Consider the following 40,713-nt stretch of genomic DNA (forward strand, 5'->3'; position numbering starts at 1 on the left):
CCCGGCGGGCTGTAAGCCGTTGTTCCGTGTCAGTGGAGGCGCATTATAGGGAGTTCTGAGACGTTGACAAGCCCTGTTTTCAAAAAATCTTTCAACCGTCTCTTTTTTGTGCAAAACGCTATGAAAGCGCCAGTTTTTCCAGCGACTCGAAGCCATAGCGCCGCAAAACGCTCAAAAGCTGCTCAGTTTCAGGCGTCAGCGCCATACAGTACGCAATATTGGCATCACTCGATTTTGCGTCAGGCGCTTCGTGCTCTAATAGCCAGGCGGTGCGACGCGCAATCGCCGCTCCGGAGTCGATCATTCTCGTCCCTTCCGGCAGAACCTGCTGCAGCTCGTCTTGTATTAGAGGGAAATGCGTACACCCCAGCACAACCGTATCAGGTGGTTCCTGCATTCGTAGCCAGGGACGCAGGATACGCCGCAGTTCATCCAGCGGGACCGGTTCACCGTGCAGTTTGGCCTCTGCCAGTTCTACCAGCTCTGCCGACCCCAGCATTTCGATTTTGCATTCATTCGCAAAACGGGCGATCAGTTCGCGCGTATAAGGGCGTTTTACCGTTCCGCGCGTCGCCAGCAGGCCAACAACGCCATTCGCCGTTAAGCGGGCCGCCGGTTTTATCGCCGGAACGACGCCGACAACCGGAAAGGCGAATTTATCGCGTAAGGCGGGGAGGGAAACGGTACTTGCGGTGTTACAGGCAATAACGGCCAGCGCCAGAGGGTAACGCTGCTGAACCGCAGTCACAATCTCCAGGACGCGTTCAACAATAAACTCTTCACTCTTCTCGCCGTAGGGGAAAGCAACGTTGTCGAAAGCGTAGATATAATGCAGATTCGGCAGAAGCTGCCGAATCTCATTGTAAACCGACAGCCCACCGACGCCGGAATCAAACACCAGCACGGTGGGACGTGGATCAGAAGGTGTAGCTGCCAGACAAGTAGTATTCTCGTCCTGCAGTTTGGTAGCCATAAGCTGTCTCGTAATCTTTATCGAACAGGTTAGCTATTTTACCACGAACTGTCAGGCGATCGGTGATCGGATACGATGCAGAAACGTCTACCGTGCTGTAGCTCGGCAAAATTCTTTGCGTATTGTTGTATTGGGAGGTGTTGTTATCGTAACGCTTCCCATAATACTGCCAGGACACATCCATATCGACATCAAACATGGACCAGTCCAGCTGATACTTTGCCTGTCGTTTAGAACGTCGGGCCAGCACTTCACCGTTATCATCGTTGCGCGGATCGACATACTGCAACGTTACGCGATGGCTGAAAATACCGGTATCGATACTTCCCGTCCATTCCACGCCTTTAATCGTCGCGGCATTGATATTGTCGTACTCCCCGTCATAGGTAACAGGATCGGAATAATAGGTAATCAGGTTAGTAATTTTGTAATGGTACGCGGACAAGCGCCAGTCCACGGGACCGGTGAGCCCTTCCAGCCCAGCTTCCCACTGTTTCGACTCTTCAGGTTTCAGATTAGGATTCGCGTTGATACCAAATCGAGTGGAGCCAAACTGTTGCCCTAAAGAAGGCGCGAGGAAGCCGGTACCGTAGCCGAGAGTCAGGCGATAATTTTCGACAAACTCCCAGCCTGCAGTAGTCTGCCAGGTACCGTGCCAGCCAAACTGCTCATCGTGGTCTTCACGTCCGGACGCTTCGAGGGTCACGTCGCCAACTTGCTGCTGGCCCGTCAGGTACAGTCCCGTATTATCACGTTTGTAGGTATCCGACATCGCCGTATCTGATGAAGTTAACCGCTGCTGCTGCCAGTCCACCCCAGCGCTGACAGAGCCATGGCCGACAATAACGTTATTGCCCCACTGCAGGTTACGCTGCGTCATCCTGTCGAGCGTCGTCCCATCATTATAACGGCCATAAATACTGCTGTAGTTGTAGTCCTTTATCTTCTGATAGCTGGCGATGAGCTGGGAGGAATAAATTCCGGAATTAAAGTTCAGCCCCGCATCCCAGCTCTGGTTATAGAGCTGGCTTTCATCGGCGCTGTAGGCCGGGCTATACGGCGGGCTTCCCAGATCGTAATCAGAGTTGTTGGTGTAGCTGTGTCCGCGGAAGAAACCGTCAACATTCTCGTTAAATTTATGCTCGAGGCTGCCCCAAAACGTTTTATTACGAAAACCGTCGCGATCGCCGTCGTGATCCCAGGTTGAATCGGGCTGAACGTTAAAGCCTTTATTACCCTCATAAGAACCCGCAACCGTCGCCACCGTATCGCCAAAGCGATGGCGCAGGGTACCGTCATATTGTTGGTAGCCTTTCGCTCCTACCCCAGCGGTAATTTTGGATTGTTCTTTATCGGAATGCGTAATGACGTTAATCACGCCGCCCATTGCCCCGGAACCATAAATCGCTGAACGCGGGCCGCGGATATATTCGACGCGCTGCACCAGCGACAAAGGAATCTGGTTCAGATCGGGGTTATTTGTAATACCCGGTCGGGCCATGGGAACGCCGTCAACCAGCACCAGAACTTGTTTGGCTTCAGTACCACGGATAAACAGAGAGGAGGATTGACCCATGCCACCATTTTGCGCGACGTCCACGCCAGGCAATCGGCGCATCACATCGTTTAAATCTTTCGCCTGCCAGCGATCGATATCTTCCCGGGTAACCACATCGGTCGGCGCAAGAACCGTATTGACCGGCTGTTGAAAACGGTTTGCTGTCACCACTAACGTATCTGAATTGCTGTCCTGCGCCCAGCCGGAAAATGCCGTGACGGAGAGCGCCGTCATCAGCGAAGCTTTTTTAATCATTTTTAAAGCATCCGTAATAAACAAAGGATGCCGCCGGCTCTATCAGTAGCACGCGATGATAGAAACCAAATGCGACGTATTCCGGCAGGTCTTCGGGCTTGGAGTGTTTAATGGACGAGGACTTCCCGCTAAATAGCCGCAGTGTCTGCATAATGCGCTCATCCCACTTTTCCTTACCGCTGCGCGTCAGCTCCAGATTTACACTGGATTCCCTATTAACTCATAGGACCGGTAGCACGATGCTATAATCAGAAACATATAGATGTCCAGACTTCTACCGTTATATTTCCTTATATCATCAGGGCTGGACATCCCCGGCGCTTTCCCTACAATCCCCGCGTACTTATTTTATTCAGGATGCATCATGACCCCCGAACACCTTCCTACCGAACAATATGAAGCGCAACTGGCAGAAAAAGTCGTCCGTTTGCAGAAAATGATGGCGCCTTTTAGCGCCCCGGTTCCGGAAGTGTTTCGTTCGCCGGTCAGCCACTACCGCATGCGCGCAGAGTTTCGCCTGTGGCACGATGGCGACGATCTGTACCACATTATGTTCGACCAGCAGACCAAATCCCGGATCCGCGTCGAGACTTTCCCGGCCGCCAGCGAGCTGATTAATCAGCTGATGGCCGCGGTGATTGAGGGCGTACGCGATAACCCGGTACTGCGCCACAAACTGTTTCAGGTGGATTATCTCACCACCCTGAGTAACCAGGCCGTGATATCGCTGCTGTATCATAAAAAGCTCGACGATGAATGGCGTCAGCACGCGTCGCGCTTGCGCGATGCGCTGCGGGCGCAAAATCTGAATGTGCACCTGATTGGCCGCGCCACGAAAACTAAAATCGAGCTGGATCAAGACTATATCGATGAACGCTTGCCGGTTGGCGGGCGTGAAATGATCTATCGTCAGGTTGAGAATAGCTTCACCCAGCCAAATGCGGCGATGAACATTCAGATGCTGGAGTGGGCTATCGACGCCACTAAAGGCGCAACCGGCGACCTGCTTGAGCTGTACTGCGGCAACGGCAACTTTTCGCTGGCGCTGGCGCGTAATTTCGAACGCGTGCTGGCAACGGAAATCGCCAAACCGTCCGTCGCGGCGGCACAATACAATATTGCAGCGAACCACATTGATAACGTGCAGATTATCCGCATGTCAGCGGAAGAGTTTACCCAGGCGATGAACGGCGTGCGGGAGTTTAACCGCCTGCAGGGAATCGATCTGAAGAGCTATCAGTGCGAGACGATTTTCGTCGATCCGCCGCGCAGCGGGCTGGATAGCGAAACGGAGAAAATGGTGCAGGCGTATCCGCGTATTCTCTATATCTCCTGCAATCCGGAGACCCTATGCCAGAACCTGGAAACGCTCAGTGAGACCCACGAGATCGCGCGCCTGGCGCTATTCGACCAGTTCCCCTATACCCATCATATGGAATGCGGCGTGCTGCTAACGAAGAAGTAAAGCTGCGCGAGAAAACCCGGCAACAGCGCTGCTGCCGGGTGAGAGATTATTCAGCGACCGCGTTCTTGCGGTTGCGTAACCTGTAGCCAATCCAGAACACCATAATCACCGACAGAACCGCCGGGAAGAAATTAGAGCCGATGTCCGGATATTCCGCGCGCACGACGGTACTGTAAACCAGCACCCCGAGAATAAAACAGGCAGCGGCGAGCCCCGGCAAACCCACGGGCATACTACGATTCTGATAGCGCTGATGCAGGCAGTAAACCGTCAGCACCAACGACAAAATGGGGAAGATGGAAAAAGGGACAATGGAGCTGAACAGCGCGGCGAAGGTACCATTAATGGATAAACCTGCGATCAGCGCCAGCAGCAGCGTACCTCTATCTTGTACTGAGTGTTTCATTGCTCGTCCTTCACGTTATTCGGAATGATTTGATATTTTTTCTTGTTCACGGCGATACCAGTAATACGCGCCTTTCGAGATCATTCTGAGCTGCAGCACCAGGCGTTCTTCCAGCTGTCGACGCTGCTCCGGGCCCACATCGAGAGCCTCGGCGCCAGCGCTAAATACGATGGTGACCATAGCTTCAGCCTGCGCTTCGGTAAAGGCGCGCGGCATATGGTTTTCGATTTCTAAATAGTCGGCAAGTTCCGCGATAAAATGCTGAATTTCACGCGCCACGGCGGCACGAAACGCCGCGGAGGTACCGGAGCGTTCCCGCAGCAGCAGGCGGAAGGCGTTCGGGTTGTTGCCAATGAATTCCATAAAGGTGGAAACAGAGGTACGAATGACGCTGCCGCCTTTAGCGATACGCTGGCGCGCCTGGCGCATCAGCTGGCGCAGCATGAGCCCGCTTTCATCCACCATGGTCAGACCCAGCTCATCGACATCGCGAAAATGACGATAGAAGGACGTCGGGGCGATCCCCGCTTCCCGCGCCACTTCGCGCAGGCTCAAGCTGGCAAAACTGCGCTCAGCACTCAGCTGACTGAATGCCGCTTCCACCAGCGAACGCCGGGTTTTTTCTTTTTGTTGCGCTCTTACGCCCATCACGTTGTCTGAATCCTTCCATAAGCCCTTCCGGCACTATACCAGAGATTAGAACTAATCGGTTTACACTGGATTGTGAATGATTGTTTACGAGCTGTTTCTGCTTTTATGCCGCAAAAAAGCACAACGATAATTGGGTTAAAGCGCGGCGAATGTTATCATCGTGTTTATTTTATGTATAAAACAGGTGAGTAATGCCATGTCACACTCTTGGGATTATGATGCAATTGTGATTGGTTCCGGTCCTGGCGGAGAAGGCGCCGCCATGGGGCTGGTGAAACAGGGAGCACGCGTTGCCGTCATTGAGCGCTACCATAACGTCGGCGGCGGTTGTACCCACTGGGGGACCATCCCGTCAAAAGCCCTCCGCCATGCCGTCAGCCGTATTATCGAGTTTAACCAAAATCCCCTCTACAGCGACCATTCCCGTCTTCTTCGTTCTTCCTTCGCCGACATCCTGAACCATGCCGACAGCGTCATTAACCAGCAAACCCATATGCGTCAGGGTTTCTATGAGCGTAACCACTGCGAAATCCTGCAGGGCAATGCCCATTTTGTTGATGAACACACTATCGCGCTGGAGTGCCACGACGGTACCGTGGAAACGGTGACGGCGGAAAAGTTCGTGATTGCCTGTGGTTCACGCCCGTACCATCCGGCAGACGTCGACTTCCATCATCCGCGCATTTATGACAGCGACTCGATTCTCAGCCTGCATCACGAACCGCGCCATGTGATCATCTACGGTGCCGGGGTGATCGGCTGCGAATATGCGTCGATCTTCCGGGGAATGGAAGTCAAAGTGGATCTGATCAACACCCGCGATCGTCTGCTGGCGTTCCTCGATCAGGAGATGTCCGACTCGCTCTCCTATCATTTCTGGAACAGCGGCGTGGTCATTCGCCACAATGAAGAGTACGAAAAGATTGAGGGCGTTGATGACGGCGTCATCATGCATCTGAAATCCGGCAAAAAGCTCAAAGCGGACTGCCTGCTGTACGCTAACGGCCGCACCGGGAACACCGACTCACTGGCGCTGGAAAATATCGGTCTGCAAACCGACAGCCGCGGCCAGCTGAAGGTCAACAGCATGTATCAAACCGCCCTGCCGCATATTTATGCCGTCGGCGATGTGATTGGCTATCCAAGCCTGGCCTCCGCCGCCTACGACCAGGGCCGCATCGCTGCCCAGGCGCTGGTGAAAGGCGAGGCATCGGCGCACCTGATTGAGGATATCCCTACCGGGATTTACACCATTCCGGAAATCAGCTCCGTCGGTAAAACCGAGCAGCAGCTGACGGCAATGAAGGTGCCTTACGAGGTGGGTCGCGCGCAGTTCAAACATCTGGCCCGGGCGCAGATCGTCGGCATGAGCGTCGGTACGCTGAAGATCCTCTTTCATCGCGAAACGAAAGAGATCCTCGGGATTCACTGCTTTGGCGAGCGCGCGGCCGAAATTATTCACATCGGCCAGGCGATAATGGAGCAGAAAGGCGGTGGTAACACCATTGAGTACTTCGTTAACACCACCTTTAACTATCCGACGATGGCGGAAGCCTATCGGGTCGCGGCGTTAAATGGCTTAAACCGCCTGTTTTAACGCGGCGTCGAAATGGCCATCCATCTTACCGCGGATGGCCTCCGCCAGATGTTCATAGCGGCTACGCAGCGGCGAACCCGGACGATAAACCAGCCCCACGGTACGTCTCGGCTCCGGCTTGATGCAGGGCACATAGACCACGCCATCGCGCTTTCTCTCCTGCGGCACGGCCAGGGCTGGCAACAGCGTGATGCCGCTACCGGCAGCCACCATGTTACGCAGCGTTTCGAGGCTCGTCGCCCGGAAATGGGTATCTTCATCGGCGCCCGCTTCAAAGCAAAAGCCCATCGCCTGATCGCGCAGGCAGTGCCCATCTTCCAGCATCAGCAGCTTTTCACCGGCCAGGTCCGACATCGGCACGCACTCGCGGTTCGCCCACGGGTGATCTTCGTAGATAGCCAGCATCATGGGCTCATCAAACAGCGGCACCTCAATAAACGCTTCGCTCTCTTTGACCAGCGCCAGAATCGCGCAGTCGAGCTTACCGCTATCAAGCTGCGCTAAAAGCTGATGGGTTTGTGCTTCATGCAGATACATTTCCAGCTTGGGAAAGGTCTGGTGCAGCATCGGGATAATCAGCGGCAACAGATAAGGGCCAATCGTCGGGATCAGTCCAATATGCAGCGGCCCGGACATGGTCTCTCCCTGCTGGCTCGCCATTTCCTTAAGCACTTTGACTTCTCGTAGCACGGTACGCGCCTGATCCACCAGCAGCAGCCCTGCCTGGGTGAACAGAACCTTACGGCTGGTGCGCTCCAGCAACATCACGCCAAGTTCATCCTCCAGCTTACGGATTTGCCCGCTGAGCGTCGGTTGGCTGACGTGGCAAGAATCCGCCGCACGGCGGAAGTGGCGGTGTTCGGCTAGCGCTACCAGATATTCAAGATCGCGAATATTCATTATTCATCCTCCATCGCCACGATAGTCCATGGCGATAGATAGAATAGCAACGAACGATTATCCCTATCAAGGTTTCTGTTCAATAATAAACCCATAAATGAGGAAAAGTTCAGAAAATCATTGAGCTTCCTCATCACCTCTCTACCCGGATAACTAAAGCCAACGTGAACTTTTGCGGACCTTGTGTCCGCTTTTTTTTGCATAAAAAAGCCCGGAGTTACCCGAGCTTCGTATATTTACCGCCTTAAAAGCAGCCCCGCAGGCGGATCACACCAGACGCTGTTTAGCGTCGGCAATCGCCTGAGCCACCTGCTGAGGAGAAACGCCACCTTTAGCCGCACGCTTATCCAGACACGACTGCAGCGCCAGAATCGGATAGACGTCATCCGCAATCACGGGGCTAAATTTCTGCAAATCGGCCAGAGGCAGATCCTCCAGCGGCTTGCCCTGGGCAATGGCTTCCACTACCGCTTCACCGACAATATGGTGCGCTTCACGGAACGGTACGCCTTTGGCAACCAGGTAATCCGCCAGTTCGGTGGCGTTGGCGTAACCCTGCTGCGCGGCTTCTTCACAACGCGGGCGTTTTACCTGAATACCGTCGAGCACCAGTGCCGCCATATGCAGGCAGTCGAGCCAGGTATCAAGCGCGTCAAACAGGCCTTCTTTATCTTCCTGCATATCTTTGTTGTAGGCCAGCGGTAGCCCTTTGAGGGTCATCATCATGCCGGTCAGCGCACCCTGCACGCGGCCGCATTTACCGCGGATCAGCTCCAGCGCATCCGGGTTTTTCTTCTGCGGCATCAGGGATGAGCCAGAAGTCACGCGGTCAGAAAGCTCAACAAAGCCCGCTTCGCCGGTATTGAAGAAGATCAGATCTTCAGCAAAACGCGACAGATGGACCATACCGATTGAGGCATCGGACAGCAGTTCCAGTACGTGATCGCGATCGGACACGCTGTCCAGGCTATTGCGGGTCGCCGATGCGAAGCCCAGCCAGCCGGCAAGCTGTTCACGATCGATTTCATAGGCGGTACCCGCCAGCGCTCCGCAGCCCAGCGGGCTGACGTCCAGACGTTTAAGCGCATCCTGCAGGCGGCTTTCATCACGCGCCAGCATTTCGACATAGGCCAGACACCAGTGGGCAAACGTCACCGGCTGCGCGCGCTGCAGGTGGGTATAGCCCGGCATAACGGCGTCCTGATTATTCTCCGCCGTCTCAACCAGCGCGCTTTGTAGCTGACGATTCGCCGACAGCAGTTCCATCACGGTATCTTTGCACCACAGCTTCAGGTCGGTCGCCACCTGGTCATTACGGCTACGCCCGGTGTGCAGCTTTTTGCCCAGCTGGCCGACCTTGTCGATCAGCTTACCTTCCACCCAGCTATGAATATCTTCCGCATCGCTTTCAAGGATCTGCTGAGGGTTAGCCCGCACGTCTTCCAGCAGAACGTTCAGCGCCTCTTCCAGCTGTAGCTGCTCATCGGCGGACAGTACGCCCACCGTCACCAGCGCTTTGGACCAGGCAACAGAGCCAACGATATCCTGCTCCGCCAGGCGATAGTCAAAGCGCAAAGAGTCGTTGAACTGTTTGAACCGCTGATCCGCTGCCTGAGTAAAACGCCCACCCCAAAGTGCCATAACATGCTTCCTTAATATCTTTGAATTTTATTACCCGGCGACGCTACGCTTACCGGGTCGACAAAATGATAAATTGATTATGCCAGAATACGCGTGCCGATCGGCGTGCCGTTAAACAGCGCAGGGAGCTGCTCCGCGTGGCGCCAGGAGGCGATATCGACCGGGCGGCCTAATGTCCGCGCCGCGTCCAGGGCCGCATTCACTTTGACGATCATGCCGTCGGTGATAATGCCCTGCTCGATCAGCTGTTCAGCCTTCTCGGCGGTCATTTCCGCGATGCGCTGCCCTTTGCCATCAAGAATGCCGCTTACGTCAGACAGCAGAATCAGGTCTGCGCCGAGCGTTGCCGCCAGCGCGGTCGCCGCCTGGTCGGCGTTAACGTTCATCAACTCGCCTTCATCGGTGACGCCGATGGAGCTAACGACCGGCATATAACCGCCCGCCAGCAGCGTGTTAATCAGCGCCGGAGAACCCGGCTGAGCGAATCCGACATGACCCAGCTCTTCATCAAGCTGCGTCACTTTGACGCTATCGCCATCGCCGAGGAATAGCCCAACGGCAGCCAGGCCGTGCTTCTTCGCCCACGCCAGCAGCGTTTTGTTGGCGGTTCCCGCCAGCGCGCCGGTAATAATGTCGATCTGATCCGCCGGCGTGACCCGCAGACCGTTTTTCTTGTTCACCGGCAGGTTGAGCTGCTTCATAAGTTCATCCACCACGCAGCCGCCGCCGTGCACAATAATCAGCGGGCGCTGATGGGATTCGCGGTAGTTCACCAGTGCCGTAAACAGGCGCTCAAGCGCTTCTTCGCTGTCCAGCAGGACGCCGCCAAGTTTGATAATTAAAGGATTCATCATCACACCTTAAATAAGAGACTGCGTCTCAGCGAAGCCGAAACGAATATTTGCGCACTGCACGGCCTGCGCGGCCGCGCCTTTCAGCAGGTTATCTTCCGCCGCCACCACGATGATATGTTCATCCTGGACCGCAAAACCGATATCACAGAATGGCAGACCCACGACATTTTTCAATGCAGGGACACCTTTATCGTATAAACGTACCAGCGGCTTATCCGCATAGGCCTGCTGGAATACCGCCGCCACCTGCTCTTTGCTCACGCCAGGCTTCAGACGGCAGGTAATGGTTTCCAGAATCCCACGCTTAAAATTGCCCAGATGCGGAGTAAAAATAACGTCCGCGCCCAGGTGGGTTGAAATTTCCGGGTGATGACGGTGGTTGAAAACGCCGTAGGGTTGCAGGCTGACTTCGCAGAAGCTATTGCCGATAGAGGCTTTACGCCCGGCGCCGCTGACCCCGCTGGTCGCGTTGATCACCGGCCACTGGTTAAGATCCAGCAGCCCCGCGTCGATCAGCGGTTTTAACGATAGCTGAGCCGCCGTCGGGTAGCAGCCCGGTACGGCGATCAGATTGGCTTCTTTTAGCTTTTCGACGCTCCACTCGGCCAGGCCGTAAACCGCCTGCTCCAGCAGTTCAGGGTGCTGATGAGTGAAACCGTAATATTTTTCATAGAAGGCGCCGTCATTAACGCGGAACGCCCCGGAGAGATCGAACACGACGCAGCCAGCGGCGAGAAACTGCGGCGCCAGGTCATGGCTTACCTCGTGCGCGGTAGCCAGAAAAACGACATCGACTCCGGCGCTAAACTCGCTGATATCGGACATCGGCTGCAGCGGCAGATCGACAATGCCTTTCAGCTGCGGATGCAAATCGGAAACTAATTTTCCCGCATCATTGCTTTGCGCGGAGACCGTCAATGCGGTTATGGTCATATGAGGATGGCGATTTACATAGGCCACTAGCTCTGCGCCGGCATAACCGCTGGCGCCCACAATCAGCGTGTTCAACATTGGGGCTCTTCACCTTCTTGCTTACGTATATTTGCCCTGGAAGACCGTTGCCTTCCCCACCCTGTTGAGCCGTAAGAGCATCATCCTTACATTCGATGGGTTTTCTTACGCTCAACGATAATGTATTTTTATTCACAAATAATGCATGAATATTGATACTATCACGACCCGAGGTGTGTCAACAATGAAAAACAAATTACCGCCCTTTATCGAGATTTACCGCGCGCTGATCGCCACACCTTCCATCAGCGCAACCGAAGAGGCGCTGGATCAAAGCAATGAGTCTTTAATCAATTTACTGGCAGGCTGGTTCCGCGATATCGGCTTTAATGTTGAAGTTCAGCCAGTCCCGGATACGCGTAATAAATTCAACCTGCTGGCCAGCAGCGGCCACGGCGCTGGCGGCCTGCTGCTTGCCGGGCACACCGATACCGTCCCGTTTGATGATGGCCGCTGGACCCGCGACCCTTTTACCCTGACCGAGCACGACAATAAGCTGTACGGTCTCGGCACCGCGGATATGAAAGGCTTCTTCGCTTTTATTCTCGACGCCCTGCGCGACGTTGACGTCACTCAGCTGAAAAAGCCGCTCTATATTCTGGCGACGGCCGATGAAGAGACCAGCATGGCCGGTGCCCGCTACTTCGCCGAGACGACCCAGCTGCGACCGGACTGCGCCATTATCGGCGAGCCCACGTCGCTGCAGCCGATACGCGCGCACAAAGGCCACATGTCCAACGCGGTTCGCATTCAGGGGCAGTCGGGCCACTCCAGCGACCCGGCACGCGGCGTCAACGCGATTGAACTGATGCACGACGCCATTGGCCGCATCATGCAGCTGCGCGACGACTTAAAAGAGCGTTATCACTACGCCGCGTTTACCGTCCCGTATCCCACACTTAACCTCGGGGCAATTCACGGCGGCGATGCCTCCAACCGCATTTGCGCCTGCTGCGAACTGCATATGGATATTCGCCCGCTGCCCGGAATGACCCTCAACGATCTTAACGGGCTGCTGAACGAGGCGCTGGCGCCGGTGAGCGAGCGTTGGCCTGGTCGCCTGACCGTTGCTGAACTGCATCCGCCGATCCCCGGTTACGAATGTCCGCCGGACCATAAGCTGGTTGAGGTCGTAGAAAAACTCCTCGGCGCGCAAACCGACGTGGTCAACTACTGTACCGAAGCGCCGTTTATTCAGACCCTCTGCCCAACGCTGGTGTTAGGCCCGGGCTCTATCAACCAGGCCCACCAGCCGGATGAGTACCTGGAAACGCGCTTTATTAAGCCGACCCGCGAGCTCATCACTCAGGTGGTTCACCATTTTTGCTGGCATTAAATACCCATTCTCTCGTGCGATTTTATCGGCGCGAGAGGGTGACAATTATCACATTTTCATAAGCAACGCTTATCAAGCGACCTCCGAGTTAAATTTCGCAAATTGCCGCCATTTATTCGTTTGCTGAAGCGATTTCGCAACAATTGACGTGGGGGTTTTTACGTGGCTTTATAAAGACGGTTGCTTATCCACTGCTCAAATTATCGAGCGCCGGATATAACAAAATAAAATGAGATGGGGTGTCTGGGGTAACATGAACGAACAATATTCCGCTTTGCGTAGTAATGTCAGTATGCTCGGTAAGGTGCTGGGCGACACCATCAAGGATGCGCTGGGAGAAAACATTCTTGATCGTGTCGAAACTATCCGTAAGTTGTCCAAATCTTCTCGCGCTGGCAATGAAGCCAACCGCCAGGAGCTGCTCACCACGCTGCAAAACTTGTCCAACGACGAGCTGCTGCCGGTGGCGCGCGCCTTTAGCCAGTTTCTGAACCTGGCGAATACCGCTGAGCAATACCACAGCATTTCGCCAAAAGGCGAAGCGGCCAGTAATCCGGAAGTGATTGCCCGCACCCTGAGAAAGCTCAAAGAGCAACCCAATCTCAACGAAACGATTATTAAACAAGCCGTTGAATCCCTGTCGCTGGAGCTGGTGCTGACCGCGCACCCGACCGAAATCACGCGTCGTACGCTGATCCACAAGATGGGCGAGATCAACAGCTGCCTGAAGCAGCTCGATAACAACGACATTGCGGACTATGAACGTCATCAGGTCATGCGCCGTCTGCGCCAGCTGATTGCCCAGTCGTGGCACACCGATGAAATCCGCAAGCATCGCCCTACCCCGGTGGATGAAGCCAAATGGGGCTTCGCGGTTGTCGAAAATAGCCTGTGGGAAGGCGTACCGAACTACCTGCGCGAGCTGAATGAACAGCTGGAAGATAACCTGAACTATCGGCTGCCGGTCGATTTTGTTCCGGTTCGCTTTACGTCCTGGATGGGCGGCGACCGCGACGGCAACCCGAACGTGACCGCCGACATTACCCGCCACGTCCTGCTGCTCAGCCGCTGGAAGGCAACCGATCTGTTCCTGAAAGATGTCCAGCTGCTGATTTCCGAGCTGTCGATGGTTGAGTGCACTGACGAGCTGCGTGAGCTGGCAGGCGCGGAAGGCGCTCAGGAACCCTATCGTTACCTGATGAAAAAACTGCGCACGCAGCTGATGGAGACCCAGGCCTGGCTGGAAGCGCGCCTGAAAGGACAGAAACTGCCGAAACCGGCGGGCCTTATCACGCAAAACGAGCAGCTGTGGGAACCGCTTTACGCCTGTTACCAGTCGCTACAAGCCTGCGGTATGAGCATTATCGCCAACGGCGAGCTGCTCGATACCCTGCGCCGCGTAAAAGCCTTTGGCGTACCGCTGGTGCGTATCGATATCCGTCAGGAAAGCACCCGCCACACCGAAGCGCTGGGCGAAATGACCCGCTATCTCGGCATCGGCGACTATGAAAGCTGGTCAGAAGCCGATAAACAGGCCTTCCTGATCCGCGAACTGAACTCCAAGCGTCCTCTGCTGCCGCGCCAGTGGGAGCCAAGCGAAGAAACGCGCGAAGTGCTCGAGACGTGCAAAGTCATCTCCGAAGCGCCGCGCGGCTCTATTGCGGCCTACGTGATTTCGATGGCGAAAACGCCGTCAGACGTCCTGGCCGTGCATCTGCTGTTGAAAGAGGCCGGCATCGGCTTCGCGCTGCCGGTCGCCCCGCTGTTCGAAACGCTGGACGACCTGAATAACGCCGACGACGTTATGACCCAACTGCTGAATATCGACTGGTATCGCGGCTTTATCCAGGGCAAGCAGATGGTCATGATCGGCTATTCCGACTCGGCGAAAGATGCGGGCGTGATGGCCGCCTCCTGGGCGCAGTATCAGGCGCAGGACGCGTTAATTAAGACCTGTGAAAAAGCCGGCATTGAACTGACGCTGTTCCACGGTCGCGGCGGTTCTATCGGCCGCGGCGGCGCGCCGGCGCACGCGGCCCTGCTCTCTCAGCCTCCGGGAAGCCTGAAAGGCGGTCTGCGCGTTACCGAACAGGGCGAGATGATCCGCTTTAAATACGGCCTGCCGGAAGTCACCATCAGCAGCCTGTCGCTCTACACCAGCGCGATTCTGGAAGCCAACCTGCTGCCGCCGCCGGAGCCAAAAGCGCAATGGCGCGACATCATGGCCGAGCTGTCCGACGTCTCCTGCGAGATGTATCGCGGCTACGTGCGTGAAAATAAAGATTTTGTTCCTTACTTCCGTTCCGCGACGCCGGAGCAGGAGCTGGGCAAACTGCCGCTGGGCTCGCGTCCGGCAAAACGTCGCCCGACCGGCGGCGTCGAGTCGCTGCGCGCTATTCCGTGGATCTTCGCGTGGACGCAAAACCGCCTGATGCTGCCAGCCTGGCTGGGCGCCGGCGCCGCGCTGCAAAAAGTCGTTGAAGGCGGCAAGCAGAGCGAGCTGGAAAGCATGTGCCGCGACTGGCCGTTCTTCTCTACCCGCCTCGGCATGCTGGAGATGGTCTACTCAAAAGCCGACCTGTGGCTGGCGGAATATTACGATCAGCGTCTGGTGAAACCGGAACTGTGGAAGCTGGGCGAAGAGCTGCGTGAACTGCTGTCCGCCGATATCAACGTGGTACTGGCAATCGCCAACGACTCCCACCTGATGGCCGACCTGCCGTGGATCGCGGAGTCCATCCAGCTACGTAATATCTATACCGACCCGCTGAACGTGCTCCAGGCCGAGCTGCTCCATCGTTCACGTCTGGCGGAAGAGAAAGGTGAAAAACCGGACCCGCGCGTTGAGCAAGCGCTGATGGTCACCATCGCAGGCGTTGCGGCAGGCATGCGTAACACCGGCTAGTTCGCCCTGAGAAACCTGTAGCCCGGCTAAGCGTAGCGCGAGCCGGGTTAAAAACCATAGCTCCGGTAAGCATTGCGTTTACCGGAGCTTTTTTTATTAGTGGTGCAGCATTTCGTCGACAATCTGCTCTTTATGCAGGGCATAAGGATAGTAGGTTGGCCAGTTATCCATCTCTTTCAGCAGCGCTTCCTGGGACTCATTGCCCATAAAGATATGGAAATGTTGGGACTTGCGCGGCGCGATGGTGTGATCGCTAAACTGAACAAACTTCGGCGCTTTTGAATCCGCCTGCTGGCATTCGAACAGGTAGCGCACGCCTTTTTTACCGGATGCGTAGGTCAGAATTTTGTAGCCGGAATAGGCGTACCGGCAGGCGTTGACGGTTTTCCCGACGTGAAACTCCATGACGTTATCTTCGATACCAATCTGGTCCACATCGGTAGCGTAGCCCTTCTTATAATACTCCCGATATTCCGCCACGCTTTTACCGGCTTTTTTGGCCTTCTGCTCCAGCACGGCATCTAAATCGCCGTTCAGCAGATAGGGATTAACCGACTGCCAGATACCCTCCCAGTCGCTCAGCGCCCTGTCCTTTACGTCCTGGTCGGCAAAAATGCCTTCACTCGCCTTCTGCTCCGCTTCGGTCAGCGCCGGGCCATGGCTATGGTGGCCGTGGGCGACCGCCTGACTGCTCGCCAGGACCAGGCTTACACCAAGCATAAGTGCGGAAATCTTTCGGGTCATCACTCTCTCCTGAGTTTAGGTTTGCAATAATATGTTACGATATAACATATCAATCAAATCTTACAACTCTCTTCGCAGAAAAATCGCGCGGCTTTTCCCTCTGCCAGTTTGTTAGGTATGATGAAACGGGATCGCGCGACGCGGAGAGAGAATGGATAGCGACATTAATCAGGCCATTGATTCTTTTATTAAAGGCCCGGCGGTAATCGGCAAAGTCCACTTTTCCACAGAATCCAGACCGGCTTCTGAGAAAGCGCTAAGCGTCGATTTTCCGCGCCTCGAAATCATGCTTGCGGGGCAGCTTCGCGATCCGGCGATTAAGGCCGACCAGGCGCAGCTGACGCCGCACGATGTGCTGTACGTCCCCGCAGGCGGATGGAATGACCCGCAGTGGCTGATGCCCTCCACGCTGTTAACTGTCTTATTTGGTAAGCAGCAGTTGGAATTCGTTCTACGCCACTGGGACGGCAGCGCGCTTAACGTGCTGGATAAACAGCAGGTTCCTCGCCGCGGCCCCCGGGTTGGATCGTTTCTGCTGCAGGCGCTGAATGAAATGCAGATGCAGCCGCAGGAACAGCACACGGCCCGCTGTATTGTCACCAGCCTGCTCAGCCACTGTGCCGATCTGCTGGGCAGCCAGGTACAAACGTCATCGCGCAGCCAGGCGCTTTTTGAAGCGATTCGTAAACATATTGATGCCCATTTTGCCGACCCGTTAACCCGCGAGTCGGTGGCGCAGGCGTTTTATCTCTCACCAAACTATCTTTCCCATCTGTTCCAGAAATGCGGGCCAATGGGCTTTAACGAATACCTGAATCACATCCGTCTGGAGCAGGCCAGAATGCTGCTAAAAGGCCACGATATGAAAGTGAAAGATATCGCCCACGCCTGTGGTTTCGCCGACAGCAACTACTTCTGCCGCCTGTTTCGCAAAAACACCGAGCGCTCGCCGTCGGAGTATCGCCGTCAGTATCACAGCCAGCTGACGGAAAAAACGGCTTCGCTAAAAAACTAGATTTTTGTGTGTTAAACCTGACTTTTGTGCGTTCTTGTTTTCCCATTTTAATCCGGGTTGCGGGATAAATGTGATCTAAATCATCCTTAACCGCAATACGTACATTTATCCAGTTTTTGGCAAATTTGTCATCTGGCGACCCTCCGCGTGAAAGCCGTATTCTTTCCTCAACGACACTACCGAATTAAGCATTGAGGAAAGCATCATGGAACTCTATCTGGACACCGCAAACGTAGCAGAAGTTGAACGCCTGGCGCGCATCTACCCGTTGGCCGGCGTGACCACCAACCCGAGCATTATCGCAGCCGGTAAAACGCCGGTTTGGGATGTTCTTCCGCGCCTGCAAAAAGCCGTCGGTCCGGAAGGTATTCTGTTCGCCCAGACCATGAGCCGCGACGCGCAGGGCATGGTGGAAGAAGCCAAACGCCTGAGTAACGCCGTCCCCGGTATCGTGGTAAAAATCCCGGTCACCGCCGAAGGCCTTGCCACTATCAAGCTGTTGAAAAAAGAAGGTATCCCCACGCTGGGTACGGCGGTATATAGCGCATCTCAGGGCCTGCTGGCCGCGCTGGCCGGGGCAAAATATGTGGCGCCGTACGTCAACCGCGTCGACGCCCAGGGCGGTGACGGCATCCGCATGGTCCAGGAGCTGCAGTCCCTGCTGGAGCTGCATGCGCCGGAAAGCAAAGTGCTGGCCGCCAGCTTTAAGACGCCGCGCCAGGCGCTGGATTGCCTGTTAGCAGGCTGCGAAGCGATCACCCTTCCGTTAGATGTAGCGCAACAAATGCTCGGTACCCCTGCGGTAGAGTCAGCTATTGAGAAGTTTGAGCAGGACTGGAATAACGCTTTTGGAACGCTAAACCTGTAACCCGATCGGCGAGCTGCCCAGGGGGTGGCATCACGGTCATCCAGGAGGAATAGAAATGGATCGCATTATTCAATCACCCGGTAAGTACATTCAGGGCGCGGACGTCATTACCCGCCTTGGTGGATACCTCAAGCCACTGGCAGAACGCTGGCTCATCGTGGGCGATAAATTCGTACTCGGTTTTGCCGAAGAAAAACTGCGTAAAAGCCTGGCGGATGCGGGGCTGGCTGGCGAAATCGCACCGTTTGGCGGCGAATGCTCACATAACGAAATCAACCGCTTGCGTGATATTGCCGGTTCCGCCCGCTGCACCGCCGTGCTGGGTATCGGCGGCGGCAAGACGCTGGATACCGCAAAAGCATTAGCACATTTTATGAATCTGCCGGTGGTTATTGCCCCGACGATTGCCTCCACCGACGCGCCGTGCAGCGCGCTCTCGGTCATCTATACCGATGACGGCGAGTTTGATAGCTACCTGATGCTGCCGCGCAACCCGAACATGGTCATTGTCGATACGCAAATCGTTGCAGGCGCCCCGGCGCGCCTGCTGGCAGCCGGTATCGGTGATGCGCTGGCGACCTGGTTTGAAGCGCGTGCCTGCTCCCGCAGCGGCGCGACCACCATGGCGGGCGGAAAATGCACCCAGGCGGCGCTGGCGCTGGCTGAACTGTGCTACAACACGCTGGTTGAAGAGGGCGAAAAAGCGATGCTGGCGGCGGAGCAGCACGTGGTGACGCCGGCGCTGGAACGGGTGATTGAAGCCAACACCTACCTGAGCGGCGTCGGCTTTGAAAGCGGCGGCCTGGCGGCTGCGCACGCTATCCATAACGGTCTGACCGCTATTCCGGACGCTCACCACTACTACCATGGTGAAAAAGTGGCTTTCGGTACGCTTACGCAGCTGGTACTGGAAAACGCGCCGGTGGAAGAGATCGAAACCGTAGCGGCGCTGTGCCATAGCGTCGGGCTGCCTATCACCCTGGCGCAGCTGGATATTAAAGTCGATATCCCGGGCAAAATGCGTACCGTGGCGGAAGCCGCCTGCGCGGAAGGTGAAACCATCCACAATATGCCCGGCGGCGCGACGCCGGATCAGGTCTATGCCGCGCTTCTGGTGGCCGACCAGTACGGTCAACGCTTCCTGCAAGAGTGGGAATAAACCCTCGCGACATACCCGCCAGCAGGCGGGTATGTTCTTTTCGCCCGCCATTGCCCGCCAAAACGATGTATTTTATAGTGCGATTTTCCTTTGGGTGAATCGTAGATATGCAGTCATCAAATCGAAGAATGAGCATTTACGCCATTTTGCAACAGGACAAAAAAGTCGTCGTCAATGACCTCGCCGAAAAGTTCGGCGTCACCAAAATGACCATCCGTCGCGATCTCTCTTTCTTTGAAAAACAAGGCATTGTAAAAACAACCTACGGTGGAGCCTACTTAACCCGCGGCGCCAGCGTCGAGCCCGGCTTTCAGCTGCAATCGATACTAATGGCCGATGATAAGCACCTGATTGGCCAGAAAGCCGCCGAGCAGGTTGAAGATGGCGACACGATTATTATCGACTGCGGCACCACGCCGCTGGCGCTCGCTCATTTTATTTTCGATAAGAAAATCATGGTGATAACCAACTCCATTCCGGTGGTTAATCTCCTGAAAGGAAGAAAAAATATCAAGTTGATCGTCGCGCCCGGTGAATATGAAGACGCCAGCCAGGGAATGGTCTCTTTCAGTACCGCCGACTTCTTTCGTCATATCCACGCCGACAAAGTCTTCCTCAGCACTCAGGGCGTCAACGATCTTGGAGAGCTGACGGTTCCTGAAATGACCGATGCCCACGTCAAACAAGCGCTGATGCGCGCCGGGCGGCAAAAAATCCTGCTGGCGGACAGCAGTAAATTTGGTCAAACGTTCCTTGCAGGCCATGCCCGCCTGGCAGACCTTGACCTCGTTATCAGCCAGACCGGCCTCTCCCCCGATATCCTCTCTCTGATGCAAACGCAAAACGTACCGCTGCTGCTGGCGGATAGTCACCTCTGATGGCGCAGGCGCCCCGTTTTACCGCCCGTAAAGATGTTTTAAGGAAATAACCAGAACAAGCGGCGCCGAAGATGTTTTGACGCCGCAGAGAGAAGAGAAGGACGGGGAAATCTGAAGCCTGCTTACGCCGGGCGCACGCCTAAAGTGTGGCAAATCGCGTAGCTCATTTCCGCGCGGTTCAGGGTATAGAAATGGAAATCCTTCACCCCTTCGCGGCTGAGAATCTTCACCATATCCATGGCGATGTTCGCCCCCACCAGCTGGCGGGTTTCGGCGTCATTGTCCAGACCTTCGAACATTTTCGCCATCCACGTCGGGATACGCACGTTGGTCATATCGGCAAATTTTTTCGCCTGCCTGAAGTTAGAGACCGGCAGAATGCCCGGAATAATTTCGACGTCGATACCCGCAGAGACGCAGCGGTCGCGAAAACGCAGGTAGCTTTCAACATCAAAGAAAAACTGGGTAATCGCGCGATTTGCTCCGGCTTCGACCTTGCGCTTCAGGTTAAGCAGATCGGCCTGCGCGCTTTTGGCTTCCGGATGGACTTCCGGATAAGCCGCAACGGAAATATCAAAGTCCCCGACCTCTTTCAGCAGAGTCACCAGGTCGGCCGCGTACATATCCGGCTTACCGCTGCCAGGCGGCAGGTCGCCACGCAGCGCAACGATATGGCGAATCCCGCTATCCCAGTAATCTTTAGCAATGGCACGCAGCTCATCGCGGCTGGCATCGATACAGGTAAGATGCGGGGCGGCTTCCAGACCGGTACGCTCTTTAATACCTTTGATAATGCTATGGGTGCGGTCACGTTCACCGGAGTTAGCGCCGTAGGTCACGGAGACAAACTTCGGCTTCAGGCTGCTCAGGCGATCGATGGATTTCCAGAGGGTTTGCTCCATTTCACTGGTGCGCGGCGGAAAGAATTCAAAGGAGACGTTAATCTGGCCCTGCACTTCCGCCAGGCTCTGATTCAGGGCTTCCCGCTGATTGGCGTGAAAAAAGCTCATACCTTACCTCATCAATCGCATTTTATTGTTTGTTGTGTCGCGAACTTCTATACGTTTAGACGTCCAGATGTAAAAATGACGGAAAAGGGCATCCGCGTCAATAGAAAAATCAGCGTAAACAGTGAGGAATATTCAGCCAGGATGAAATTAATTCATCTCTTTTTCGCTAAGGCAATGATTTTTCAACGACTGCTGTTACCCTTTCCCGGACCCTCTCATTTGCGGGCAGCGTCACCATTCCCAGCCTAAGCGGAAGCTGCTGGCTGGCATCCTGCAAAGGACAAAAGACGACCCCCTGCCGCTGAATCGCGGAAAAAGAGGCCGGCAGGAGGATCAGGCCTTCTCCGCGCGCAATCCGCGCCAGCAGAACATCATGCTCGGCAGGCTCCTCCACGTAGGTGGGCACATAGCCTGCCCGGTCAAAAATACGTCGCGTATAGTCAAAAAAATCGGGATTACGCTCGCGTTTAAACCAGAACAGCGGCCGATGATTGAGTGCGCTTAACGTCAGCTCCGCCCTGGCGGCCTCCGGCCAGGATGCGGGTAGCGCCGCGATAAGCGGCTCCTGGTAAGACAAAGGATGCAGGTGAAGCCCCTCGGTATTCAGCGGCAGCGCCACCAGCGCCGCATCGAGCTTGCCCTTTCGCACCAGTTGGGCCAACGTCGGTGATGACTGACGAGTGATGTGCAATGCGCCGGTGTACTCACCCAGAGCGGATTCCGCGGCGGCGAAAACGCCTTGCTCAAAGGCGGTGGTCAACCCCAGACGCAGAGGCTGCTGCGCGGGCGCAGAGAGCTGGCTCAACGCCGTCAGGGTGCGATCCTGAAGCGCCAGCAGAGGCCGAATGATATCCAGCACCCGTCTTCCCTCGTCGGTAAGGATCAGACCTTTGGTATGCCGCAAGAATAGCGTTACCCCCAGCTGCGTTTCCAGATGGCGAATATGACGGCTCAGCGGCGGCTGCGAAATAAATAGCCGCTGCGCGGCCCGGCTGATGTTATTTTCCTCCGCCACCACCGCAAAGTAGCGCAGCAGGCGAATATCCAGAGTGTGTAAACGTGAATTTGTCATACTGAAAAGGTATCACGAAAAGGGTATTACTCAAGTCAGGAAAACTTCCCTAACCTTCCTCATTACGCATCATCACACTGAGGAAAAGCCATGACCAGCGAACGTTATACCATCGGACGAGAAATGCTACAGCGCGTGGACGGCAAAGGCGGCGACGCCGTCGTCAACAGCCTGAAGGATATCGCCCCCGATTTTGCCCGCTATCTGATTGAGTTCCCCTTCGGCGATATTTACGCCAGGCCAGGGCTCGATTTACGCAGCCGTGAAATTGCCACTATCGCCGCGCTCACGGCGCTCGGTAACGCCGCGCCGCAGCTAAAAGTGCATATTGCCGCCGGGTTAAATGTCGGGCTGACGCAGGAAGAGATTACGGAAGTGATCATGCAGATGGCGGTCTATGCCGGATTCCCGGCGGCCCTGAATGGCCTGTTTGCCGCCAAAGAAGTTTTCGCGGCACACTAAGGTGAAAAGACCAGGCGTTGCCTGGTCTTTAATTTATGGCTACAGCAGCTGCGCCAGACGGTTGATATCCGACTGAATCGCCCCGGCGGTCACATCACGACCGGCGCCCGGACCGCGGATCACCAGCGGGTTATCGCGATACCAGCGGCTCTCGATAGCAAAGACGTTATCACACGGCAGCAGCGCCGCCAGCGGATGCTCTTCGCGCACCGCTTCAACGCCGACGCGGGCTTTACCGTTAGCGTCAAAGCGCGCGACGTAGCGCAGCACCAGGCCCATTTCGCGCGCCGCTTCCAGACGCTGCAGCATCTGCTCGTTCAGCGCTTCGCCGTTCTCAAAGAAGTGATCGACAGACCCCTCTTCGCAGTGGGCGGGCACCAGCGACTCAACGCGCACCTGATCCGGCTCGATGTTGTAACCCGCCTCACGGGCCAGGATCACCAGCTTGCGCATGACGTCTTTCCCGGAGAGATCGACGCGCGGGTCCGGTTCCGTCAGCCCCTGCTGCCAGGCCTGATCGACGAGGTCTGTAAACGGCACTGTGCCGTCAAACTGCAGGAACAGCCATGAGAGGGTGCCGGAGAAAATACCGCTCAGCGCCAGAATGGTATCGCCGCTATCAATTAAATCGCGCACCGTATGGTTGACCGGTAAACCGGCGCCGACGGTGGCGTTGTACAGCCAGTGGCGCCCGGTCTTCTCGAACGCGTCGTGGATCTGGCGATACTTACTGCTGCTGCTGGCGCCAGCCAGCTTATTCGCGCTGATAACGTGGAAACCATGGCTGGCGAAATCGAGGTACTGGTCGGCCAGCTGCGCGCTGGCGGTTACGTCCAGCACCACTAAATCATCGTACGGATGCGCGCGCATCCACAGGAACAGCGACTCTTCATCCTGCTCAACGGCCTCATCATTAAAGAAAGCCAGCGCGCGACTGGCGTCAAGGCCTTCGTAATTAAGCAGGCTACGGCGACTATCCACGACCCCGGCAAGGATGAATTCAAACCCGGTGCGGGCGGAAAGCGTGGTCTGCTCGCGAGCGAACAGCTCCAGCCAGCGGGACCCGATATTACCTTTGCCAAACAGCACCAGGCCAATGCGTTTTTCCGCGCGGAACAACGACTGATGCAGCCCCTGAATAAGGCTTTCCGTCGGCCCGGCGCGCAGCACCGCGACCAGGCTGATGCCCTCTTCTGATTGCCAGGTAAACTCTACCGGCTGGCCCTTCAGCTGCTGCCAGAAACGGTGGCAGTGCAGCGGATTGCGGGTCACGCCAGCGCCAACCATCGCCACCAGCGCCAGTTTCTGACGCAGGCGCAGCTCGCCCGGCAGCCCCGCTTCGTCCAGCAGCTTCAGCGCGCTGTCGGCCACTTCAGAGGTGTAGCAGAACTGCAGCAGCTTACGGTCGGCGTGTACGCCAACCGCCAGCGGACGCAGCTGGGCGCGTTTTAAAATAGCGTCCAGCTCCTTATGCGCCAGTTTGAAATCCTGGCCGCCGGGTACCTGGAACTCAATCAGGCAGACATCATCATGGCTGGTCACGATACGCGCCCCGGTACCGGAAGCCAGCACGCGTTCGATGCGCGTTGAGCCCTGATCCGGGGTGTAGCTACAGCGTAATTGTAAATCGATATCGCTGCCGGAGACCGGCTGCAGCGTACGGGCATGCAGCACCGGCGCCGCCAGGCGGGCCAGTTCGCTGGCCTCATCCAGGCGCAGCAGCGGCAGCAGGCAGGCGTCTTTCACTTTACGCGGATCCGCGCTGTAGACCCCGGCCACGTCGCTCCAGATAGTGACGCGAGACGCCCCGGCCAGGGCGCCGATTTGGGTGGCGGAATAGTCGGAACCGTTACGTCCCAGCAGGACGGTTTCCCCGGCGTTGTTACGCGAAATAAAGCCGGTCACCACCAGACGCTTGTTCGGGTGCTGCGCTATCAGCTGCTGCAAAAGCGGATAGGATAAGCCTTCATCCACCTGCGGCTGCGCGGAGCGCTCGGCGCGCAGGAAGCTACGCGCATCCAGCCAGGCGGCTTCTACGCCAAGATGGTTCAGCACCGCCGCCATCAGGCGGGCCGACCAGACTTCGCCGTGACCGACGACTTCGGCGTATACCGCGTCGGTGACGCCGCCGTCAAGCAGCCCGGCAAGGCGCTCAAGATCCTGAATAAAGATGGCAATCAGCGTGTCGGCTGCGTCTGGTGACAGCAGTCCGGAGATGAGCTCCATCTGATAACGACGGAGCGATTGTTGCACCTGATGCGCAGAAAGGCGATCGGTCTGGCTGAGCTTCAGCCAGCTGATCAACTGGTTGGTGGTACTGCCGGCGGCAGAGACGACCATCATGTCGCCCGCCTGCGAATACTCCGTCATAATACCCGCGACGCGCAGGTAACATTTCGCATCCGCTAAACTACTCCCACCAAATTTGTGCAGCTGACGACCCTTCGCCCCTGCCTGCGCAATCACACTCATGTTTATTCCTCGTTTGCTGCCCGGAAGCCATTTTCCAGGTCGGCAATTAAATCTTCACCATCTTCAATACCGGTCGAAATACGCAGAAGCGTTTCTGAGATCCCGGCGGCCGCACGCGCTTCAGGCGCCATGCCCGCATGGGTCATCGTCGCTGCGTGGGAAATCAGACTTTCCACGCCGCCCAGCGATTCCGCCAGCGTAAACAGCGATAACCCGCTCAGGAAACGACGCAGCGTCTGCTCATCGCCATCCAGTTCGAAGCTTAACATCGCCCCAAAACCTTTTTGCTGACGCGCCGCAATCTCATGCCCCTGGTTTTCCGGCAGGGACGGATGGTACAGTTTTTTCACCAGCGGCTGGGATTTCAGATAGTCGACAATCGCCAGCGCGTTACGCTGCGCCACTTCCATACGCGGAGAGAGCGTACGTAAGCCGCGCAGCAGCAGATAGCTATCAAACGCTCCACCGGTAACGCCGATATTATTCGCCCACCATGCCAGTTCGGTGACGGTCGCCGGATCTTTAGCGATCACCACCCCGGCCACGACGTCAGAGTGGCCGTTCAAATATTTAGTGCACGAATGCAACACCAGATCGGCGCCCAGCGCCAGCGGATTCTGCAAAGCCGGGCTCAGGAAGGTGTTATCAACCACGCTGACCGCTCCGGCCTCACGCGCCAGACCGCAGATTTTCGCAATATCCACAACTCTCAGCAATGGATTACTTGGGCTTTCGACCAGAACCAGCTTCGGTTTTTCCGCCAGCGCGGCGCTCAGCGCCTGCTCGTCGTTTTGATCGACAAACAGCACGCGATAGCAGCCGCGCTTCGCCAGGCTGTCAAACAGGCGGTAGCTGCCGCCGTAGCAGTCGTGCGGCGCCACCAGCAGATCGCCCGGTTTCAGAAATACGGTGGTGACCAGCAAAATGGCCGACATGCCGGTATTGGTCAGGACCGCCCCCGCGCCGCCCTCCAGCTCCGCCAGCGCACGCTGCACCACATCACGGGTCGGGTTACCGCGACGAGAGTAGTCGTGGGCGCGAGGTTCGTTAAATCCGGTGAAATTATAGGTGCTGGAGAGATGAATGGGCGGGACAACGCAACCGTACTGCTCGTCGTCATTTAAACCGCTACGCACTGCGATGGTGGCCTGTTTACGCGTCATGTTGGGGAGTTCCTGGGCTGAGTCGGTGAAAAGTCAGGCTCCAGAGTAATCATTGTTATAATAGACGTCAATACATCTGGACATCTAAACTTCTTTGCGTATAGATTGAGCAAACTGGAAATAGCCGTTAAAATTATATGCATTAGCGCACATCCGTAGCGGCTTGTTTGGTGCCAGACGCGCCCCTCTACGGTAAACTACGCGCAATTATGGCCAGGACTCGCGTTCAGGCCCTTAACTAATGAATAGAGGATTAAAGGTAACTCATGGCTGAATGGAGCGGCGAATATATCAGCCCATACGCTGAGCACGGTAAGAAGAGTGAGCAAGTAAAAAAAATTACGGTTTCCATTCCTCTGAAGGTGTTAAAAATCCTCACCGATGAACGCACGCGTCGTCAGGTGAATAACCTGCGGCACGCGACTAACAGCGAACTGCTGTGCGAAGCGTTCCTGCATGCCTTTACCGGTCAACCGTTGCCTAACGATGAAGACCTGCGTAAAGAGCGCAGCGATGAAATCCCGGAAGCGGCGAAAGAGATTATGCGCGAACTGGGCATCGACCCGGATACGTGGGAATACTAAAACCATAAAAAAGGGCAGAAGAAATCTTCTGCCCTTTTTTCTCGCGTTTAGCGCAAGAGAAACAAAAAAGCCGCCCTGAGGCGGCTTCTTCAGCAAATTACTTGCTGGTACCCGGTACGCTGAAGCGCTTGTTGAAGCGGTCAACACGGCCACCGGTAGCAACATCACGCTGTTTGCCAGTGTAGAACGGGTGGCATTTACCGCACACGTCGAGGTTCAGGTCGTGACCTACGGTAGAACGGATTTTCATGACGTTACCGCAAGAGCAGGAAGCAGTAACTTCTTCGTATTTCGGATGAATATCTTTTTTCATGGGAGAACCTCAGTTAAGGCCGCGTCGCTCTTCCAGCCCTAACGCCAGACACCACGCGATGTTAATAATTTCCCGGTGCGATTGCGCGAAGCGAAATTCCCGGGTAATAGATTTTGATGTCGCACAAAGCGCATCAAAGGCGGCGAATCATACAGAATTTGACCAGCATATGCAAACTGATCCGCGAGCCCTTATCACAATGTGTATACTAACCCGCCAGATTTCAAGTCAGGAAGATTAAATGCCCGTCGCTCACGTTGCCCTGCCCGTTCCGCTGCCCCGCACTTTTGACTATTTGCTGCCTGAAGGTATGCCGGTCAAAGCGGGCTGTCGCGTACGCGTCCCGTTCGGCAAACAGGAGCGGATAGGTATCGTAACGGCGGTCAGTGAGCGCAGCGAACTGCCGCTCGACGAACTTAAGCCGGTGGCCGAAGTTCTTGATGCCGAGCCGGTCTTCTCCGCTTCGGTCTGGCGGCTGCTGCTGTGGGCGGCGGATTACTACCATCATCCCATCGGCGATGTGCTGTTTCACGCGCTACCGATCGTGCTGCGCCAGGGGAAGCCCGCCAGCGCGACGCCAATGTGGTACTGGTTTGCCACCGAACAGGGGCAAGCGGTTGATATCAACAGCCTTAAGCGCTCACCGAAACAGCAGCAGGCGCTGGCTGCGCTGCGTCAGGGCAAGATCTGGCGCCATCAGGTTGCCGAACTCGAATTTAACGACGCCGCCCTGCAGGCGCTGCGGGGTAAAGGCCTGGCCGAACTCGCCAGCGAAGCGCCCGCGATCGCCGACTGGCGCACGAGCTTCTCGGTACCCGGCGAGCGCCTGCGGCTCAATACCGAACAGGCCACCGCCGTGGGCGCGATTCACAGCGCCTCGGACAGCTTTTCCGCCTGGCTGCTGGCCGGGATCACCGGTTCGGGCAAAACGGAAGTGTATCTGAGCGTCCTTGAAAACGTACTGGCGCTGGGGCGCCAGGCGCTGGTGATGGTGCCGGAGATCGGCCTGACGCCGCAGACTATCGCCCGTTTCCGCCACCGCTTTAGCGCCCCGGTGGAAGTGCTGCACTCCGGACTGAACGACAGCGAACGCCTCTCCGCGTGGCTAAAAGCCAAAAACGGCGAAGCGGCGATTGTTATCGGTACCCGCTCGTCGCTATTTACCCCTTTTAAAGACCTCGGGGTCATCGTCATCGATGAAGAGCACGACAGCTCTTATAAACAGCAGGAAGGCTGGCGCTATCACGCCCGCGATCTGGCGGTCTGGCGCGCCCACAGCGAACAAATTCCAATTATCCTCGGCTCGGCGACCCCGGCGCTGGAGACGCTTCATAACGTCCGCCAGGGCAAGTATCGCCAGCTGAAGCTCACCAAACGAGCGGGCAATGCGCGCCCGGCTCAGCAGCACGTTCTGGATTTAAAGGGCCAGCAGCTGCAGGCCGGACTGTCTCCGGCGCTCATTGGCCGCATGCGCCAGCATCTGCAGGCCGATAACCAGGTGATTCTGTTTTTGAACCGCCGCGGCTTCGCGCCGGCGCTTCTGTGCCACGACTGCGGCTGGATAGCGGAGTGTCCGCGCTGCGACAGCTACTACACGCTGCACCAGGCTCAGCATCATTTGCGCTGCCACCACTGCGACAGCCAGCGCCCGATTCCGCGCCAGTGCCCCTCCTGCGGCTCAACGCATCTGGTACCGGTAGGTTTGGGGACCGAACAGCTTGAGCAGGCGCTGGGACCGCTGTTTCCCGATATCCCGATTTCCCGTATCGACCGGGATACCACCAGCCGCAAAGGCGCGCTTGAGCAATATCTTGCCGACGTCAATCGCGGCGGCGCGCGCATTCTTATCGGCACCCAAATGCTGGCGAAGGGGCACCACTTCCCGGATGTCACCCTGGTTTCCCTGCTGGACGTTGACGGCGCGCTGTTTTCCGCCGATTTCCGCTCGGCGGAGCGCTTCGCTCAGCTCTACACGCAGGTTTCAGGCCGCGCAGGCCGGGCGGGCAAACAGGGCGAGGTGATCCTGCAGACCCACCACCCGGAACACCCGCTGCTGCAAACGCTGCTTTATAAAGGATACGACGCGTTTGCCGAGCAGGCGCTGGCGGAACGGCAAAGCATGCAGCTGCCGCCGTGGACCAGCCACGTGCTGATTCGCGCCGAGGATCATAACAACCAGCAGGCGCCACTTTTTTTACAACAGCTGCGCAACCTGCTGCAGGCCAGCCCGCTGGCCGATAAGAAACTGTGGGTGCTCGGGCCGGTTCCGGCGCTGGCGCCAAAGCGTGGCGGCCGCTGGCGCTGGCAAATTCTCCTCCAGCATCCGTCGCGCGTTCAGCTACAGCATATCGTCAGCGGAACGCTGGCGTTGATTAACACGCTGCCGGAAGCGCGAAAAGTGAAATGGGTTCTGGACGTCGATCCTATTGAAGGTTAAGGCTTCTCTTGCGAGGCGGATCGAAAAATTCAACCATCGTCACGTTTTTCATGAAAATTCTGTAACTCTCTGGATGTACTATCTGTTAAAAATGTTGCTGATGTCAGAACGCCAGGGATGTGTCTGCGCCAGTCAGCGAGGAGAAATCAGGTGAAGCCCAAAAAACAGGTCGTTGCCGCCACTATGAAAGACGTTGCCCAAAAGGCAAACGTTTCCACGGCAACCGTATCCCGAGCGTTAATGAATCCCGATAAGGTTTCGCAGAGCACCCGTAACCGGGTCGAGCAGGCCGCGCTGGAAGTCGGCTATTTACCGCAATCGCTCGGGCGCAATATGAAGCGCAACGAGTCACGCACCATTCTGGTGATTGTGCCGGATATCTGCGACCCCTTTTTCAGCGAGATTATTCGCGGTATTGAAGTCACCGCGGCGGAACAGGAGTACCTGGTGCTGATTGGCGATTGCGCCCACCAGAACCGTCAGGAAAAGACCTTTATCGACCTGATCATTACCAAGCAGATCGACGGTATGCTGCTGCTTGGCTCCCGTTTGCCCTTCGATGCGGGCGTAGAGGAGCAGCGCAATCTGCCGCCGATGGTCATGGCCAATGAATTCGCTCCCGAGCTTGAGCTGCCGACGGTGCATATCGATAACCTCACCGCCGCCTTTAACGCCGTTAACTATCTGCACGAGCTGGGGCATCGCCGCATCGGCTGTATCGCCGGCCCGGAAGAGATGCCGCTGTGCCATTATCGCCTGCAGGGCTATGTCCAGGCGCTGCGTCGTAGCGGGATAACCGTCGATCCGCACTATATCGCCCGCGGCAATTTTACCTATGAAGCCGGCGCCAACGCCCTCGAACAGCTGCTGACGCTGCCGGTACCGCCGACGGCTGTTTTCTGCCATAGCGATATTATGGCGCTGGGGGCATTATCGCTGGCGAAACGTCGCGGCCTGAAAGTTCCTGAAGATCTGTCTATTATTGGTTTCGATAACATCTCTTTGTCTGAATTTTGCGATCCGCCATTGACGACCGTCGCGCAACCACGTTTTGATATTGGCCGCGAAGCGATGCTGCTTTTATTGGATCAACTGCACGGTCACAGCGTCAGCAGCGGTTCACGATTACTCGACTGCGAGCTTATCGTTCGCAGCAGTACGCGAAAAATCCGAACATAACCTTCAGGCTTTCGGGCCTGCCCTTCTGGTCAAAGGCCCGCCGCTTAAGTAACATGGCGGGCTGAAAAACGAATAAGACAGCGAAACGATAGTGGCACAACGAGATTATGTACGCCGCAGCCAACCGGCTTCTTCGCGGCGCAAAAAGAGCAATACCCGAAGCTCAAGGAACAAGCAAGGCGGCCTTTCGGCGGTTTCACCGACTATGGTGGCGATCGCTGCGGCAGTGCTGGTGGCCTTTATCGGTGGACTGTACTTCATCACGCACCATAAGAAAGAAGAGGCTGAAGCGCTGCAAAACCGCCAGGCCGCTGGCAACGGCCTCCCGCCGAAGCCAGAAGAGCGCTGGCGCTATATTAAAGAGCTGGAGAGCCGTCAGCCCGGCGTACGTGCGCCTACGGAACCCACGGCAGGCGGCGAAGTCATGAAGCCGGAGCAGCTGACGGACGAGCAGCGCCAGCTGTTGGCGCAAATGCAGGCCGATATGCGTCAGCAGCCTACGCAGCTGACCGAAGTGCCGTGGAATGAACAAACCCCGGCGCAGCGCCAGCAGACCCTGCAGCGTCAGCGTTTAGTTCAGCAGCAGCAGCTCGCTCAGGTGCAGCAGCAGACACAGACGCAGGTACAGCAACCGCGAACCCAGCCGCGGGCCGTCGAGCAGCCGAAACCGGTGCAGCAGCCGCCGAAGCAAACGGCGTCGAACCAGCAGCCGTATCAGGATCTGCTGCAAACGCCGGCGCATACCAGTACCGCGCAGCCTAAAACCCAGGCCGCCGCGCCGGTAACCCGCGTTGAAGAGGCGCCAAAAACCGCCGCCGCGGAGAAAAAAGACGATCGCAGCTGGATGATCCAGTGCGGCTCCTTTAAAGGCGCTGAGCAGGCGGAAACCGTGCGCGCGCAGCTGGCGTTTGAAGGCTTCGCCTCGCACATCACTACCAATAACGGCTGGAACCGCGTGGTAATTGGGCCGCTGAAAGGCAAAGAAAACGCCAGCAATATGATTGAACGGCTGAAAATGGCCGGACACGCAAACTGCATTCGTCTCGCCGCCAGGGGTTGAAACCCTCAAAATCCCCCCCATCTATAATTGCATTCTGCCCCGCGTAACCGCGGGGCCCCTATTCCGCTTTTGCAACCAAGGGGTCTGCTCGTGACTACAATTGTAAGTGTTCGCCGTAACGGCCATGTCGTTATTGCCGGTGATGGCCAGGCCACGCTGGGCAACACCGTAATGAAAGGCAACGTCAAAAAAGTGCGCCGCCTGTACAACGACAAAGTGATCGCCGGCTTTGCGGGCGGCACCGCTGACGCCTTCACGCTGTTCGAACTGTTTGAACGTAAGCTGGAAATGCATCAGGGCCACCTGGTGAAGGCCGCCGTTGAGCTGGCGAAAGACTGGCGTACCGACCGCATGCTGCGCAAGCTGGAAGCGCTGCTGGCCGTGGCTGACGAAAACGCATCGCTTATCATCACCGGTAACGGTGACGTGGTGCAGCCAGAAAACGATTTGATTGCTATCGGCTCCGGCGGTCCTTACGCCCAGGCCGCGGCTCGCGCCCTGCTGGAAAATACCGATATGGGCGCACGCGATATCGCAGAGAAAGCGTTGAATATTGCAGGTGATATCTGCATTTATACCAACCACTTCCATACCATCGAAGAATTACCGTCTAAAGCGTAAGGATCTCCCATGTCTGAAATGACCCCACGCGAAATTGTCAGCGAACTGGACAAACACATTATCGGCCAGGACGCAGCCAAGCGCTCCGTCGCCATCGCTCTGCGTAACCGCTGGCGTCGTATGCAGCTCAACGAAGAGCTGCGTCACGAAGTCACGCCCAAAAACATTCTGATGATCGGCCCGACCGGCGTCGGTAAAACGGAAATCGCCCGTCGTCTGGCAAAGCTTGCCAACGCGCCGTTCATCAAAGTTGAAGCGACGAAATTCACCGAAGTGGGCTATGTTGGTAAAGAAGTGGACTCCATCATCCGCGATCTGACCGATGCGGCGATCAAAATGGTGCGCATGCAGTCCATCGACAAAAACCGCTATCGTGCGGAAGAACTGGCGGAAGAGCGCATCCTTGACGTGCTGATCCCGCCGGCGAAAAACAACTGGGGCCAGGCTGAACAGCCTCAGGAACCGTCCGCCGCGCGTCAGTCTTTCCGTAAAAAACTGCGCGAAGGGCAGCTCGATGATAAAGAGATTGAGATCGATCTCGCTGCTGCGCCGATGGGCGTTGAAATCATGTCCCCTCCGGGCATGGAAGAGATGACCAGCCAGCTGCAGTCCATGTTCCAGAACCTGGGCGGCCAGAAGCAAAAACCGCGTAAGCTGAAAATTAAAGACGCGATGAAGCTGCTGATTGAAGAAGAAGCGGCGAAGCTGGTCAACCCGGAAGAGCTGAAGCAGGATGCCATCGACGCCGTTGAGCAGCACGGTATCGTGTTTATCGACGAAATCGATAAAATCTGTAAGCGCGGCGGCAACTCCTCCGGCCCGGACGTATCCCGCGAAGGCGTACAGCGCGATCTGCTGCCGCTGGTTGAAGGCTGCACCGTCTCCACCAAGCACGGCATGGTGAAAACCGATCATATTCTGTTTATCGCTTCCGGCGCGTTCCAGGTGGCCAGCCCGTCTGACTTAATCCCGGAGCTGCAGGGTCGTCTGCCGATTCGCGTTGAGCTGAAAGCGCTGACCACCCACGACTTCGAGCGCATCCTGACCGAGCCGAACGCGTCCATCACCGTGCAGTATAAAGCGCTGATGGCCACCGAAGGCGTCAATATCGAGTTCACGGAAGATGGCATCAAGCGTATCGCTCAGGCCGCGTGGCAGGTCAACGAGACCACCGAGAACATCGGTGCGCGTCGTCTGCATACCGTACTGGAGCGTCTGATCGAAGACATCTCCTACGATGCCAGCGAAATGAATGGCCAAACCGTCACCATCGATGCGGAATATGTCGGTAAGCATCTGGATGTTCTGGTGGCAGATGAAGATCTGAGCCGTTTTATCTTATAATCCGGTTCAATATATTTTCATCACTATAGATGGGGCTATAGATACCCTAAATAATTCGAGTTGTGGAAAGGCAGCCGCTGGCTGATGGCCCTCATTTATCCCGGCAGTGCCTGGGGTGAATGCGCGTCGCCAACGCATCTGCAGCTTGAAGTATGAAGGGTAGAGCCCCATTTTTTATTGGCCGGGACTTATGACCGAACACGCTATCACTCGCACCCAGGCCTGGCTGGAAAGCCTGCGCCCCAAAACGTTACCTCTGGCCTTTGCCGCCATTATTGTCGGCTCCGCGCTTGCCTGGCATCAGGGCAGCTTCGATCCCTGGGTTGCCCTGCTGGCCATCATCACCGCCGGTTTATTACAAATCCTCTCCAATCTGGCCAACGATTATGGCGACGCAGTAAAAGGCAGCGATAAACCTGACCGTATCGGCCCCCTGCGCGGGATGCAGAAAGGGGCAATCACCCAGGCGCAGATGAAACGCGCGTTGATTCTCACCGTGGTGCTGATTTGTCTCTCTGGCCTGGCGCTGCTGTTCCTGGCCTGGCAGACCATGGCCGATTTTATCGGTTTTATGGTGCTTGGCGGGCTATCGATCGTGGCCGCCATTACCTACACCGTCGGCACTCGTCCTTACGGCTACATCGGCCTTGGCGATATCTCCGTGCTGGTGTTCTTCGGCTGGCTTAGCGTGGTCGGGAGCTGGTACCTCCAGGCGCACAGCGTTGAAGCGGTTATTTTCTTACCCGCCACCGCCTGCGGTCTGCTGGCAACGGCGGTGCTGAATATTAACAACCTGCGTGATATCGACAGCGATCGTGAAAACGGTAAAAACACCCTCGCCGTGCGCCTGGGGCCGGTTAACGCTCGCCGCTACCACGCCTGCCTGCTGTTTGGCGCGCCGCTGTGCCTGGCGCTGTTTAACCTTCTCTCGCTGCATAATCCGTGGGGTTGGCTGTTCCTGCTGGCAACGCCGCTGCTGGTCAAACAGGCGCGTTATGTGATGCGCGAACGCGACCCTGTCGCCATGCGTCCAATGCTCGAAAGAACGGTTAAAGGGGCGCTGCTGACCAACCTGCTGTTTGTTATCGGAATTATTTGCAGCCGGCTTGTGGGTTAACTGACAAATATCAATTAACAATTGATGATTTTGCCAACAGTACGATTCACGCGATATACTGAAAATTCTCGCAGCAACTGAACGTTAAGCCTATGAAATACGATACTTCCGAGCTTTGTGACATCTACCAGGAGGATGTCAACGTCGTGGAACCTCTGTTCTCCAACTTTGGGGGGCGCTCGTCGTTTGGTGGACAAATCATCACGGTAAAATGTTTCGAGGATAACGGGTTGCTCTACGATATGCTCGAACAGAACGGCCGTGGTCATGTCCTGTTGGTTGACGGCGGTGGTTCCGTTCGACGCGCATTGATTGACGCTGACCTGGCGCGTCTGGCCGTACAAAACGAGTGGGAAGGGCTGGTCGTTTATGGCGCTGTGCGTCAGGTTGACGATCTGGAAGAGCTGGATATCGGCATCCAGGCGCTGGCGGCCATCCCCGTCGGGGCCGCAGGTGAAGGTATCGGCGAAAGCGACGTGCGCGTCAACTTCGGCGGCGTCACCTTCTTTTCCGGCGACCATCTCTACGCCGATAATACCGGGATTATCCTCTCCGAGGATGCCCTGGATATCGAGTAGCGTCCCGCCCATAAAAAAGGCCTTCTCTCTGAGAAGGCCTTTTTATTTCCGCCGGAGGCTTAGTACAGCTTCTTAGCGCAATCCAGCCAGTCGCTTTTGAACGGACGCTTCATGTTTTCGATAGCGTCGATAATGTCGTGGTGAACCAGCTTCTCGTTCTGAATACCAACGCAGCGGCCGCCGAAGCCCTGCAGCAGCAGGTCAATCGCGTACGCGCCCATGCGGGATGCCAGAATACGGTCATAAGGAACCGGAGAGCCGCCGCGCTGAATGTGGCCCAGTACGGTGGCACGAGTTTCACGGCCGGTCTCTTTCTCGATGTAGTGAGCCAGCTCGTCGACGTCGCACATATGCTCGGTGATCGCCACAATCGCGTGTTTTTTGCCTTTCGCGATACCCGCCTTAATTTCTGAAACCAGGTCGTCGCGCGTGTATTCAACCTCAGGCACCATGATGAACTCACAGCCGCCGGAGATAGCTGCCGCCAGGGTCAGATCGCCGCAGTAGCGGCCCATCACTTCAACAACGGAAATACGCTGGTGGGAGGAAGAGGTGTCACGCAGGCGGTCAATGGCCTCTACCACGGTGCTCAATGCGGTAAAGAAGCCGATGGTATAGTCGGTGCCTTTAATATCGTTGTCGATGGTGCCCGGCAGACCGATGCAAGGGAAGCCCATCTCAGTCAGACGCACGGCCCCCATGTAGGAACCGTCACCACCGATAACCACCAGCGCATCCAGGCCGCGCTTTCTCATATTTTCAATCGCGACGGCGCGAATATGTTCTTCGCGGAATTCTGGAAAACGCGCCGACCCCAGGAAGGTGCCGCCGCGGTTGATCATGTCGGAAACGCTGTAGCGGTCGAGCTGAACCATACGATCTTCATACAGGCCGAGGTAACCGTCATAGATTCCAAAAACTTCCAGACCTTCCGTTAATGCCGCACGCACAACGCCACGAATTGCTGCGTTCATGCCCGGGGCATCACCGCCACTTGTCAACACACCGATTTTCTTAATCATGACTACCTCTGAACTTAGGAAGCAAAAAATAATCCTGTTGCCTGAAGCGCCCCTCACGAGGAGTGCACAACGATAATTGCAATAGTATATCAAACGCTTCTGGCTGAATTGATTCAGGTCAGACCAAATGGCGGTAATTTATACAAAAAATGCCGATCCGCCCCACACTTTTACATCGAGTTTACAGACTATAACCTAAAGATCATAAAACACCCTGCCGCCCTAACGGCACCACAGAGCAGGGGTCCTGGTGGATAATGACATCGGACCCGGGAAAACGGAGCAACAGCGCCTGCTCCACCTGGTCGGCAATCACGTGTGCCTGAACCAGCGGGAGGTTATCTTCCATTTCCAAATGAATCTGAATAAAGCGAGTCGGCCCTGACTGCCGCGTTCGTAGATCGTGCGCCCCGCTGACGCCTGGCCACGCGGTCACGATATTGATAATTTCCTGGCGTTCCTCATCAGGAAGCGCGCGGTCTAACAACGACTGAACGGCGTCATAAGCCATGCGCAGCGCGCTATATAAAATATAGACGCCTATACCTAATGCAAACAGCGCATCAGCACGGTGCCAGCCGTACCAGGAGAGGGCCAGCGCCACCAGAATTGCGCCGTTCATCATAACATCAGACTGATAATGAAGCATATCCGCCCGTACCGCCTGACTTTGTGTTTTTCTTACTACCCAGCGCTGGAACGTGACCAGCAGCAGCGTGCTGACCAGCGCAATCAGCGTCACCACCATCCCTACGCCCGCCGCATTCATCGGCTCAGGACGAACGAGATGATCAATACCGGTCAAGAACAGAAACAGCGCCGAGCCGGAGACAAACATACTTTGCGCCAGCGCGGCCAGCGATTCCGCTTTACCATGGCCAAAGGTATGTTCTTCATCGGCAGGCTGCAGCGAATAACGCACCACCAGCAGGTTGGTCAACGAGGCGGCGATATCCACCAGTGAATCAACCAGCGCCGCCAGAATACTCACAGACCCGGTATACCACCATGCAAAAATCTTGATCAAAAGTAACGCAGAGGCCATCACCGTCGCCGCAATCGCCGCGCGGCTCACCAGCTGCCCATAAGATTGATTCATAAACGCTCCTTACTTCGCGATGCGCTTAGTATAACCCGATCTTTTACCGGGACGGGGAGGCAGGAGAGTGCTGAATAACGGGCAAAAAAAACCCCCACATCATGTGGGGGAAGACAGGGATGGTGTCTATGGCAAGGAAAACAGGGTTGTTACTGGGGTTGCAGGGTATTGCTACTACTCGAAAGCATCATCGCTGAGCCTTTTTGCATCCGTGCAACCTCACGCAACTGATCCATTCGTTGCTGGTGCTTAGCGTTTAAAACCGCTTGCTGCTCTGGCGTTAGCAGGTGATACATCTGGTTGCGAACTTTTGCCATTTCAACCTGGCGGGCAACCTGTTCCTGCGCCATCTTATCTGCCTGAGCGCGTACAGCGTTTTCATCAAAATTTTCTGCGGTGACAAGGCGATGCATTGTCTCCATTTCGCTAACATTAACGGGTGGCCTGTCGTGGCGTGCCCGCTGCATAAGATCTCGTAACTGTTGCCGTTGGTGTTCAGTTAAACTTATGCCGTCAAACATATGGCTCTGGCTGCTGCGCTGGACCCCTTCGTCTCCGGGAAGCCAGTTAACGCTGGTGACGACTTCAGCGGCTTGGCTATATGCACTTAGCGCCAGCGTTGAGGCCATGACGGCAGCGATAACATTGCGCATCACATACTCCCAAAACGTTTGTGTCGCGATTCAACGAGAGAGAGTTTACGATGCAGGCTGCAAACATGCGTCAGGGGGTGTAAAACAACGTAAAGTCATGGATTAGCGAGCCTTGATGACGTAATTTCTGCCTCGGAGGTATTTAAACAATGAATAAAATCCTGTTAGTAGATGATGACCGGGAGCTCACCTCCCTGTTAAAAGAGCTGCTCGATATGGAAGGTTTTAATGTGCTCGTCGCCCATGATGGGGAACAGGCGCTGGCCCTTCTGGACGACAGCATCGATTTACTTTTGCTTGATGTGATGATGCCGAAGAAAAACGGTATCGACACGCTCAAAGAGTTGCGTCAGACACACCAGACCCCGGTTATCATGCTAACGGCCCGCGGGAGCGAGCTGGATCGCGTTCTCGGCCTCGAGCTGGGCGCGGACGATTATTTGCCTAAGCCGTTCAACGATCGTGAGCTGGTGGCGCGTATACGCGCGATTCTGCGCCGGTCGCACTGGAGCGAGCAGCAGCAGACAACCGAAGCCGGTTCACCGACGCTGGAAGTGGATGCGCTAAGCCTTAACCCCGGCCGCCAGGAAGCCAGCTTCGATGGTCTGACCCTCGAGCTGACCGGCACCGAGTTCACCCTGCTCTATCTTCTGGCGCAGCATCTTGGCCAGGTGGTATCGCGTGAGCATCTTAGCCAGGAAGTGCTGGGTAAACGCCTGACGCCATTCGATCGCGCAATCGATATGCACATCTCCAACCTGCGGCGCAAGCTGCCGGAGCGCAAAGACGGCCATCCGTGGTTTAAAACCCTGCGCGGACGCGGCTATCTGATGGTATCGGCTTCATGATTGGAAGTTTAACCGCACGCATCTTCGCTATTTTCTGGCTCACGCTGGCGCTGGTGTTGATGCTGGTTCTGATGCTGCCTAAGCTGGACTCGCGCCAGATGACCGAGCTGCTGGAGAGCGAGCAACGTCAGGGCATCATGATTGAACAGCACGTCGAGGCCGAACTGGCGAACGATCCGCCAAACGACCTGATGTGGTGGCGTCGTCTGTTTCGCGCCATCGATAAGTGGGCTCCGCCGGGCCAGCGTTTGCTGCTGGTCACCAGCGAAGGTCGCGTTATCGGTGCCGAACGCAACGAAATGCAGATTATCCGCAACTTTATCGGCCAGGCGGATAACGCCGACCATCCGCAGAAAAAGCGCTATGGTCGCCTGGAAATGGTCGGGCCTTTTTCCGTCAGGGATGGAGAAGATAACTACCAGCTCTATCTGATTCGTCCTGCCAATACGTCACAATCAGACTTCATCAATCTGCTGTTCGACCGGCCGCTACTGCTGCTGATCGTCACGATGTTAGTCAGCGCCCCGCTGCTGCTATGGCTGGCGTGGAGCCTGGCGAAACCCGCGCGTAAGCTCAAAAATGCCGCCGATGAAGTCGCCCAGGGCAACCTGCGTCAGCATCCGGAGCTGGAAGCCGGTCCGCAGGAGTTTTTAGCCGCCGGGACCAGTTTTAACCAGATGGTGACCGCGCTGGAGCGCATGATGTCCAGCCAGCATCGTCTGCTGTCCGATATCTCGCACGAACTGCGCACGCCGCTGACCCGCCTGCAGTTAGGCACCGCATTGCTGCGCCGCCGCAGCGGGGAAAGCAAAGAGCTGGAGCGGATTGAGATGGAAGCGCACCGGCTGGATAGCATGATCAACGACCTGCTGGTGATGTCGCGCAATCAGGCGAAAACCGCGCTGGTCAGCGAAACGGTGAAAGCCAACCAGCTGTGGGGCGAGGTGCTGGATAACGCCGCCTTTGAAGCCGAACAGATGGGGAAATCGTTCACCGTCGAGTATCCGCCGGGGCCGTGGCCGCTGTACGGTAACCCCAATGCCCTGGAAAGCGCGCTGGAGAATATCGTGCGTAACGCGCTGCGCTACTCGCATACTAAAATTTCGGTAAGCTTCTCAGTGGATAAAGACGGCATCACGGTGAACGTCGATGATGACGGCCCGGGCGTGAGTCCGGAGGATCGCGAGCAGATTTTCCGTCCGTTCTACCGTACCGATGAGGCGCGCGACCGCGAGTCTGGCGGTACCGGCCTGGGGCTGGCGATTGTCGAGGCGGCGATTCAACAGCATCGCGGTTGGGTGAAAGCCGACGACAGCCCGCTGGGCGGCCTGCGCTTAACCCTCTGGCTACCGCTGTACAAGCGCACCTGATCCCCCCGGCCTGGCTTCGCCGGGCCGGGTTCGAAACGGGTAGATACTGTTATGCCATGCAAGCATTTTTCGTATGCAGTGTGGCATCGAACG

The 40,713-nt window shown here is 56.3% G+C and carries 36 protein-coding genes and 1 riboswitch; of the genes, 19 read left to right on the forward strand and 17 right to left on the reverse strand.

Annotated features, from left to right (window positions below; all coding sequences use genetic code 11):
* Nucleotides 1–118 precede the first annotated feature (118 nt).
* Nucleotides 119–973: a glutamate racemase gene (gene murI, locus SIK97_RS14545; protein WP_071957375.1), complete on the reverse strand. Its 855-nt coding sequence runs from the start codon at nucleotides 971–973 to the stop codon at nucleotides 119–121.
* Nucleotides 918–2,786 carry a TonB-dependent vitamin B12 receptor BtuB gene (btuB, locus tag SIK97_RS14550; protein WP_057174112.1) on the reverse strand — a complete coding sequence of 623 codons (1,869 nt, stop codon included), beginning with the start codon at nucleotides 2,784–2,786 and terminating at the stop codon, nucleotides 918–920. The genes murI and btuB overlap by 56 nt, the downstream gene beginning before the upstream one ends.
* A 65-nt stretch (nucleotides 2,787–2,851) precedes the next feature.
* Nucleotides 2,852–3,034, reverse strand: a riboswitch (cobalamin riboswitch).
* A 116-nt stretch (nucleotides 3,035–3,150) separates the two neighbouring features.
* Between btuB and trmA the strand changes: the two genes are divergently transcribed.
* Complete coding sequence (gene trmA / locus SIK97_RS14555) at nucleotides 3,151–4,251, forward strand: tRNA (uridine(54)-C5)-methyltransferase TrmA (protein ID WP_032719444.1); 1,101 nt, start codon at nucleotides 3,151–3,153, stop codon at nucleotides 4,249–4,251.
* 46 nt (nucleotides 4,252–4,297) lie between these two features.
* Here trmA and SIK97_RS14560 read toward each other — a convergent pair whose 3' ends face one another.
* Together SIK97_RS14560 and fabR are read right to left on the reverse strand one after the other, a co-directional pair.
* Nucleotides 4,298–4,657, reverse strand: coding sequence for a YijD family membrane protein (locus SIK97_RS14560; RefSeq protein ID WP_004856046.1), 360 nt, complete (start codon nucleotides 4,655–4,657; stop codon nucleotides 4,298–4,300).
* 15 nt (nucleotides 4,658–4,672) lie between these two features.
* Entirely contained in the window at nucleotides 4,673–5,308 is a 636-nt protein-coding gene (gene fabR, locus SIK97_RS14565; protein ID WP_004107582.1) for an HTH-type transcriptional repressor FabR, read from the reverse strand.
* A 196-nt stretch (nucleotides 5,309–5,504) separates the two neighbouring features.
* Between fabR and sthA the strand changes: the two genes are divergently transcribed.
* On the forward strand, nucleotides 5,505–6,905 hold the full coding sequence (gene sthA, locus SIK97_RS14570) for a Si-specific NAD(P)(+) transhydrogenase (RefSeq protein ID WP_004116922.1): 1,401 nt from the start codon (nucleotides 5,505–5,507) through the stop codon (nucleotides 6,903–6,905).
* On the opposite strand, the gene oxyR is transcribed toward sthA, so the two are convergent.
* The 4 genes from oxyR to argC all read right to left on the reverse strand — a co-directional run bounded on the left by oxyR (nucleotide 6,888) and on the right by argC (nucleotide 11,311).
* Complete coding sequence (gene oxyR / locus SIK97_RS14575; RefSeq protein ID WP_014227441.1) at nucleotides 6,888–7,805, reverse strand: DNA-binding transcriptional regulator OxyR; 918 nt, start codon at nucleotides 7,803–7,805, stop codon at nucleotides 6,888–6,890. The genes sthA and oxyR overlap by 18 nt on opposite strands.
* Nucleotides 7,806–8,072: 267 nt before the next feature.
* A complete protein-coding gene (argH, locus tag SIK97_RS14580; protein WP_014227439.1) occupies nucleotides 8,073–9,446 on the reverse strand; it encodes an argininosuccinate lyase in 1,374 nt (457 codons plus the stop codon).
* A gap of 77 nt (nucleotides 9,447–9,523) precedes the next feature.
* Nucleotides 9,524–10,300, reverse strand: coding sequence for an acetylglutamate kinase (argB, locus tag SIK97_RS14585; protein ID WP_086544362.1), 777 nt, complete (start codon nucleotides 10,298–10,300; stop codon nucleotides 9,524–9,526).
* A gap of 6 nt (nucleotides 10,301–10,306) precedes the next feature.
* Nucleotides 10,307–11,311 carry an N-acetyl-gamma-glutamyl-phosphate reductase gene (argC, locus tag SIK97_RS14590; protein WP_004870566.1) on the reverse strand — a complete coding sequence of 335 codons (1,005 nt, stop codon included), beginning with the start codon at nucleotides 11,309–11,311 and terminating at the stop codon, nucleotides 10,307–10,309.
* Nucleotides 11,312–11,495: 184 nt separating this feature from the next.
* Between argC and argE the strand changes: the two genes are divergently transcribed.
* Both argE and ppc read left to right on the forward strand, forming a co-directional pair.
* Nucleotides 11,496–12,647, forward strand: coding sequence for an acetylornithine deacetylase (gene argE / locus SIK97_RS14595; RefSeq protein ID WP_014227436.1), 1,152 nt, complete (start codon nucleotides 11,496–11,498; stop codon nucleotides 12,645–12,647).
* 253 nt (nucleotides 12,648–12,900) lie between these two features.
* The gene (gene ppc, locus SIK97_RS14600) at nucleotides 12,901–15,552 is read left to right on the forward strand and encodes a phosphoenolpyruvate carboxylase (RefSeq protein WP_032747324.1); all 2,652 of its coding nucleotides are present in this window, start codon (nucleotides 12,901–12,903) and stop codon (nucleotides 15,550–15,552) included.
* A gap of 96 nt (nucleotides 15,553–15,648) precedes the next feature.
* On the opposite strand, the gene zinT is transcribed toward ppc, so the two are convergent.
* The gene (gene zinT / locus SIK97_RS14605; RefSeq protein WP_025106569.1) at nucleotides 15,649–16,296 is read right to left on the reverse strand and encodes a metal-binding protein ZinT; all 648 of its coding nucleotides are present in this window, start codon (nucleotides 16,294–16,296) and stop codon (nucleotides 15,649–15,651) included.
* A gap of 151 nt (nucleotides 16,297–16,447) precedes the next feature.
* Here zinT and SIK97_RS14610 point away from each other — a divergent pair, with 151 nt between their 5' ends.
* From SIK97_RS14610 to SIK97_RS14625, 4 genes are all read left to right on the forward strand, one after another.
* Nucleotides 16,448–17,311: an AraC family transcriptional regulator gene (locus SIK97_RS14610; RefSeq protein ID WP_025106568.1), complete on the forward strand. Its 864-nt coding sequence runs from the start codon at nucleotides 16,448–16,450 to the stop codon at nucleotides 17,309–17,311.
* Nucleotides 17,312–17,516: 205 nt separating this feature from the next.
* A complete protein-coding gene (fsa, locus tag SIK97_RS14615) occupies nucleotides 17,517–18,179 on the forward strand; it encodes a fructose-6-phosphate aldolase (RefSeq protein ID WP_057173445.1) in 663 nt (220 codons plus the stop codon).
* 55 nt (nucleotides 18,180–18,234) lie between these two features.
* Nucleotides 18,235–19,338 (forward strand): bifunctional L-1,2-propanediol dehydrogenase/glycerol dehydrogenase, encoded by a 1,104-nt coding sequence (gene gldA, locus SIK97_RS14620; protein ID WP_014227433.1) that lies wholly within the window; start codon nucleotides 18,235–18,237, stop codon nucleotides 19,336–19,338.
* Nucleotides 19,339–19,466: 128 nt separating this feature from the next.
* A complete protein-coding gene (locus SIK97_RS14625) occupies nucleotides 19,467–20,216 on the forward strand; it encodes a DeoR/GlpR family DNA-binding transcription regulator (protein ID WP_049102723.1) in 750 nt (249 codons plus the stop codon).
* Between the two features lie 122 nt (nucleotides 20,217–20,338).
* Here the strand turns inward: SIK97_RS14625 and metF are convergent, their stop codons facing one another.
* Both metF and SIK97_RS14635 read right to left on the reverse strand, forming a co-directional pair.
* Entirely contained in the window at nucleotides 20,339–21,226 is an 888-nt protein-coding gene (gene metF, locus SIK97_RS14630; RefSeq protein ID WP_057173444.1) for a methylenetetrahydrofolate reductase, read from the reverse strand.
* A gap of 166 nt (nucleotides 21,227–21,392) precedes the next feature.
* A complete protein-coding gene (locus SIK97_RS14635; RefSeq protein WP_057173443.1) occupies nucleotides 21,393–22,298 on the reverse strand; it encodes a LysR family transcriptional regulator in 906 nt (301 codons plus the stop codon).
* 90 nt (nucleotides 22,299–22,388) lie between these two features.
* Between SIK97_RS14635 and SIK97_RS14640 the strand changes: the two genes are divergently transcribed.
* The gene (locus SIK97_RS14640; RefSeq protein WP_004856015.1) at nucleotides 22,389–22,760 is read left to right on the forward strand and encodes a carboxymuconolactone decarboxylase family protein; all 372 of its coding nucleotides are present in this window, start codon (nucleotides 22,389–22,391) and stop codon (nucleotides 22,758–22,760) included.
* A 39-nt stretch (nucleotides 22,761–22,799) separates the two neighbouring features.
* Here SIK97_RS14640 and SIK97_RS14645 read toward each other — a convergent pair whose 3' ends face one another.
* Both SIK97_RS14645 and metB read right to left on the reverse strand, forming a co-directional pair.
* Nucleotides 22,800–25,232: a bifunctional aspartate kinase/homoserine dehydrogenase II gene (locus tag SIK97_RS14645; protein ID WP_014227430.1), complete on the reverse strand. Its 2,433-nt coding sequence runs from the start codon at nucleotides 25,230–25,232 to the stop codon at nucleotides 22,800–22,802.
* Nucleotides 25,233–25,234: 2 nt separating this feature from the next.
* A complete protein-coding gene (metB, locus tag SIK97_RS14650; RefSeq protein WP_014227429.1) occupies nucleotides 25,235–26,395 on the reverse strand; it encodes a cystathionine gamma-synthase in 1,161 nt (386 codons plus the stop codon).
* A 266-nt stretch (nucleotides 26,396–26,661) separates the two neighbouring features.
* On the opposite strand from metB, the gene metJ reads away from it, so the two are divergent.
* Complete coding sequence (metJ, locus tag SIK97_RS14655; RefSeq protein ID WP_004107547.1) at nucleotides 26,662–26,979, forward strand: met regulon transcriptional regulator MetJ; 318 nt, start codon at nucleotides 26,662–26,664, stop codon at nucleotides 26,977–26,979.
* Nucleotides 26,980–27,076: 97 nt separating this feature from the next.
* Here metJ and rpmE read toward each other — a convergent pair whose 3' ends face one another.
* Nucleotides 27,077–27,292 (reverse strand): 50S ribosomal protein L31, encoded by a 216-nt coding sequence (gene rpmE / locus SIK97_RS14660; RefSeq protein WP_004107543.1) that lies wholly within the window; start codon nucleotides 27,290–27,292, stop codon nucleotides 27,077–27,079.
* Between the two features lie 241 nt (nucleotides 27,293–27,533).
* On the opposite strand from rpmE, the gene priA reads away from it, so the two are divergent.
* From priA to rraA, 7 genes are all read left to right on the forward strand, one after another.
* Entirely contained in the window at nucleotides 27,534–29,729 is a 2,196-nt protein-coding gene (gene priA / locus SIK97_RS14665; protein WP_057173442.1) for a primosomal protein N', read from the forward strand.
* Between the two features lie 150 nt (nucleotides 29,730–29,879).
* Entirely contained in the window at nucleotides 29,880–30,908 is a 1,029-nt protein-coding gene (gene cytR, locus SIK97_RS14670) for a DNA-binding transcriptional regulator CytR (RefSeq protein ID WP_057173441.1), read from the forward strand.
* Nucleotides 30,909–30,999: 91 nt separating this feature from the next.
* Nucleotides 31,000–31,968 (forward strand): cell division protein FtsN, encoded by a 969-nt coding sequence (gene ftsN, locus SIK97_RS14675; protein WP_071846047.1) that lies wholly within the window; start codon nucleotides 31,000–31,002, stop codon nucleotides 31,966–31,968.
* Between the two features lie 90 nt (nucleotides 31,969–32,058).
* Nucleotides 32,059–32,589, forward strand: coding sequence for an ATP-dependent protease subunit HslV (hslV, locus tag SIK97_RS14680; RefSeq protein ID WP_004107530.1), 531 nt, complete (start codon nucleotides 32,059–32,061; stop codon nucleotides 32,587–32,589).
* Between the two features lie 9 nt (nucleotides 32,590–32,598).
* Nucleotides 32,599–33,933, forward strand: a complete 1,335-nt coding sequence (hslU, locus tag SIK97_RS14685) for an HslU--HslV peptidase ATPase subunit (RefSeq protein ID WP_004127247.1) — start codon at nucleotides 32,599–32,601, stop codon at nucleotides 33,931–33,933.
* 190 nt (nucleotides 33,934–34,123) lie between these two features.
* A complete protein-coding gene (gene menA, locus SIK97_RS14690; RefSeq protein WP_032747309.1) occupies nucleotides 34,124–35,050 on the forward strand; it encodes a 1,4-dihydroxy-2-naphthoate polyprenyltransferase in 927 nt (308 codons plus the stop codon).
* 92 nt (nucleotides 35,051–35,142) lie between these two features.
* The gene (gene rraA / locus SIK97_RS14695) at nucleotides 35,143–35,628 is read left to right on the forward strand and encodes a ribonuclease E activity regulator RraA (RefSeq protein WP_004127241.1); all 486 of its coding nucleotides are present in this window, start codon (nucleotides 35,143–35,145) and stop codon (nucleotides 35,626–35,628) included.
* Nucleotides 35,629–35,687: 59 nt separating this feature from the next.
* On the opposite strand, the gene pfkA is transcribed toward rraA, so the two are convergent.
* The 3 genes from pfkA to cpxP all read right to left on the reverse strand — a co-directional run bounded on the left by pfkA (nucleotide 35,688) and on the right by cpxP (nucleotide 38,402).
* Entirely contained in the window at nucleotides 35,688–36,650 is a 963-nt protein-coding gene (gene pfkA, locus SIK97_RS14700) for a 6-phosphofructokinase (protein ID WP_004127238.1), read from the reverse strand.
* A gap of 202 nt (nucleotides 36,651–36,852) precedes the next feature.
* Nucleotides 36,853–37,749, reverse strand: a complete 897-nt coding sequence (gene fieF / locus SIK97_RS14705) for a CDF family cation-efflux transporter FieF (RefSeq protein WP_014227425.1) — start codon at nucleotides 37,747–37,749, stop codon at nucleotides 36,853–36,855.
* Between the two features lie 149 nt (nucleotides 37,750–37,898).
* Nucleotides 37,899–38,402, reverse strand: a complete 504-nt coding sequence (gene cpxP / locus SIK97_RS14710) for a cell-envelope stress modulator CpxP (RefSeq protein WP_004855993.1) — start codon at nucleotides 38,400–38,402, stop codon at nucleotides 37,899–37,901.
* Between the two features lie 149 nt (nucleotides 38,403–38,551).
* On the opposite strand from cpxP, the gene cpxR reads away from it, so the two are divergent.
* Complete coding sequence (cpxR, locus tag SIK97_RS14715; protein ID WP_004127228.1) at nucleotides 38,552–39,250, forward strand: envelope stress response regulator transcription factor CpxR; 699 nt, start codon at nucleotides 38,552–38,554, stop codon at nucleotides 39,248–39,250.
* Nucleotides 39,247–40,620, forward strand: a complete 1,374-nt coding sequence (gene cpxA / locus SIK97_RS14720) for an envelope stress sensor histidine kinase CpxA (protein ID WP_004107505.1) — start codon at nucleotides 39,247–39,249, stop codon at nucleotides 40,618–40,620. Before cpxR ends, cpxA begins: the two co-directional genes overlap by 4 nt.
* Nucleotides 40,621–40,713 lie beyond the last annotated feature (93 nt).

Origin of the sequence: Klebsiella sp. JN_Kp126 (genome assembly GCF_033843325.1) — a bacterium.
GTDB lineage: Bacteria > Pseudomonadota > Gammaproteobacteria > Enterobacterales > Enterobacteriaceae > Klebsiella > Klebsiella michiganensis.

What these genes read in the sequence shown, in the direction of transcription:
- murI (WP_071957375.1), bottom strand. Translation starts at nt 973, where the DNA reads ATGGCTACCAAACTGCAGGACGAGAATACTACTTGTCTGGCAGCTACA.
- btuB (WP_057174112.1), bottom strand. Translation starts at nt 2,786, where the DNA reads ATGATTAAAAAAGCTTCGCTGATGACGGCGCTCTCCGTCACGGCATTT.
- trmA (WP_032719444.1), top strand. Translation starts at nt 3,151, where the DNA reads ATGACCCCCGAACACCTTCCTACCGAACAATATGAAGCGCAACTGGCA.
- SIK97_RS14560 (WP_004856046.1), bottom strand. Translation starts at nt 4,657, where the DNA reads ATGAAACACTCAGTACAAGATAGAGGTACGCTGCTGCTGGCGCTGATC.
- sthA (WP_004116922.1), top strand. Translation starts at nt 5,505, where the DNA reads ATGTCACACTCTTGGGATTATGATGCAATTGTGATTGGTTCCGGTCCT.
- oxyR (WP_014227441.1), bottom strand. Translation starts at nt 7,805, where the DNA reads ATGAATATTCGCGATCTTGAATATCTGGTAGCGCTAGCCGAACACCGC.
- argH (WP_014227439.1), bottom strand. Translation starts at nt 9,446, where the DNA reads ATGGCACTTTGGGGTGGGCGTTTTACTCAGGCAGCGGATCAGCGGTTC.
- argB (WP_086544362.1), bottom strand. Translation starts at nt 10,300, where the DNA reads ATGATGAATCCTTTAATTATCAAACTTGGCGGCGTCCTGCTGGACAGC.
- argC (WP_004870566.1), bottom strand. Translation starts at nt 11,311, where the DNA reads ATGTTGAACACGCTGATTGTGGGCGCCAGCGGTTATGCCGGCGCAGAG.
- argE (WP_014227436.1), top strand. Translation starts at nt 11,496, where the DNA reads ATGAAAAACAAATTACCGCCCTTTATCGAGATTTACCGCGCGCTGATC.
- ppc (WP_032747324.1), top strand. Translation starts at nt 12,901, where the DNA reads ATGAACGAACAATATTCCGCTTTGCGTAGTAATGTCAGTATGCTCGGT.
- zinT (WP_025106569.1), bottom strand. Translation starts at nt 16,296, where the DNA reads ATGACCCGAAAGATTTCCGCACTTATGCTTGGTGTAAGCCTGGTCCTG.
- SIK97_RS14610 (WP_025106568.1), top strand. Translation starts at nt 16,448, where the DNA reads ATGGATAGCGACATTAATCAGGCCATTGATTCTTTTATTAAAGGCCCG.
- fsa (WP_057173445.1), top strand. Translation starts at nt 17,517, where the DNA reads ATGGAACTCTATCTGGACACCGCAAACGTAGCAGAAGTTGAACGCCTG.
- gldA (WP_014227433.1), top strand. Translation starts at nt 18,235, where the DNA reads ATGGATCGCATTATTCAATCACCCGGTAAGTACATTCAGGGCGCGGAC.
- SIK97_RS14625 (WP_049102723.1), top strand. Translation starts at nt 19,467, where the DNA reads ATGAGCATTTACGCCATTTTGCAACAGGACAAAAAAGTCGTCGTCAAT.
- metF (WP_057173444.1), bottom strand. Translation starts at nt 21,226, where the DNA reads ATGAGCTTTTTTCACGCCAATCAGCGGGAAGCCCTGAATCAGAGCCTG.
- SIK97_RS14635 (WP_057173443.1), bottom strand. Translation starts at nt 22,298, where the DNA reads ATGACAAATTCACGTTTACACACTCTGGATATTCGCCTGCTGCGCTAC.
- SIK97_RS14640 (WP_004856015.1), top strand. Translation starts at nt 22,389, where the DNA reads ATGACCAGCGAACGTTATACCATCGGACGAGAAATGCTACAGCGCGTG.
- SIK97_RS14645 (WP_014227430.1), bottom strand. Translation starts at nt 25,232, where the DNA reads ATGAGTGTGATTGCGCAGGCAGGGGCGAAGGGTCGTCAGCTGCACAAA.
- metB (WP_014227429.1), bottom strand. Translation starts at nt 26,395, where the DNA reads ATGACGCGTAAACAGGCCACCATCGCAGTGCGTAGCGGTTTAAATGAC.
- metJ (WP_004107547.1), top strand. Translation starts at nt 26,662, where the DNA reads ATGGCTGAATGGAGCGGCGAATATATCAGCCCATACGCTGAGCACGGT.
- rpmE (WP_004107543.1), bottom strand. Translation starts at nt 27,292, where the DNA reads ATGAAAAAAGATATTCATCCGAAATACGAAGAAGTTACTGCTTCCTGC.
- priA (WP_057173442.1), top strand. Translation starts at nt 27,534, where the DNA reads ATGCCCGTCGCTCACGTTGCCCTGCCCGTTCCGCTGCCCCGCACTTTT.
- hslU (WP_004127247.1), top strand. Translation starts at nt 32,599, where the DNA reads ATGTCTGAAATGACCCCACGCGAAATTGTCAGCGAACTGGACAAACAC.
- menA (WP_032747309.1), top strand. Translation starts at nt 34,124, where the DNA reads ATGACCGAACACGCTATCACTCGCACCCAGGCCTGGCTGGAAAGCCTG.
- rraA (WP_004127241.1), top strand. Translation starts at nt 35,143, where the DNA reads ATGAAATACGATACTTCCGAGCTTTGTGACATCTACCAGGAGGATGTC.
- pfkA (WP_004127238.1), bottom strand. Translation starts at nt 36,650, where the DNA reads ATGATTAAGAAAATCGGTGTGTTGACAAGTGGCGGTGATGCCCCGGGC.
- fieF (WP_014227425.1), bottom strand. Translation starts at nt 37,749, where the DNA reads ATGAATCAATCTTATGGGCAGCTGGTGAGCCGCGCGGCGATTGCGGCG.
- cpxP (WP_004855993.1), bottom strand. Translation starts at nt 38,402, where the DNA reads ATGCGCAATGTTATCGCTGCCGTCATGGCCTCAACGCTGGCGCTAAGT.
- cpxR (WP_004127228.1), top strand. Translation starts at nt 38,552, where the DNA reads ATGAATAAAATCCTGTTAGTAGATGATGACCGGGAGCTCACCTCCCTG.
- cpxA (WP_004107505.1), top strand. Translation starts at nt 39,247, where the DNA reads ATGATTGGAAGTTTAACCGCACGCATCTTCGCTATTTTCTGGCTCACG.